This is a genomic window from Piscicoccus intestinalis NBRC 104926 (assembly GCF_001515525.1).
Taxonomy (GTDB): Bacteria; Actinomycetota; Actinomycetes; order Actinomycetales; family Dermatophilaceae; genus Kineosphaera; species Kineosphaera intestinalis.
In genome coordinates this window covers 1-57,671 of record NZ_BCNQ01000013.1, presented here as the reverse complement: position 1 = coordinate 57,671, position 57,671 = coordinate 1, and the positions used below count along the sequence as shown (strand labels likewise).

The 57,671-nt window shown below is 69.8% G+C and carries 44 protein-coding genes; 19 read left to right on the top strand and 25 right to left on the bottom strand.

Translation table 11 applies throughout. The features are described 5' to 3' along the window. Positions 1-19 precede the first annotated feature (19 nt). The 4 genes from PINTE_RS04050 (at position 20) to PINTE_RS04035 (ending at position 5,874) form a co-directional block, all read left to right on the top strand. Entirely contained in the window at positions 20-1,588 is a 1,569-nt protein-coding gene (locus PINTE_RS04050) for a sugar transferase (protein WP_245642787.1), read from the top strand. Between the two features lie 493 nt (positions 1,589-2,081). Beyond that, complete coding sequence (locus PINTE_RS04045; RefSeq protein WP_068426672.1) at positions 2,082-3,533, top strand: sugar transferase; 1,452 nt, start codon at positions 2,082-2,084, stop codon at positions 3,531-3,533. A 34-nt stretch (positions 3,534-3,567) separates the two neighbouring features. Beyond that, entirely contained in the window at positions 3,568-4,887 is a 1,320-nt protein-coding gene (locus tag PINTE_RS04040; RefSeq protein ID WP_068426671.1) for a glutamate-1-semialdehyde 2,1-aminomutase, read from the top strand. A 168-nt stretch (positions 4,888-5,055) separates the two neighbouring features. Further along, on the top strand, positions 5,056-5,874 hold the full coding sequence (locus tag PINTE_RS04035; RefSeq protein ID WP_217996489.1) for a WecB/TagA/CpsF family glycosyltransferase: 819 nt from the start codon (positions 5,056-5,058) through the stop codon (positions 5,872-5,874). Between the two features lie 112 nt (positions 5,875-5,986). On the opposite strand, the gene gmd is transcribed toward PINTE_RS04035, so the two are convergent. Beyond that, positions 5,987-6,988, bottom strand: a complete 1,002-nt coding sequence (gene gmd / locus PINTE_RS04030) for a GDP-mannose 4,6-dehydratase (protein ID WP_068426669.1) — start codon at positions 6,986-6,988, stop codon at positions 5,987-5,989. A gap of 139 nt (positions 6,989-7,127) precedes the next feature. On the opposite strand from gmd, the gene PINTE_RS04025 reads away from it, so the two are divergent. The 8 genes from PINTE_RS04025 (at position 7,128) to PINTE_RS03995 (ending at position 14,671) form a co-directional block, all read left to right on the top strand. Next, entirely contained in the window at positions 7,128-8,078 is a 951-nt protein-coding gene (locus tag PINTE_RS04025; RefSeq protein ID WP_068426666.1) for a GDP-L-fucose synthase family protein, read from the top strand. 210 nt (positions 8,079-8,288) lie between these two features. Further along, complete coding sequence (locus PINTE_RS04020; RefSeq protein ID WP_068426660.1) at positions 8,289-9,608, top strand: P-loop NTPase family protein; 1,320 nt, start codon at positions 8,289-8,291, stop codon at positions 9,606-9,608. A 56-nt stretch (positions 9,609-9,664) separates the two neighbouring features. Then, positions 9,665-10,771: a glycosyltransferase family 4 protein gene (locus PINTE_RS04015; RefSeq protein WP_068426657.1), complete on the top strand. Its 1,107-nt coding sequence runs from the start codon at positions 9,665-9,667 to the stop codon at positions 10,769-10,771. After that, positions 10,771-11,982, top strand: a complete 1,212-nt coding sequence (locus PINTE_RS04010; protein ID WP_068426654.1) for an O-antigen ligase family protein — start codon at positions 10,771-10,773, stop codon at positions 11,980-11,982. Before PINTE_RS04015 ends, PINTE_RS04010 begins: the two co-directional genes overlap by 1 nt. Then, on the top strand, positions 11,942-12,232 hold the full coding sequence (locus PINTE_RS04005; RefSeq protein WP_068426649.1) for a transposase: 291 nt from the start codon (positions 11,942-11,944) through the stop codon (positions 12,230-12,232). The genes PINTE_RS04010 and PINTE_RS04005 overlap by 41 nt, the downstream gene beginning before the upstream one ends. Further along, positions 12,208-13,197, top strand: coding sequence for an IS3 family transposase (locus tag PINTE_RS04000; protein ID WP_306304841.1), 990 nt, complete (start codon positions 12,208-12,210; stop codon positions 13,195-13,197). Before PINTE_RS04005 ends, PINTE_RS04000 begins: the two co-directional genes overlap by 25 nt. A 67-nt stretch (positions 13,198-13,264) precedes the next feature. Next, complete coding sequence (locus tag PINTE_RS22515) at positions 13,265-13,441, top strand: hypothetical protein (protein WP_157087069.1); 177 nt, start codon at positions 13,265-13,267, stop codon at positions 13,439-13,441. Positions 13,442-13,504: 63 nt separating this feature from the next. Then, positions 13,505-14,671: a glycosyltransferase gene (locus PINTE_RS03995; protein WP_068426640.1), complete on the top strand. Its 1,167-nt coding sequence runs from the start codon at positions 13,505-13,507 to the stop codon at positions 14,669-14,671. An 11-nt stretch (positions 14,672-14,682) separates the two neighbouring features. Here PINTE_RS03995 and PINTE_RS03990 read toward each other — a convergent pair whose 3' ends face one another. After that, positions 14,683-15,906 (bottom strand): hypothetical protein, encoded by a 1,224-nt coding sequence (locus tag PINTE_RS03990; RefSeq protein ID WP_068426637.1) that lies wholly within the window; start codon positions 15,904-15,906, stop codon positions 14,683-14,685. Between the two features lie 276 nt (positions 15,907-16,182). Between PINTE_RS03990 and PINTE_RS03985 the strand changes: the two genes are divergently transcribed. Further along, the gene (locus PINTE_RS03985; RefSeq protein ID WP_169798450.1) at positions 16,183-17,349 is read left to right on the top strand and encodes a polysaccharide pyruvyl transferase family protein; all 1,167 of its coding nucleotides are present in this window, start codon (positions 16,183-16,185) and stop codon (positions 17,347-17,349) included. 203 nt (positions 17,350-17,552) lie between these two features. After that, positions 17,553-19,031 carry a right-handed parallel beta-helix repeat-containing protein gene (locus PINTE_RS21690; RefSeq protein WP_084343199.1) on the top strand — a complete coding sequence of 493 codons (1,479 nt, stop codon included), beginning with the start codon at positions 17,553-17,555 and terminating at the stop codon, positions 19,029-19,031. A 5-nt stretch (positions 19,032-19,036) separates the two neighbouring features. Here the strand turns inward: PINTE_RS21690 and PINTE_RS03975 are convergent, their stop codons facing one another. From PINTE_RS03975 to PINTE_RS03955, 6 genes are all read right to left on the bottom strand, one after another. Continuing rightward, a complete protein-coding gene (locus tag PINTE_RS03975; protein ID WP_068426625.1) occupies positions 19,037-20,323 on the bottom strand; it encodes an O-antigen ligase family protein in 1,287 nt (428 codons plus the stop codon). Between the two features lie 40 nt (positions 20,324-20,363). Next, positions 20,364-21,866 (bottom strand): right-handed parallel beta-helix repeat-containing protein, encoded by a 1,503-nt coding sequence (locus PINTE_RS21685; protein WP_084343198.1) that lies wholly within the window; start codon positions 21,864-21,866, stop codon positions 20,364-20,366. 20 nt (positions 21,867-21,886) lie between these two features. Beyond that, positions 21,887-22,636 (bottom strand): YveK family protein, encoded by a 750-nt coding sequence (locus tag PINTE_RS21680; protein ID WP_084343197.1) that lies wholly within the window; start codon positions 22,634-22,636, stop codon positions 21,887-21,889. A 191-nt stretch (positions 22,637-22,827) separates the two neighbouring features. Next, entirely contained in the window at positions 22,828-24,210 is a 1,383-nt protein-coding gene (locus PINTE_RS03965; protein WP_157087067.1) for a DUF4832 domain-containing protein, read from the bottom strand. Next, entirely contained in the window at positions 24,207-25,241 is a 1,035-nt protein-coding gene (locus tag PINTE_RS03960; RefSeq protein WP_068426613.1) for a glycosyltransferase family 2 protein, read from the bottom strand. The genes PINTE_RS03965 and PINTE_RS03960 overlap by 4 nt, the downstream gene beginning before the upstream one ends. Before the next feature lie 338 nt (positions 25,242-25,579). Then, positions 25,580-26,983, bottom strand: a complete 1,404-nt coding sequence (locus tag PINTE_RS03955) for an IS1380 family transposase (RefSeq protein WP_068426610.1) — start codon at positions 26,981-26,983, stop codon at positions 25,580-25,582. A 233-nt stretch (positions 26,984-27,216) separates the two neighbouring features. On the opposite strand from PINTE_RS03955, the gene PINTE_RS03950 reads away from it, so the two are divergent. Next, complete coding sequence (locus PINTE_RS03950) at positions 27,217-28,107, top strand: glycosyltransferase family 2 protein (RefSeq protein ID WP_373280137.1); 891 nt, start codon at positions 27,217-27,219, stop codon at positions 28,105-28,107. 36 nt (positions 28,108-28,143) lie between these two features. On the opposite strand, the gene PINTE_RS03945 is transcribed toward PINTE_RS03950, so the two are convergent. The 7 genes from PINTE_RS03945 to rfbB all read right to left on the bottom strand — a co-directional run bounded on the left by PINTE_RS03945 (position 28,144) and on the right by rfbB (position 36,501). Continuing rightward, entirely contained in the window at positions 28,144-29,547 is a 1,404-nt protein-coding gene (locus PINTE_RS03945) for a DUF4832 domain-containing protein (protein ID WP_084343196.1), read from the bottom strand. 267 nt (positions 29,548-29,814) lie between these two features. Next, positions 29,815-30,954: a methyltransferase C-terminal domain-containing protein gene (locus tag PINTE_RS03940; protein WP_068426602.1), complete on the bottom strand. Its 1,140-nt coding sequence runs from the start codon at positions 30,952-30,954 to the stop codon at positions 29,815-29,817. Between the two features lie 3 nt (positions 30,955-30,957). Next, complete coding sequence (locus PINTE_RS03935; RefSeq protein ID WP_068426601.1) at positions 30,958-31,614, bottom strand: PIG-L deacetylase family protein; 657 nt, start codon at positions 31,612-31,614, stop codon at positions 30,958-30,960. Between the two features lies 1 nt (position 31,615). Next, positions 31,616-32,461, bottom strand: coding sequence for a sugar phosphate nucleotidyltransferase (locus PINTE_RS03930; RefSeq protein ID WP_245642786.1), 846 nt, complete (start codon positions 32,459-32,461; stop codon positions 31,616-31,618). Then, complete coding sequence (locus tag PINTE_RS03925) at positions 32,458-33,726, bottom strand: class I SAM-dependent methyltransferase (protein WP_068426598.1); 1,269 nt, start codon at positions 33,724-33,726, stop codon at positions 32,458-32,460. Before PINTE_RS03925 ends, PINTE_RS03930 begins: the two co-directional genes overlap by 4 nt. Before the next feature lie 334 nt (positions 33,727-34,060). After that, positions 34,061-35,449 (bottom strand): sugar nucleotide-binding protein, encoded by a 1,389-nt coding sequence (locus PINTE_RS03920; protein ID WP_068426597.1) that lies wholly within the window; start codon positions 35,447-35,449, stop codon positions 34,061-34,063. 53 nt (positions 35,450-35,502) lie between these two features. Further along, positions 35,503-36,501, bottom strand: a complete 999-nt coding sequence (rfbB, locus tag PINTE_RS03915) for a dTDP-glucose 4,6-dehydratase (RefSeq protein ID WP_068426594.1) — start codon at positions 36,499-36,501, stop codon at positions 35,503-35,505. A gap of 56 nt (positions 36,502-36,557) precedes the next feature. Here rfbB and rfbA point away from each other — a divergent pair, with 56 nt between their 5' ends. Beyond that, complete coding sequence (gene rfbA, locus PINTE_RS03910) at positions 36,558-37,484, top strand: glucose-1-phosphate thymidylyltransferase RfbA (protein ID WP_068426591.1); 927 nt, start codon at positions 36,558-36,560, stop codon at positions 37,482-37,484. A 226-nt stretch (positions 37,485-37,710) separates the two neighbouring features. Here the strand turns inward: rfbA and PINTE_RS03905 are convergent, their stop codons facing one another. The 5 genes from PINTE_RS03905 to PINTE_RS23100 are packed head-to-tail and all read right to left on the bottom strand — an operon-like array spanning position 37,711 to position 43,954. Beyond that, the gene (locus PINTE_RS03905; protein ID WP_068426588.1) at positions 37,711-39,609 is read right to left on the bottom strand and encodes an asparagine synthetase B family protein; all 1,899 of its coding nucleotides are present in this window, start codon (positions 39,607-39,609) and stop codon (positions 37,711-37,713) included. Position 39,610: 1 nt separating this feature from the next. Continuing rightward, positions 39,611-39,853 (bottom strand): hypothetical protein, encoded by a 243-nt coding sequence (locus tag PINTE_RS03900; RefSeq protein WP_068426585.1) that lies wholly within the window; start codon positions 39,851-39,853, stop codon positions 39,611-39,613. Positions 39,854-39,897: 44 nt separating this feature from the next. Next, positions 39,898-40,830, bottom strand: a complete 933-nt coding sequence (gene nadE, locus PINTE_RS03895; protein WP_068426582.1) for an NAD(+) synthase — start codon at positions 40,828-40,830, stop codon at positions 39,898-39,900. Next, positions 40,827-42,083: an AMP-binding protein gene (locus tag PINTE_RS03890; RefSeq protein ID WP_068426579.1), complete on the bottom strand. Its 1,257-nt coding sequence runs from the start codon at positions 42,081-42,083 to the stop codon at positions 40,827-40,829. Before PINTE_RS03890 ends, nadE begins: the two co-directional genes overlap by 4 nt. After that, positions 42,080-43,954 (bottom strand): hypothetical protein, encoded by a 1,875-nt coding sequence (locus PINTE_RS23100; protein WP_068426572.1) that lies wholly within the window; start codon positions 43,952-43,954, stop codon positions 42,080-42,082. Before PINTE_RS23100 ends, PINTE_RS03890 begins: the two co-directional genes overlap by 4 nt. Positions 43,955-44,470: 516 nt before the next feature. Between PINTE_RS23100 and mfd the strand changes: the two genes are divergently transcribed. Next, complete coding sequence (gene mfd, locus PINTE_RS03880; protein ID WP_068426569.1) at positions 44,471-48,148, top strand: transcription-repair coupling factor; 3,678 nt, start codon at positions 44,471-44,473, stop codon at positions 48,146-48,148. Between the two features lie 232 nt (positions 48,149-48,380). Here mfd and PINTE_RS03875 read toward each other — a convergent pair whose 3' ends face one another. Then, complete coding sequence (locus PINTE_RS03875) at positions 48,381-49,661, bottom strand: NnrS family protein (protein WP_068426562.1); 1,281 nt, start codon at positions 49,659-49,661, stop codon at positions 48,381-48,383. 565 nt (positions 49,662-50,226) lie between these two features. Here PINTE_RS03875 and PINTE_RS03870 point away from each other — a divergent pair. Further along, positions 50,227-51,255 carry an endonuclease/exonuclease/phosphatase family protein gene (locus PINTE_RS03870; RefSeq protein ID WP_157087064.1) on the top strand — a complete coding sequence of 343 codons (1,029 nt, stop codon included), beginning with the start codon at positions 50,227-50,229 and terminating at the stop codon, positions 51,253-51,255. 84 nt (positions 51,256-51,339) lie between these two features. Here the strand turns inward: PINTE_RS03870 and PINTE_RS03865 are convergent, their stop codons facing one another. Together PINTE_RS03865 and PINTE_RS03860 are read right to left on the bottom strand one after the other, a co-directional pair. Beyond that, complete coding sequence (locus PINTE_RS03865) at positions 51,340-52,221, bottom strand: glycosyltransferase family 2 protein (RefSeq protein WP_084343194.1); 882 nt, start codon at positions 52,219-52,221, stop codon at positions 51,340-51,342. Between the two features lie 476 nt (positions 52,222-52,697). After that, the gene (locus PINTE_RS03860) at positions 52,698-53,696 is read right to left on the bottom strand and encodes a glycosyltransferase family 2 protein (RefSeq protein WP_068426552.1); all 999 of its coding nucleotides are present in this window, start codon (positions 53,694-53,696) and stop codon (positions 52,698-52,700) included. A 188-nt stretch (positions 53,697-53,884) separates the two neighbouring features. Between PINTE_RS03860 and PINTE_RS03855 the strand changes: the two genes are divergently transcribed. Next, positions 53,885-54,760, top strand: a complete 876-nt coding sequence (locus PINTE_RS03855; protein WP_068426547.1) for a glycoside hydrolase family 16 protein — start codon at positions 53,885-53,887, stop codon at positions 54,758-54,760. Positions 54,761-54,771: 11 nt separating this feature from the next. On the opposite strand, the gene PINTE_RS03850 is transcribed toward PINTE_RS03855, so the two are convergent. Together PINTE_RS03850 and PINTE_RS23095 are read right to left on the bottom strand one after the other, a co-directional pair. After that, positions 54,772-55,647: a beta-1,6-N-acetylglucosaminyltransferase gene (locus tag PINTE_RS03850; RefSeq protein WP_068426543.1), complete on the bottom strand. Its 876-nt coding sequence runs from the start codon at positions 55,645-55,647 to the stop codon at positions 54,772-54,774. A gap of 29 nt (positions 55,648-55,676) precedes the next feature. After that, a partial coding sequence (locus PINTE_RS23095) for a hypothetical protein (protein ID WP_068426541.1) occupies positions 55,677-57,671 on the bottom strand: 1,995 nt, incomplete at its 5' end.

Genomic DNA, 57,671 nt, shown 5'->3' with positions numbered 1-57,671 from the left:
CCCCCTTGGAGGATCGGTCTTGTCCATCCACGAGCGTCAGCTTCACGATGCCTTTGTCGGTCTCGCCGGCGACCAGCGCCCGCGCCATCGCGCGCGCCGGCGCCCGCCCACCGAGCGACTCGCCCTGACCACGACGAGCAGCGACCCGTTCGCGCCCTCCCTGGCCGCCGCGCCACGGGCCCGCGGTCGAGCCGACTGGGTGGGCTCGTACCTGCGCCGGATCATCGCGCTCGACCTGCTCGTCGGGGTCGGCTGCGTGGTGATCGCCAGCGTGCTGCGCTTCGGTGACGGACTGACCGGCGTCTACCAGCTGCTCGCGCTGCTCATCCCGGTCGCCTGGGTGGGTGCGCTCGCGATGGCCAACGCCTACCAGCGCCGCTACCTGGGAGTCGCGGGGGAAGAGTATCGGGCGGTGGGGCGCGCGGTCGTCGGGTTGCTCGCGGTGCTGGCGATCACCGCGTTCCTGGCGAACGTGCTGTTGGCGAGGCTGTACGTGCTGTACCTGCTGCCGATGCTCATGATCGGCGGGCTGGCGGTGCGCCGGGCGTCGCGTCGCTGGCTCATGGCGCACCGAGAGAGCGGGCGTCTCATGCAGCGCACAATCGTCGTGGGCCGGGCCGACGCGGCAGCCGCCCTCGTACGCAGCATCCAGGCCGAACCGGGCCAGGGGCTGAAGCCGGTGGCCCTGTGCGTCAGCGGACTCGACGGCGACTGGCGCGAGACCGCCTCCCTCGAGGGGGTGCCGGTGCTCGGCGAGCCGCGCGATGCAGTCGCCGCCGCAGACCTGTACGACGCGGAGGCGGTGGCGGTCGCCTCGCACCCGGACCTCGCGGGCACGTCGCTGCGGCGCCTGGCGTGGGCGCTGGAGGAGCGGGACATCGACCTCATCGTCTCCCCGGGGCTGCTCGACGTCGCCGGGCCGAGGCTGTCGATCCGGCCGTCGTCGAACCTGTCACTGCTGCACATCGAGCGCCCCTCGCACACGGGCCGCTCGATGCTGCTCAAGGGGGCCATGGACCGGTCGCTGGCGGCGTTGCTCCTGGTGGCGCTGGCTCCGCTGCTGGCGGTCGTGGCGGCGGCGATCAAGGTGGTCGACCCCGGGCCGGTGTTCTTCCGGCAGCAGCGGGTCGGGGTGCGGGGCGAGCTGTTCGCGATCTTCAAGTTCCGCACGATGGTGTTGGATGCCGAGAGCCGGTTGGCGTCGTTGGCGAGCGACAGTGACGGCAACGGGGTGCTGTTCAAGATGCAGGCCGACCCGCGGGTGACGGCGGTGGGCCGGGTGCTGCGTCGTTACTCGATCGACGAGCTGCCGCAGTTGATCAACGTGCTGCGCGGCGAGATGTCGCTCGTGGGGCCGCGGCCGCCGCTGCCGCGCGAAGTGCAGCAGTACGAGCCCGACGCGCTGCGCCGGCTGCACGTGCGACCCGGCATGACCGGCCTGTGGCAGGTCAGCGGCCGCAGCGACCTGTCGTGGGAGGAGTCGTTGCGCCTCGACCTGCGCTACGTCGATAACTGGTCGCCGATCGGTGACCTGCACATCCTGTTCCGCACCTTCCGCGCCGTCACCGGGGGCTCGGGGGCGTACTGACAGGTGAGCGTGACCGCCGGCGCCCGCACCGACGGCGCGTGGGGTGGTCGATTTAGGCGTATCGCGGTGCTTTGCACCTTTTGGTGGCTGCTATATGTCGCATATCACATCGATTCCTTGAGTGGCCGCATTCACACCTGGCGGCTTTGTGAACGGCGTGTCCGGCGCGAAAAAGTCCGCATGCCAAGACTGTCCGCGAGAAACACCAGGTGGCTGCCCTGAGGTCACGGCTCGGTCACGACCTGTGGATCGGTCGAGAGGTCTTGAGCGACAAGGGCTCCCGAGGTAATGTCGAAGCGTCTTGGACTGGGGTCCAAGACGCTTCGGCGGCTCTTGGGGAAGGGCCGTGACAATCCTCGCCGGTTCAGGGGCCGGTTCGTCCGACAGGAGAGCTGTGCCCGTGTCCCCCACGTCGACCGTGACCGAGCCGAGGCGACGATCCCCAGGGCGACATCGCGCCCAACCGCCGAGCACACGGTGGCAGCCCACGATCGTGCCCGCGCTCGACGAGGTGCACTCCACCGGTCGATCTGCCGGCTACCGCACCTGGCACTCGCGCTACCTGCGTCGTTTGGTGCCCTGCGATGTGCTCACCGCCCTCGTGGCGGGGGCCGCCGGCCTGGCCACCCAGCTGGAGAACGTCATGCCGGCCCTCGGGTTGTACATGTTGGGTGTGCCGGCGGTCGTCGTCGTATGGGTCGGTGCCCTCGCCATGGCCGACGCGTACGGGAGCCGGTGCCTGGCGGTCGGTAGCTACCAGCTGCGAGCGGTCGCGCGCGCCACGATCACGCTGCTTGCCGCGGTGGCGATCGTTGCCTTCCTGTCGAACATCGGGCTGTCGCGCATCTACCTCTTCACGGTGATGTCGCTGCTGGTCGTGGGCTCGCTCGTCGCGCGGCTCGTCCTCGTGCACTGGCTGCACAGCAACCGTCGCCAGGGTCGCCTCATGCAACGCACGGTGGTCGTGGGGCGGGCCGACTCGGTGGCCGCGCTGATCCAGTCCGTCTCCATGGAGCCGACGCAGGGCCTGCTGCCGGTCGCGGCGTGCGCCACTGACGTGAACGGAGGTGAGGTGCGGTCACACGAGATCGCAGGCGTGCCGGTCGTGGGGCCGCCGAGGTTGGCGATCGAGGCGGTCGACGTTTCGGACGCGGAGGTGGTCGCCGTCGCCTCGCACCCCGATCTTGCGGGTCCGGCGCTGCGGCGCCTCACGTGGGCGCTCGAGGAACGCGGGGTCGAGCTCATCGTCGCGCCCGGCCTGCTCGACGTCGCCGGGCCGAGGCTGTCGATCCGCCCTTCGCAGAACCTGTCGTTGCTGCACGTCGAGCGCCCCGCGGCGGCCCGCACGCACGTGATCTCCAAGTCGGTCATGGACCTGTGCTTCGCGGCGGTCCTCGTGCTCCTGCTCAGCCCGGTGCTCCTCGCGATCGCCCTGGCGGTCAAGCTCGGCGACGGCGGCCCGGTCTTCTTCCGCCAGCAGCGCGTCGGGGTCAGCGGAGAGTACTTCGCGATGCTGAAGTTCCGCACGATGGTCGTCGACGCCGAGGCCCATCTCGCGCGGCTGGCCTCCCGCAGCGACGGCAACACGGTGCTCTTCAAGATGAAGGACGACCCACGCGTCACGAAGGTGGGCCGCGTCCTGCGCCGCTACTCCCTCGATGAGCTGCCGCAGCTGTTCAACGTGCTCAAGGGCGACATGTCGCTCGTCGGGCCGCGACCCCCGCTGCCGCGCGAGGTCGACCAGTACGAGCCGGACGCCCGGCGACGGCTGCGGGTCAAGCCCGGCATGACCGGCCTGTGGCAGGTCAGCGGCCGCAGCGATCTGTCGTGGGAGGAGTCGCTGCGCCTCGACCTGCACTACGTCGACAACTGGTCGCCGATCGGCGACCTGCACATCCTGTTCCGCACCGTCAACGCCGTGGTCAACGGTCCCGGTGCGTACTGAGCGCGCCCACACCTTCGAAAGTCAGGCCTGCGATATGCCGAGGGTCTTCGATGCCTCGATCCGAGCTGCGAACCGGCTCGCCCACCTCGTTCCCGGTGGTGCCCACACATACGCCAAGGGGCCCGACCAGTACCCCGCGGACTGCCCGGTCGTCATCGAGCGGGGCCTGGGTTCCCACGTGTGGGACGTCGACGGCAACGAGTACGTCGAGTACGGCTCGGGGCTGCGCGCGGTGATCCTCGGACACGCGCACCCCAGGGTCGTCGAGGCGGTGGCGGCGACGCTGGGCAACGGCACGAACTTCGTGCGACCGAGTCTGCTGGAGCTGCAGGCCGCCGAGGACTTCTTGGCGGCGGTTCCGACGATGGAGATGGTCAAGTTCGCCAAGAACGGTTCCGACGTGACGACCGCGGCGGCGAAGCTGGCGCGGGCCGCGACGGGCCGCGACGTCATCGGCATCTGTCGCGACCAGCCGTTCTTCTCCACCGACGACTGGTTCATCGGGACGACCCCGATGGCCTCCGGCATCCCCGAGTCGACGCGCGAGTTGACGGTCAGCTTCCCCTACGGCGACCTCGATGCCGCCCGCCTGATGTTCGACGCCTATGACGGCCGGATCGCGGCGATCTTTCTCGAGGTCGAGTCCGGCGGAACCACCCCGCCTCCCGGATACCTGCGGGGGCTGATCGACCTGGCTCACCGACGCGGCGCCGTCGTCGTCTTCGACGAGATGATCACCGGCTTTCGGTGGGCGCTCGGCGGGGCGCACAGCCTGCACGGGGTCACGCCCGACTTGTGCACCTTCGGCAAGGCGATCGGCAACGGCTTCTCGGTGTCGGCCCTGGCCGGCCGGCGCGACCTCATGGAACTCGGCGGCCTCAACACGGCTGCAGACCGGGTCTTTCTGCTCTCGACGACGCACGGGGCCGAGAGCACGGGTCTGGCCGCGTTGCGGGCGACGATCCAGGTGCACCGCGACGACGATGTCGCACGTCGGCTCATGACGATCGGGGCACGCCTCAGGGAGGCGGTCGAGGCCGTCGTGGCGGAGGCGGGCCTGTCCGACTACGTGCAGGTCAGGGGCCGCGACTGCAACCTTGTGTTCGCCACGCTCGACGAGACCGGGTCGCCCTCACAGCCCTATCGGACCCTCTTCATGCGGCAACTCATCCACCACGGCGTCGTCGGCCCGAGCTTCGTCGTCAGCGCGGCGCTGAGCGACGCAGACATCGAGACCACCGCCGCGGCCGTCGGCGCGGCGCTGCCGGTCTACGCCCAGGCCCTGGAGTCGGGGGACGCGACGCCGTTCCTCGGTGGCCGCAGCGTCAAGCCAGTGTTCCGAGCCCGAGTCTGATCTGAAGAGTTTCTTGAGTTCCGCTCTCCCCGAGTAAGTTCGGGAGTGGCGGCCGTTGACTAACAAACGGTTATGTAAGTGACACTTACTTGGACAAGCGTCCGAGTAAGACATACGATAACGCCGCTGCCACCCTCTCAGAGGCGGCTATGAACGCCAGGAGGACGAGTGAACTCGCAGTTACCTACCAGCGAGGCCACCGTTTCCGAGCCCGCGGTCGCGCTCGGGCCTGCGATTGTCGACCCGCGGGTCGACATCCTCGGGGTGCACGTCTCGGTGACCAACCCCGATGACGCCATGTGGCGGATCAACGACTGGATCCACCATCGCGATCGCCAGTACATCTGCGTCAGCGATGTCAACGCTCTTCTGCACGCCAGCAAGGACAACGAGCTGCGCGACTTCTACAACAACTCCGGCCTGACCCTGCCTGACGGCATGCCGCTGGTGTGGGCCGGCCGCCGGGCCGGGTTCACCGACATCGAGAGGGTCTGCGGACCCGACCTGCTGCCCAAGGTTCTACAAGCCTCGGCCCACTTGGGCTGGCGCAACTTCTTCCTCGGCGGCGCGGAGGGCGTGGCCCAGCGGCTCGCCGACTCGATGCAGCAGCGGTTCCCGGGCCTGCCCGTGGCCGGCGTCGAGTGCCCGCCGTTCCGGGAACTGTCCCCTGCCGAGAAGGACGAGCTCATCGGGCGGGTCAACGACGCGAGGCCCGACATCGTCTGGGTCGGCCTGGGCGCCCCCAAGCAGGAGCGCTGGATGGCCGAGTTCCGGCCACGGCTCGAGGCCCCCGTGCTCATCGGGGTCGGCGCGGCCTTCGCCTTCCACGTCGGCGACGTGCGGCGCGCCCCGCGCATCTTCCAGCGCTCCGGGCTGGAGTGGGCCTACCGCGTCAGCCAGGAGCCGGGGCGACTGACGCGCCGCTACGCCATCGCAGTGCCACAGTTTCTCTCCGGCGTCGCAAAGCACCCGCCGCGCCCTGTCTAAGGCCTGCGTCCCCAGGCGCCGCGCACGATCCCCTCACGACCCATCCCTCACGACCACGCCGGCCGACGGAGCCCTCGCTCCGAACGGCCGGCGTCGTGCTGTTCCCGGACTCTTAGGCGAGTCGGGCAGCCTCCGGCGCGCGGACGCGCTCGATGTCCGCGTCGACCATAATCCGGGCCAGTTCGGGAGTGAGTACTCTGGGCTCCCAGCCGAGCACGTTGCGGGCCTTGGACGCGTCGCCGATCAGTGCGTCGACCTCGGTGGGCCGCAGGTAGCGGTCGTCGAAGCGCACGTGCTTCTCCCAGTCCAGGCCGGCGTGGCCGAAGGCAGCCTCGACGAAGTCGCGCACCGTGTAGGCGTGGCCGGTGGCGAGCACGAAGTCGTCGGGCTCGTCGGCCTGCAGCATTCGCCACATGCCCTCGACGTACTCGGGGGCGTAGCCCCAGTCGCGGACCGCGTCGAGGTTGCCGAGGAAGACGTGGTCGGCCCTCCCGGAGGCGATGTCAGCCACCGCTCGCGTGATCTTGCGGGTCACGAACGTCTCGCCGCGCCGCGGGCTCTCGTGGTTGAACAGGATGCCGTTGGTGGCGAACATCCCGTAGCCCTCGCGGTAGTTGCGCACCATCCAGTACGAGTAGAGCTTCGCCGCGCCGTAGGGAGAGCGGGGGTAGAAGGGGGTGTCCTCGCGCTGTGGCGGCGGGGTGGCACCGAACATCTCCGACGTGCTCGCCTGGTAGAAGCGGCAGTCCAGACCGATCATCCGGATCGCCTCGAGCAGGCGGGTCGTGCCGATGCCCGTGACGTCGCCGGTGTGCTCGGGCTCGTCGAAGCTGACGCGCACGTGGCTCTGCGCGGCGAGGTGGTAGACCTCCTGCGGGTGGATCTCGGCGAGCAACGTGACCAATCTCGCACCGTCGGACAGGTCGCCGTAGTGCAGAAAGAGCTTGGAGTCCGGGTCATGTGGGTCCCGGTAGAGGTGGTCGATGCGGTGCGTGTTGAACGTGCTCGCGCGGCGAATCAGCCCGTGGACGGTGTAGCCCTTGCTGAGCAGCAGTTCGGCGAGGTACGAGCCGTCCTGGCCGGTGATGCCCGTGATGAGGGCGGTCTTGGACATGAGGGGATCCTTCGAGGTCAGGGGAAGATCCCGGTCGGCCGAGGGCGATCGAGACGGGCTATGCTATCGCCTGCCCGAAGCCCCCGGCAAAGCTCGGGGGCTTCGCATCCCCTCGCTCCCGAAAGTGGTGACGGCGCCTATGTCCACGGCTCCACTCAACCGTTCCTCGACGGTGTACGTAGCCGGTCATCGGGGGCTTGTTGGATCGGCCGTCTGGCGCCACCTGGAGGCCGCCGGCTTCACGAACCTCGTCGGCGCGAGCAGCTCCGAGGTCGACCTGCGTGACCGCGCCGCCACGACCGACTACCTGCGGACCACGCGCCCCGACGTCGTCATCGACGCCGCCGCCCGCGTCGGGGGCATCCTCGCCAACTCGACCTACCCCGCCGAGTTCCTCAGCGACAACCTGCGGATCCAGCTCAACCTCATGGATGCCGCCGCCGAGCAGGGTGTCGAGAAGTTCCTCTTTCTCGGGTCGAGCTGCATCTACCCGAAGATGGCGCCGCAACCCATCACCGAGGACGCGCTGCTCACCGGGCCGCTGGAAGAGACGAACATCGCGTACGCGCTTGCGAAGATCTCAGGGATCATCGCCGTGCAAAGCCACCGCACGCAGTACGGGCGGCACTGGATCTCGGCGATGCCGACGAACCTCTACGGCCCGGGCGACAACTTCCACCCCGAAAACAGCCACGTGCTCCCCGCGCTCATCCGTCGCTTCCACGAGGCCGCGCGGGCCGGGGTCGACGAGGTCGTGCTGTGGGGCAGCGGGACACCCCGGCGGGAGTTCCTGCACGTCGACGACCTCGCGGCCGCATGCCTGCTGCTACTGGAGAAATACGACGACCCGGCCCCGATCAACGTCGGCACCGGCGAGGACCTGACGATCCGCGAGCTCGCGCAGATCGTCGCCGACGTCGTGGGCTTCACCGGCGAGATCGTCCAGGACACCTCCAAGCCCGACGGCACCCCCCGCAAGCTGCTCGACGTCAGCCGCCTACGCGCCCTCGGCTGGGAGCCGACCATCGAGCTGCGCGACGGCATCGCCTCGACCTACCGGTGGTACCTGGAGCACGGTCCCATGGTCTGAGCTCTGTCATTCGCCCCACGTCGGATCGGTGGCGTGAAGTCGGGTGACGCATACCTGTAACCAGGCTGAACCGGCGCCGGTGACCCACTGATGGTCGTGCTGCCCGCCGTAAACTGCGGGTGGCGGCAGTCGACCGCGGCCTGACCGCGCGGCGTGGTGACTCTGCGATTCACCGTAGCCTGCGGGCCACCCAACGAGAACGGGACTGTCATGATCACTGCGGCCGTGTACCTGGGCGCATTGCGGGCGCACTGGCGCAAGCTCGTCGCGCTGGCGCTGATCGGCCTCGTCCTCGGGGTCGCCGCCTCCCGGATGATGCCCGTCAGCTTCATGGCAAGTCGGCTCCTCGTCGTCACCGCTCAGGGGGCCACGGGACTCAGCGATCTGTCGCAGGGCGGGACGCTGGCCGCCAGCCAGGCGCAGGCGCTCGCCTACGTCGGTAACTCGGGGTCGACGGTGGGTGAGGCGCTGCGCACGCTGGGTGCGGACCCGGCCCTCGCGGCCGGCGCGACGATCGCCGCGTCGGTCCCGCCCAACACCAGTTACGTCGAGATCACGGCCACGGCGTCCGAGGGACAGCTCGCAACCCAGCTTGCTCGCGCCGCCGCGGAGCGCCTCATCCGGGCCAACGAGGAGTTGACATCGCCACTCGCGGACTCCGCGAAGGCCGCGCTCCTCGTCCGGGACGTCACCCCGCCCAGCGCCCAGGACGAGTCCTGGTCCAAGGGCTTGCCACGCTGGCTCCTGCCGGCGGCCGGAATGCTAGCGCTGCCCGTTCTGGCGTACTTCGTGCTGGTGCTTCGCAGCGCGGTCAAGCCGACAGTCGGGGAATCCCTCGATCTCGACGACATCGTGCCGTTCCCGATCCTCGGCACCATCCCTCGCGAGCGGAACCGTGCCCTGGAGGTCGTGCGCCCCCGGCCGCCGCACGTCACGGCCATCGCGCGCGCGGGCCTCATGGAGGCGGCCGAGGGTGGCCGCGTGGTGGCGCTCACCGCGGTCGAGGGACCGAGCGACTGCCGCACCGCGCTCGGCCTGGGCCAGTCCCTGGCGCAGTTGGGGCGTCGGGTTCTCGTCGTCGATGCCGACCTGCAGCGGCCCACCCTGGGCGGCGCGCAGTCCGGGGGGCTGGCCGCCGCGCTGCAGAACGGCCGGGACCCGGGCACGGACTTGCGGCCCTGGCTCGACTCGTCGCTGCAGGTGCTGCCCACGTCCAGTCACACTGCGGGCACCAGGCTGCTTCTCTCCCCGCGCGCCCGCGACGTCTTTGCCGCACTGCGCAAGAAGTGCGACATCGTCCTCGTCAGCACGCCCGCCGCCCTGAGCGGACCCGACGCAGCCGCCCTCGCCGACCTCAGCGACGAGGTCATTCTGCTCGCGGACACGACCACCGCGGTCGACCACGTCATCGATGCCGGCCTGGGCTTTCGGGAGGGCAGCATCGGGGGTCTGCTCGTTCTGGACCGCGGCCTCACACCCCGCTGGACCGCTCGACAGGGCAAGGCCGAACAGGCAACCGGAGCGGCATGATGCGCGTCGCCCTCCTGCACAGCGCCTATTCCGGCTCAGCACCCAGTGGAGAGAACGTGGCCGTCGGGTTGCAGGCGGAGGCGCTGCGCGCGGCCGGATACGACGTCACCCAGGTCGGCGTGTCGACCGACCAGCTGTCGGCGCACCCGCTGTATCCCGTACGCACTGCCGTGGGCGTGGCCACAGGCCGCGGCTGGGACCCGACCGAGCGTCTCCGGGCCGCCCGCCCTGACATCGTGCACATCCACAACCTCTTTCCCAACATCTCGACTCGCTGGCTGGGGCATTGGGAGGGGCCGATCGTCGCGACGATCCACAACTACCGGCCGCTGTGCGCCGCTGGCACGCTTGCGCGGGACGGGGCGCAATGCGTGGAGTGCGTGGGCCGCCGGATTCCGATGCCCGCCCTGCGGCATCGGTGCTACCGGTCCTCGTTGCTGGCCACCGCACCGCTGGCCGTCGCCAACGTCGGGGGGGTCAACGCCCATCCCGTTCTGAGGCGGGCCGATCGGATCATCTTCCTCGCTCCCCGGGCACGCGGCATCTACGCCGACGCCGGCTACTCCCACCTGGACCGGTCCGTCGTGCTGCCAAACTTCGTGGAGCCGAACGAGGGCGCCTCTGGCGCGGCCGACCCTGGCGACGCTCCGTGGCTCTACTTCGGGCGACTCGCACCCGAGAAGGGTGTCGTGCCGATGCTGCGGGCGTGGCCGCAGGAGGTGCCTCTACTCGTCTACGGGGCCGGGCCCGACGAGGAGCAGGTCGCGCGGCTCTGCCGAGGGGCGGTGGAGTATCGGGGCCCCCTCCCGCGTGAGGCGCTGCTGGCTCGGATCCCGTGGCACGCAGGGTTCGTCTTTCCCAGCCTCTTCGCCGAGGGGCTGCCGACGGTATACCTGGAGAGCCTCGCCGCCGGTGTGCCGGTCGTGGCGCACAGCGGCAACAGCGCCGCCGACGACATCGCGGAGCATGGCTCCGGCCGTGTCTTCGATCGCTTCGAGGAGCTGCCTCGCCTGGTCTCCGCGGTGGGTGACGACCACGACCGATATCGGGACGCGGCAAGCCGGCGGTACTGGGAGGGCTTCTCGCAGCAGGCGTGGGTCGATGGCATCGGCGAGGTGTACCGGGCGGCCCAGGTGGAGCGGGCGAGTCGGCGGTCACCCTGATGGCCACCGGGGTCGGTCGCAAGCCGCTCGTCGCGTATGCCCCCTCCCGGCGGGCCCGCGTCATGCGCCTGATCAGGGGCGTACCGTCGGTCGAGGCGCTCGCTGCGATGTTCTTCGTGCTGGTCATCGACTACCCCACGCAGCTTCGGTTCGGCGCGAACTCCGTATCGGCCGCCATCACGATCCTGCTGACCTGGCTGCTGGGCATCCTCTTCGTCCTCAACCTTCTTGTCGCGGGAGGGCGAATGAGACCGCAGGCCCGGCTCGCACTGCGCGAAGGGCTCCGTAGGTCGCCGGTCCTTCTCATCTGCTTCGTGATCTACGGATTCGTGCGGTTGGCCATGGCCCCGACGCCCGAGGGCGTGCAGAACCTGCTGTGTTATGCGATGTTCGTTCTGGCCATCCTCGTCGCGGCCACCTCGCTGCGGTTCGACTACCGCCGCGTCATCCGCTACCTGGCGTGGTGCGCGGTGGCGAGTTCGGCGCTGTACCTGATCCAGCAGCTGATCTTCAACACCGGCGAAGGAGGGCATCGCCTGTTCATCGGCGACCGCTCCTACGCCATGACGGCACTGATCGGGCTCGCGGTCTTGGTGCCCGCGAAGCGGCGTAATGTCGACCCGGATTCCCCACCACGGTCTCTGTTCTGGCCTCTGTTCATCCTGGCCGTCCTGCTCTTCAGCCTCTCGCGGACCGCGCTGGCCGTCGCGCTGGTGCTGTTGCTGTTCTTGGCTGTGAGGGCCCACAAGAGACTGCGCGTCCCCGCCGTCGTCATGGCCTCGATCTCCGGAGTGATGCTGCTGGCGCTGGTCGTCGCCGTCTATCCACCGATCCTGGCCCGATTCACCGAGGGAGACAACGCACAGGTCGGCGGGATCCGCATGAACACGTCCGGGCGCAGCGTCCTGTGGAAGATCACCTACGACTCCGCGATGAGGACACCTGTGTGGGGCCACGGCCCCGGTGATTCGATGACAGTCATCGACAGGTTCTTTGCCATCCCGGGCGTTGGCCACCCCCACAATGATTACCTCCGGGTCTTCAACGACCTGGGTTTCGTGGGGGTTGTCCTGTTCTGGGGCGGGATGTTCGCGCTCCTCATCAGGTGCTGGCGCAAGGCCCGGGTGAAGTTCCCCCCGGACCGTAGAGGCATCGACAATGAGGATCGAGATGCCAGAGAAACGGAAGAAGTACGACGGGGAGTTCCGTGAGGGAGCTGTCCGGATCGTCGAAGAGACCGGGAAGCCGATTGCTCAGATCGCGCGCGACCTCGGCGTGAACGAGGGAACCCTGGGCAACTGGGTGGCTCGCGCCAAGGAGGCTCGCGAGGGTCGGGGCGAGTTGTCGAAGGACGACGTCGAGGAGCTCAGGCGGTTGCGTGCGGAGAACGCCGAGCTGCGGATGGAGCGTGATGTCCTCAAGCGATCCGTGGTCCTGTGGGTCAAGGAGGCGACGAAGTGAGCGTGGCACGCTTTATCGCTGACCAGAGGACCAAGTACCGGGTGCCACACACGATCACGTGTGCCCTGCTGGGCGTCAGTGTGGCGTGGTTGTACAAGTGGCTCGGTCGGGCCGCGGGGCCGTCAGCTGCCAGCGGTCTGCACACGCCGACCGATCGGCGTCGCGACACCATCGACCGAGCGGTGCGGGTGATGTTTGACAGGAAGCGCGGCCTGCACGGCTCACCCCGGTTGCGCGCCGACCTGGTCGATGACGGCTGGAAGGTGAGTGAGAAGACCGTGGCGGACTCGATGCGCCGCCAAGGTCTGGTCGCCCGCCGGATCAAGCGCCGCAACGGGCTGACCAGGCAGGACAAGACCGCTGCGAAGTTCGGCGACCTGCTGCGTCGGGACTTCACCGCCGAGCGGCCGAACGCCCGGTGGGTGGGCGACATGACGGAGATCCCGACCGTCGACGAGCACGGCCGGCCCGGACCGAAGCTGTACCTGGCGACCGTGATCGACCTGTACTCCCGGCGGCTGCTCGGCGCCGCCACCGGGCTGCATCCCGACGCTGCGCTGGCCTGTTCGGCGATCAAGATGGCCGTCGCAGCCCGCGGCGGTGTCGATGCGGTCAACCAGCCCGGCTGGCGCGAGGACGAAGCGAAGCGGGTCATCTTCCACACCGACCGCGGCTCGACCTACACGGCCAACCCGTTCACCAAGCTGTGCCGCAAGCTCGGCATCCGCCAGTCCATGGGCCGGGTTGGCTCGTGCTTCGACAACGCCGCCGCCGAGGCGTTCTTCAGCTCCCTGGAGTGGGAGGTGCTCTCGCGCCAGGAGTTCGCCGACACCCCCCAAGCCCAGGCTGTTGTGCTGGACTGGTGCTACGGGTTCTACAACCACGAGCGTCGGCACAGCTCGGCGGGCATGATGAGTCCCATCAACTACGAGAACACCGCGACCCCCGACCGGGAAGCCGCATAGGAAAGTCCTCCACGATTCGGGGGGAACCACACGGGCCCAGGACGAGGTGCGGCACTGGGCCGCCGTAATGGCGCTGCTGTCGGTGGTGCTGCTGGCGATTACGGACAACGTGATCGTTTACCAGTTCATCATGATGCCGGTTGGCGTCATCGTCGGGATCTCTCTGCGTGCGACAGCAGCGGCCGTCCCCGTCATGACCTGGGAGTGGGCGCAGCCGGCGAGGGCGCACACGGGGTACCCGTGAAGGTCACCGGTCTGACGGCAGGATTGCCCTAATGCCCACACCGCCTCGAGAAACGAGTCCACAATGACGACCCGCGTGTTCGCCCTGGCCTTCGCCGCCGAGCCGGGCCGGGGCAGCGAGCCGGGGGCCGGAGCCGAGTTCGCCAGGGCTCTGGCCGCGGTGTCCCGGCGCGACGACTGCATCGTCCGTCTGTACACGCGGTCGCACCGTCTGGGGAAGCTACGGGCAGCCCTCGACGCGGACGTTCCCGGGCACCGGCTTGAGGTGGTGCCCGTCGCAATCTGGGCCCCGTTGGCCCGGCGGCTGCAGTGGCAGTGGGCCCGGCTGTCATACGTGTGGTGGCAGCGGCGCGCCACGTCGAGGGTGCAGGCAGACCTGCGGGACGTGCCGGCGAAGGACCGCGTCGTCGTCCACCATGTGACCTTCGCGACCGTCGCCGTGCCGACCTTCGAGCGGCGGATCCGACGGCCGGACGGCAGCAGCCCGACGTTCGTCTTCGGCCCCGCGGGTAGCTCGTCGATGGAGTTGCCCGACAATCCGGGGTTGCGGGTACGCGGCATCCAACTCATGCGCACCGCAGTGGGTCGCTACAACCTCGCTGGTGTCGACCTCGCGGTAGCGCAGACCCTCGACCTCGTGCCGGTCTTCCTGCGTCTGGGTGCTAAGAACGCGCTCGCGTGTCCGAACGTGGTTGTCGATCCGCCCGCGGGGATCGAGGAGGTCATCCGGAACCCCAAGCGCATCATCAACGTGGGCCTACTGATCCCTCGCAAGCGGCAGGAGCTCGCCCTACAGGCATTCGCTCTCCTGGAGGACCGCGATCTGCGGATGGCCATCGTCGGCAGCGGCCCGCTGGAGGACGATCTCCGGCGGCGATGCCACGAGCTCGGACTCGGCCCACGGGTGGACTTCCTTGGCAAACTCACGCCGGAAGACACCCTGCGCGAGATCGCCCGCAGCGCCGTCCTGCTGCACACATCGCGCAACGAGGGGGCTACCTGGGTGATCGCAGAGGCCCAGACAGTGGGCACGGTCCCGGTTGCGCCGCCGCGGACCGGTGCGGACTCAACGATCCACCTGGGCGGCGCCGGGGTGGTGGCTCGCGACGACTCACCGCAGGCGCTGGCCGACGCGGTCACCGAGGCCCTGCGTCGGCCCGGGACGACCACCGACATGTGGCGTCGGGAGCGTCTGCCGGAACTGCTCACACAGTGGTATGGGCTGGCCTAGCCACGCGCGATTCAGGCTGAGCGACGCCGCAGGTGCCGAGACACGAGGAGCAGCCCGACCATGGCGGTGACCGCGGCCGACGCCGCTTGCCCGGCCGGTACCGCAAACACACCCCACGGCGACAGCAGCGCATAAGTGGTCAGCAGCGAGACCCCTGCCGCGATGATGCTGAGAAGTGCGGGCTGACGGAACGAGTCCAGGGCGATGAAGAAGCTCAGGTGCACGTTGCCCGCGCCCTCCAGCGCGAACCCGGCCGCTCGCGCCGCCGCGAGCAGGGCGTCGACAGGTCGCCCGAGCGCGGCGGATAGGAGGTTGCCACTGAGCAGGAGCACGAGCCCGTAGCTCAGCCCGGAGGCGACAAGGATGCCCATCCGCTCGGCGATCTTGCGGGGAATTCCCAGGTTCGCCCCGGCGCCGATCGCGCGGACCAGACCGGGGAATAGTACCCAGCTCAACCCGTTGGCCAGCACGAATACGGGGCTGGCCGCCACCCGTGCCCCTTCGAGGTGGGCGTTGGCGGAACTGCCGAGGATCTGCAGCACTAGGGCGCCCTGCAGATAGATCGTGACTTGGGTGACGAGCACGGGCACGAGCAAGAACGCGCGTTCGCGCAGAGGCGGCAACACTCCCGGGTTCACCGTGCCGCAGCGATGCTGCGCCCACCGCCAGACGGGTACCCCCACGAGTTGGCCGAGCGCCAGTGCACCGAACGGAAGGGCGTAGTCCACCGGGCCGCGCGGCGCGAACGAACCCGCGAACAGTACCCCGATGGTGACGGCGGTGCTCAGGAAGGCGGTGACGCCGGCGGCCTCGTGCTGTCCCGCGATATGCAGCGACGCCCGGACGTGGGACAGCAGCGCTGTGCCGACCGTGGCCGCGGCGGCCGTCGCGCTCATCAACGCCAGACTCGCCACGGGGACCTCTCGCGCCAGGGGCAGGCCACCTAATGCCGCCACGAGAGCCGCGGCGACGAGTGACGAACGAGCGGCGGCGAAGGTGGCCTGGAACGGTGGCAGAGAACCGTTGGACTCGCGGTTGACGCGTACCTCCAGCGGCGTCAGCACCAGGCCGCGGGGAAAGACCGCCCCGATCACCCAGCTCGTCAAGGTGAGACTGAAGAGAGCGACCCCGGCGTCCGGCAGGTGGCGGACCGCGTAGGCCCCGACCGCAAAAGTCCCCAGCGCCGAAAAGGCCGAGTCGCCGATACCGCCGAAGAGCTTCCTCCGAACGGACACGTCACCTCCACACCTCAGCCAGGGCGACGCCAGTATGGCAGCCTCCCGGACACCGGTGAATATCGGGCGCGAGGGTCGCCTGCATAGGGCCGCCGCACGTAGGACGGGTCCGAAACGGCGGGGTATAGCGTGCTGCCCATGTGGATGGTCAGGCCGCGCGCGGGTCGAAGGGCAGAGTCACGAGCAGCCTCGCACAGTGATGGCGGCACCGTCCTCAGGCCGCCCGGTCAACCGAAGCGCGCCCTGGCGGAGTTGCGCGCGGTTCTGCTCTGCGGAGTGGGCACGGGCAACGTCGGCAACGATGCATCGCTAGCGACGGCAGTCGATCTCATCCGTGCCGAACGCCCCCGCGCCGACTTCCGGGTCGCCACTCCCTTCCCCGACGGAGCTCGGAACCTGCTCGATCTGCCCGTTCTGCCCATGCGACAGAACATGACGCAGTACCTCAACCTGGGTTCCCGCGGGGCAATCGTCAAGGCCATCGCTCTCGGGGAAGTGCGCCGACTCCGGGAAGCAGCGATCCTCGTGCGGAGCGCCGACCTGCTGGTCGTCACCGGGACGGGCATCTTCGACGACTTCGGTGAGAACCCGTGGAACATGCCGTACGCCCTGCTCTCGTGGACAGGCCTGGCACGGCTCTACCGGCGGCCGTTCGCCTTCCTGGCCGTGGGGGCCGGCCCGGTGGTGAATCCCGTGAGCCGCCTGCTGTTCGTCGTGGCGGCTCGATTGGCCACGCTCGTGTCATACCGCGACGAGGGGTCGTTGCAGTTCATGAAGGGCATCGGTGCGGAACGCGAGGACGCGCGCGTTTGCCCTGACCTCGTTTTCGGGATGGAGCGGCCGGCGGCCCGGGCCGCGAACCCCTCCGCACAGCGTTTGGTCGTGGGTGTCGGCGTCATGTTGTACGGGGGATGGTCGGCCGAGGGTGAGGGGCCCATCTACGAAAAGTATGTCGAGTGCCTCGTTGACGTCGTCGACCGACTCGTGGGGCAGGGGCACGCCGTGCGCTTCCTCGTGGGGCAGCCGTGCGACCTGCCGGTCGTTGAGGAAGTCATCCGTCGTAGCCGTCCGGCCTTGCGGACCAGCCTGCGTCTGCCCTCGATCGTGGATCTTCGCGGTCTCCTCGAGGCGGTCGGAGAGACCGACCTGGTCATCGCAACGCGCTATCACAACGTTGTCGCCGCGCTCATGATGAATCGACCGGTCGTGTCGCTGAGCTACGCGCCCAAGAACGCTGACCTGCTTGCGACGGCGGAGGTCTTCGGGTTCGACCGGCCCATCGAGCAGGCAACCGCGGATTGGGTTCTCGAACGGGTAGAGCAGATCCGAGGAGGCCGGTCAGGCTTCAGTGAACCGGCGTGGCGGATCGTCGGAGGTTGGGGGGACGCAGTGCGGGCTGAGGTTCGCCGGGTGTTGGCCCGCGCGGCGGCCGAGCAGTCCTAGCCTGACCCTCCTCCGGCCCGGCCGGTGACAGCGCGACATTTCCGGCTCATCTCGCTCAGGCACGGCTTGTCTGCGCCGACTCGACTGGACGACAGTCGCTCCTTGTCGCAGCCCGGAGCAACGGCCGGACTGACGCCGACCACGCGCGCGCTGGTCTGCGCCCGCCCGGTGGGGAGCGTTCACGGCCGAGAGCGGAGCGCCCCATGCCGAAGTCCATTCCTGACGTAGTCCGCACGGGTTTCGGCCGGGTGGTCGCCCCTCTCGGCATGTGCGTGGCGGCTCTTGTGGTGGGTATGGCGCAGACGCCGGCCTCCGCGGCGTACACGCCCGACGCAACGAACCAACTGCAGCGGTGGGCCCGGAGCGGTACGACGGTGAGTGTGCCCCCGGGTACATACGTGATCAATGAAACCATCAGACTCTCTCGAGGCAGCGTCTTGAAGGCAGACGGTGCAGTGAACATCGTGGCCGGGGCCAACCCTCGCGGTGAATTAGACGCAAACGGCCTGCACATCTCCATCGAAGGATCGGGTGCCGGCGTAGAAGGCATCACGATTCTGCAACCGCGCAAGCCGCTGGCATACACCTCCGACGAGCCCTCCACCATCAGGGTATTCCGTGAGGGAACGTCGATTTCCGGCGCTCGGGTGATGAACTGCCGGCTCCTGGGACCCGGGTTGAACGAAATACGAGTGAAGGGAACGTTGACTAGCGACACGACCGTGCGAGGAAACTATTTGGAAAAGGCCGCTGGTATCAGCTATTCGTACATGGGAGCCAAGGGGACCAGAGCGATCAGGAACACCGTGCTGGACTCCAGTGGAAATGGAATGTCGTCGGCTGCTGTCGACGGATCGGAGTCCTCGGGGAGCATCGTCGACTCCAACAGCATCGTGCGACCCAGACGCATGGGCATCGAGGATTGGGGTGAAACCTCCGGTGCAATCATCCGAAACAACCGGGTGGAGAGCTCGTTCGGTATCGGAATTTCCGCGGTGGGATGGCGCTCTCAGGTGAAATACAACACGGTCTCGGACGCGCGTGATGCGGGCATCGAGGTCGCGGCAAGAGAAACTCGCGTATACCGTAACACGGTCTCGTCAAGTGGCTATCGCCCCATCCCGGGAATCATCGCAGATGGGGGGTCGCAGCGTGTCCCGGGTCATATTCAGATTGTCGAGAACAAAGTTGTCGGAACGCGGATCGGCATACAAAGCCATGGCAATGTTGGGATACTGCAGGTGCGCGGAAACAAAGTCCTGGACTGGTGGCGTTCCGGGATCGTCCTTGAGGCGAGTCCCCACGCGAGGTTCACCGTTCAAGCGAACCAGATCGCGACGCGGGGAGTGAACCGGGCCGAGGACGTCATCCGCCATTGCCTGCTGGTTGACGCGGATCAGGCCCTTATCGATCGGAACAGCTGTGCCTTTGAAACGCCGTCGTCAGACCTGGGTTGGGACTACTTCCTCAAGATGGGCAACGTGAGTGGCGTGGTGGTCACAGGCAACACGTTTGACGCGAGTCGATCCCGGGCCAGCCGCCCGGCCGTCGTGGGATCGAACGGCGCGCACCCCGTATCGACGACGATCTCAGGCAACTCGGCACTGGGTGATGCCGTATTGTACGAGTCCGACTTCGACGGCTTGGAACTCGAAGACAACCCGGGACTCCGCATCATCTGAGCCTGCTAGTGTGGCGGACATCGCTCGGCGAACTCCAAACGTCCGCCGAGGATAACCCCGACCGCCCACCAGAACGGCACGGCGCCGAACGGTGACTCGAGCACGACGCCCAGTGAGCTCGTTATCGGCACCGTTAGACTGATTCCGAATACGATGAGCAGCAGGGTGCTGTGGCTGCACCGCCACCACATCCATCCTCCCAGGCAGATACTCACGATGATGATGAGCGCAATCAGGAGCGCGTACCAAAGTCCGAGTCGCGCGAGGAGTGTCAACCAGAAGTTGTGAGGCGAGCGCGGGATAGTCTGCCCGACTTCACGGGTCCCCACGAGCTTGTAGTCGGCGCCCGAGGCCGACATGAAATTTATTCCGAATCCAGCGCCGAGGTGGATCCTCTCGTTTGTGCTGAGGAACCAGCTCACGATGGCCTCCCAGGCCTTCATGCGCGCCTGGGCCGTTCCCGCTGCGCCCATGCTCCGTTCGCTCGAGGCCATTCCGAAGGTGCCCAGAATGCGATCCCCGATTCCGGTCGCCGCGATCTGGGCCACGGCCAGCGTGGCCACGTACGGCAGCGCGCCAAGGACGAAGAGAACGCGGCTCCGTGGTACGTCGGCCGCGGTGATGCTGCGGAGCAGGACGAGCGCGACGAGAGCGGAGGCGCCCAGCAGGCCGGCCCGGCTTCCGTTGAGGAAGATGGCCGATGCAAAGACGACGAGTCCCGCGGCGGCTAGCGGAGGCCGCCAGCCGCGGCCGAACACGACGATCCGGACACAGAGCGCCGCGGCGATACCGGACACGGCGCTGTCGATGTCGGACCTGATGGTGAACACCCACAGCTGCTGGTCGCGGGAGATGAGGGGCAGCGCTTCGGGCAAGGTCGGAAAGACGGCGGAGAGAGCATTCCATAGGCCGTGGCCGTACACCGCGTACTCGAGGATGCGGCCGGTGCGGAAAATTCCCACGGCCCCGATGAATGCCGTTGCCGTCCCCGCGATCAGGCCGACGCCGATGTACAAGAACGGTGCGTAATCTCGCAGAGCCGACATGGAGTGGTCCGGGCCGGTGGCGAACCGGACGAGGGCCCAGGTTGTGGCCAGGATGAGCCAAGGGCTGAGGCCACGCGCCCACGCCGATCCGTGGGGCCATCCGGCGAGGATGACGCCGACGGCTGCAGCCAGAAGTAGAGCGTCGGTGAGGAAGAAGGGCTCATGTCCCAAATAGGAAATCCAGCGAGTCCCGAAGAGCAGCATTGCGACGGCGAATACTCCGGGCAGGGCCCGGTCGCGCAACATAATTCCGGGCACCGTTATCCCCCCTTCCTGCTGATGTGGTTTAGGGATATTGAACTAGTCCCAGGTTGTCTTCAATGGACATGCCGGATATGAAGTTGGTCTCGATTACGACCTCACCTCTTGCCTGATTACCGGCAATGCGAACCTCAGAAGCCCGGGCTCCGCCGGTGCCAATGGCCAGGCGCACCGTGGAATGCATTTGTGCGGCGTCGAGGACGTTGTCGAGAATGTCGACAACCTTCACGTTTCCCAGTTTGACCGCGAATTCTGGGCCGCTGGGTCCGCGATGCGTGTAGTTCATGACCACGGCATTGGCCCGAAGTGTGACAGGCCCCTCGTCGACTATCACCGCAGCCCTGGCATCGGGGGAGGCCGGTGGCATATTCTGAGTGAGGCGATTCCCCTCGAGTTCGTACTTGCGCGTCGCCTTCGCTGCCAGTGATATTCCGCTCTCGCTCCAATTCTCTACGACGTTCTTCTGGATCCGGGCTTCGCCCAGGCTTCCCAGGGTCTGGATAGCGACATTGGCGCCTATGATGCGGTTTGCGATAATAGTGACGGTGCTGGACCTATCGCTGCCGTTGACGACAATCCCCGTCGCCTTTCCGGAGATCGTCGAGTAGTGGACTCGGTTTCCTGAGACGACCCGCGCGCTGGGCGAAACTTCTATGCCCGTTTCGTCCGGTTGCGACACGACATTGTCCTCGACGCGTGCCGAGGAGCCCACTGCCGATATTCCCACCCCGCGAGGGCCGACAACCTCGTTATCCGTGAGGTGGGTGTTTTGCGTACCCCAGTCCTCGATCCCCATTCGGCCTGGAGAGACGATCGTATTTCGCGAGACCACGTTGTCGCTCGCTGGCTCCTCCTCTTTGGAGCTGGCAGACATTCCATTCTCGGCAGATTGTTCGATGCGGTTCTCTGTCGCGCGCGTCCCGCTCGCGCCCATGTACGAATAGATTATCCCCCCGGCGTTCTTGAGGAGGTTTCCCTCTATCCTCGTGCGGTGGGTCTGGCCTCCCTTGACGCGAATCCCGTCGAGGTTCGGACCCAGGAGGCGACAATTTCGGACGTAGGCTCCTTCGATGCGTGATTCCGGTGAGAACACCCGAATGGTAGAGAGTTCGGGAGACGATCTCCGTAACGGTCGGCCACGTGATGTCAACTCCAGGTCGGCCACTCCCGATCCGGAAGACTCCAGGGAGAAGTAGAGCCCCGACTCGGCCAATGTTCCCGTCGCCTCGGGTGATGCCGTAATGCGCGTGGCGGCGTTCGATCCGAGGACAGAACTTCCGGACCGCAGGACGATGGTGTGGGAAATCAGGTAGTGCCCTGGGGGCAGGCGAACCGAGACGCCCTCATCGGCATGGCGCTGCAGGACCTCCGTGATGTCCGAGCCCTCTGTGGGGCGCAGCGTGTCGATTGTTGTGAGCCCCGGAATCGCGCGTGGGCTGCCGGCCTCGGGTGAGGAGGGGAGGGCTGCGGTGCAGGACGTCAGTGCCAGCGCACAAAGGAACAGCGCGCCAGGGCGCGGTGCGCTCATCGAGGTCCTGGCCGTCCGGGTCAAGGACGGCGATCCGTTCCCTCGCCCGTGGATGTGGTTTCTGTCCCCAGCCGGACTCGCATCGAGGGGTTCTCCGAGTGTCGAGGCGAGCGCTGACCGCGTTGTCGCCACGCCTCCACGAGAAGTAGACCCGAGGCTGCCAGGACGATCGATATTGCGGCGGGAATCGGCAGGGCGGCGAGCGCGTAGGTCAGGCGCGACCTTTCTGCGGGTGGTTGGGCGGCAGACACGATGAAGGGCGTGATGCTGCGTGTGCGCCCAGCGATGGCGGGAGTGCGTTGCCTGATCGTAGTGACGACTTCTTCAGACACTAGGTTCGCATACCTTGCGGCCTGATCAGGTTGGGCATCCTTGTAGGAGACGGTGAACACGTTCGCCGCTGGGGGATGTCCGACGGAGATCCTTCCTCTCATCGTGCCCACGGGTGGCGACTGTGGCACACGGGCCGCGACTGCCTCCAGGACACTCGCCGACTGCGGCAAGGCCAGGTAGGTGTCCATCTGGCGGTCGATGTACGCGGTGCCCTCGTTGAGTGCGGCCAGCGATTCTGCCGAGGTCACGGCGACCGTCATTTCGGTGGATGCTGTGTATTCGGGCCCTTTCGCGAGGGCGTAGATGAGAGCGGATCCAACCGTCAGGAGTAGGCATAAGGTCACGATCATGGCTCTCAATTTGGCGACGCGGCTCATCCCTGCCGCGCGCGTCCAGGCCCGTCCCCCGAGCGTGGACCAGCGGTCTCCGGCGTTCATTTTCCGAGTCTACTGGCGCCCCTGTTGTGGGCGCCTGGTCACGTTGCTTCAGTTACAGTTTCGCAACAAGCTCGCCTGCGCGCGAAGCGAAAATGTGCGAACGGCGCTAATCCACTTGGGTGGGAAGGACTTTCGCAGGGCAGCCGTGTTGAGGGCTCCGGTGCGGCCCGCTGGGGTGAACAGGGGCGTTGTCATCCCAGCCGCAGGTATCCCAGCCAGTAGCCGCCACCAGGGCGGCGCTGGCCGTTCGCCAACCGCAACGGGGCGAGATAGCCCTGTGGATCCTCAGCCACGACCGTGACAGCGAAGACGCCCCGGAGACCTTCCGGGATGTCGGCGCTGTCGACTGTCATCCGGGGTCCGCGATCCGAAGTAACCGCTCGCAGGTCGACCGACAGCGGGAACTGCCAGGCGACTTTATCCCTCGCCGTGCGCAACTGCAGCCGCGGTGTCCACTCGTCGTAGGTGGGAGCCACGCCTGAGTTCGACCACGTCGACGTGATCCGTAGGCGCCCGCCGGGGGCGAGCTGCCCGGTCAATGTCACACGGTCGAGGCGGTACGTGAAGCCGCTGTCGTGGTAGGCCTGGGCGTATGCCGCCCGCTCGGAGGGGTGCAGAGTATCGAGGGGGTGCGGGAAATTGCCCGACGAGAGCATCGACAGGTGCAGGTCGTGCACTGTGCGCAGGCCCAGGGACGCTGTCGTCTCGGCGTGGGGGCACCACTCGCCGACGATCGGGCTGCGACGCCAGAGCTGATCCATGCCGTCGGGAAGGAACTTCAGCGTCTGCGGGAAGCCTCCGATGCAGTCGTAGCGCAGTCCCACCTTGGAGCTCATGGCGACGGCGGTCCTTGGAAAGGGGTCGATGTAGTTCATAAGTACGTGTTTGTGGGGAAAAGCGCGCACGACGGCTCGGATGAGGCGGGCGGCATTCGGCATCGTGATCGGTGTGCTGGATGACCTCTCTGGGACGTACCACTCACCCCAATGTCCGTATCCCCCAACATCTATGAACCCGAGACGCGGGTCGTGATCGTAGCGGGAGCCCAGGGAGGACATAAGATTCTCCCACGCCTCCAGGAATTCCTCGCTGTTCCAGTCCGGAGTGCCGTCGGGCTGACGCGGAATGTAGGCCGGTGTCAGGTTCTCTCCGCAACCCGGGCAGAACGCCATGATGCGGAACATGAAGCGGGATCGGTTGGCTCCTGCTGCCGCCAAGCCCGCGTCGAAGGCCGAGAAGTCGTAGGCCCCCCTCTCCTTCTCTATCTGGGCCCCCCACTGCAACTGGTCGCGCCAGTAGACGTCGGTGCTTGCCAGGTCGGGAATAGCAGAAGCGACGTTCAGCCACTGGTACTGTCCGCGTCCGGGGTTTGGCACGTCGGCATCTGTGCCGATGCTGGGCGGAGTGAACGCCACGCCCACCGAGGTGACCTCGTACGTCGGTAGCGCCTCCGCGGGGTCGGCGAAGCCGTACGGGTCGTCTCCCGGTGGCGCGACGGGGGTCAACGCGACTAGGAGGGCCAGCATTGCCAGGCCGACGAGGCGAAGGTATCGGCGGCCTCGCTCAACGGTCACCGTCCGGGTGTCCGCCCCAGCGGCGCGTTACGGAGGCGATCGCGGGTCACGCTGCGCGCGAGGCGCAACTGCTGAGGAAGGTACTGCCGAAGGGCCAGGTAGGCCAGTGCGCGAATGCCGGGAGGTGCCATGAGCGACCGTGCCTGATCGCGGACGCCCTGCCGGTCGTTCGTCGCTCGCAGCGCGCGAAGCAACTGCAAGCGGGTCCGCGCCACCTCGCGTTCGACCCACTTCCTGGATCCCGGAGCGGTGCGCGGCACCTCCCGGGTAAGCACGTCCAGCGCGCCGCGTAAAGACTGTGTCGTGAAGCGAAGCCCGTCGGAGCGTTCGTGAACGCGATACGCCATGACCGCCTTCCGAACAAAGTACCCTGCAGCGTCACCTCGTGAGGCTGCCAGCGTGAGGTACCGGTCATATGCCGTCGCCGCGCTGTCCGGAACCCCGGCCCAGTCGATGCAGTCTCGGCGAATGATCGACGCCATGAGGAAGACGTACCCGTGGGCCGCGAGACTGGTGAAAGGCTGATGGACGCCCTCAGCGAGAAAGTCCAAGCTAGGGAGGTACTTGACTCGGCGCTGTAGGGGCATCACTTGCAGATCGTCGTCTATGACGACAAGATCGCCGAACACGATGGTGAGTGCGGGGTGCGAGGCAAACGGCGCGAGGAGCTCTTCGACACATTCTGGGTACAGGAGATCGTCGTCGTCCACCTCCATCACGAATTCAGTGGACGCCTCCATGAACCCCGCGAGGACGTTGCGCAGCATTCCGAGATTTTCGTTTCGCGGGAGGTACCGGAAGCGTTCATCCCCCAGGGACTCCACGACCTGCTGCGCCTCTCGCTCCGGGGAGTTATCGCACACCAGGACGACGAATCCTGTGAACGTCTGGGCCGCGAGAGACCTCAGGCACTGAACAAGAAGATCGGGTCGCTTGTACGTGGGTACGACAATGGTGAGGACCGTTCCCGATCCGAATGCATCGTGAATGGTCACCGTCGACCCCACCGGACTGCCCCCTAGCTCCGCCATCCCCCCGCCTAAGGGTCAGCTTACCCGTGTGTGGGCATGGAGCACCGCCGAGCCGACTGGCCCCGACAGCGTGCTCGATCGGCGGTGTCTCCTGCGGAGCCGTCGCAGGTGCTGGCCCGTGCGAATGGTTTCAGCGTCCCTCCAGGTGCTCTGTGTTACCGTCCTTAGCCCGGATGTTTCATCGGGTGGCGGCGTCGGCGTGGTCGGCGCCGTTGCCGTTGAATGCGGGTGATTCTTGCAGGTGGGGACGACAATGCTCCGGGTTGTCGCTGCCGGTGGGCGTCGTCTTCCACGGACGAGGATGATGCTGGGCTCGAAGGGACTCATCGGCCTGCTGATCAGGGTGGGGCCAGGCTCGTGAGCTTGTTCCAGGCAGTGGTGAACAGGGCCGCCCAGGGAGCGGTGTCCTTGATGTGCAGGAGTCGTTGCCGGCTCGTGCGGGCCAGGGTCGCTGCGATCGTGAAGAGGCGGTGCCGTAGCGTCTTGGGTTCCCACCGGCGGGCCTCATGGCCGTCCAGGGCGAGCATGGTCATCCAGGCGAGCAGGTCGTTCGCGAGTTGCACGATGAGTAGCCAGATCCGGTTTTGATCGAAGCCTTGCAGGGGCAGATTCGCCAGGCCGGTGTCTTTGGCGATCCGGATCCGGTCTTCGCAACGAGCCCGCCGACGGTGTCGTAGCTCCAGGTCAGCGAGCTGCGCGCGGCGTGTGTTTGTCACGAATGCAGTCAGGCGGTACCCGTCGATGTCCTCGAACCGTAGCTGCGCGCCGGGGTGAGGACGTTCCCGGCGAACGATGACCCGCAGGCCGGGCGGGTACCCCTTCAGCTTCCCGTGAGCCATCAACAGGTCGGTGATGTCGGCGACGTCAGCCCCGTCCCGGGCCTGCCCGTCGGCGTTGTACGCGGCCGTCCACCCGTCCTCGGGAATGAGGCGGTACAGCTGCGGCATGGCCGCGGGCAGGGTCCACCCGATCGAGTACGACAGGCCGCGGCGGTGGCAGAACCACAACAACTCCCGCGTGCCGCCGGCGCCATCGGTGCGGATCAACACCTTGCGTCCCGGACGGGACGGGTTGATCCCAGGGACCGCGGCCAGCGCGGACTTGATCACGGCCTCGTGGTCGGCGGCCGTGTTGGAGCCCGCGTTCCCGGGCCGCAGGAGCATCGCCAGCGGCTCCCCGGTGCCGGCCGGTCCGTGGTCGGCGAACGCGCACAACGGGTGGAACCCGAAGCCTCTCTTGAATGTGGGCGCGGCCTGCTCCTTGTCGGAGTGCGCAGTCACCAGGGTCGCGTCCAGGTCGATGACCAGCGGATTCGTCGCGTCGATAGCGTGACTCGGCGACGCGTCGGCGGCAAGGTCCCACACGTGGCCACGCGCGGTGCCGCGGGCGGCTGCGATGACCTTCTCCACCCGCGCCACATCGCGGGCCAGGGCGGCGATGGTGCGGCAGATCGTGGCGTCCGAGGCCACCAGCCCGTACACCCCCGGCTCGGCCCGCAACAGGGCTGCGTCACGGCAGGCGTCCCCACCCAACGCCAACGAGACCGCGACATCCAGCAGCACTTTCGCGGGATCGTGCCTGGCCAGCGGCTTACGCCACGGCCGCAACGCCTCACTCAATGCCGCGTCCAGGCCCGCGACCCGCACCGTGCGCGTCAGCAGCGCACCGCCCGCCTGCGCCACCGCCGGCACATGAGCGGCGTCGACTCGGACATGCGGGTACAGCCCGCTACGCTTACTCACCTGAGAAGTGCCCTTCAGATCCTGCGGTTATCGACTTCAGCAATCGACATCCTTGCAGGTCAAGGGCACTTCTCGCGTTCAGGGGTCACTCACCCGATGAAATCTCCGGGTTAGCCGATGCCATCGCACGGCCTCGTGGGTAGACCCTCCTCGGAGGAGCAGGCCTCGCCGCCGCCGAGCGCCGGTTGGGCAGATGCTCCTGATCAACTTCCCGCACAGGCACGCACCCGGCAGTGACGAGAGGAAGCCCCGGGTTGGGACCTGCAGCGCCGGTGAGTGTATTGATGCCCACCTACAATGCCGAGCGAACGGTCGCGGTCGCGGTCAGTAGCACCCTGAAGGCCCTCACCGCCGTCGATCGCCTCTACGTCAGGGACGACGCCAGCACGGATGGCACGGTCGCCATCATCAAGCAGCATGCGGATCCTCGCCTCGTCCTTATCGAGGGGGAGGAGAATCTCGGCGTCGCTGGCGGCCTTAATCGTCTCCTCGAACAGGTGCGGACCCCCCTGGTCGCGCGCATGGACGCCGACGATGTGTGCCTCCCGTGGCGCTTCCACTGGTGCAAGAAGCAGATGTCAGGGGTCGACGTCCTCTTCACCTCATCCGCGGCGATGACCGATGACCGCGCTCTGACCACGCGGAACATCCCGTTCCCCATCTCGACCGAACTCTTCGCCATGCACCTGCTCATCGCCAACCCCGTCACGCACTCCACGATGCTCGGATGGACTGACATCATCCGCCAGACCGGCGCGTATCGGGTGACCGTGGCCGAGGACTATGACCTGTGGCTCCGACTGATCCTTTCGGGTCGTAGGCTTCGTCGCCTGGCTCTGCCCACGCTCCGCTACCGCTACCACCCGGGGCAACTGACGGCCGGTGCCACCTGGCTCGAGCGTCTCCTGCAGGACCGCCCCCTGGCGGAGAGCTACGACGCCGTTGCGCACAAGACCCTAGGCTCCCAGGCGTTTTGGCTTCGGGATCTTATGTGCGCGTGGAGCGGGGACGGCCCCCCGTCCGACTCGCTCAGGCACTTCGGTCAGCTCGTACGGGCCGCAAGCGTTGCCCGAGGTCCGAACAAGTTGCTGTTGGAACGCCGGCTGAGAAAGTTCGGGCTCTGACGGGAGTGACGTAGCCGTCGGGCTCGCGGCACTGCTTCACCGTGTGGAGTGCAGTGTCCTGGACGTCGTCCCCGTGCGGCGCCCGGGCTTACGCTTGGCGGCCGTCGTGCCCGCCGGCGCCGTCACGGAGACGTAGCCCAGGCTGTATCGGCCCGCGCCGTCGCGGCCGGGGTTGGCGAAGGCGAGCGGCTTGAGGTAGCCGAGGTTGTCGGTGGCCGCGATCGCAAGGCGGTACTTGCCTGCCGGCATTGTCCGCGGGAGCCAGATGGTGCTGCCGTGGGTGGCCGAGCCCTCGGCGAGCCGGCGCAGGTCGAGGCCCAGGGTGGCGGAGGCGACGGTGACGCCGGCGGAGTTGACGACGTGTAGCCGGGTCCGCCACGAGTCGTAGGTCGGCGCCACCCCGAGGTTGCGCACCGTGACCCTCACAGGCACCGAGCCGCCGGCCGTGGCGGTGCCGGGCGCGTCGTAGGACGTCAGGGTGTAGCGGAAACCGCTGGTGACGTACGCCGTCCGCACGGCGGCCTGGCCAGCGGAGTCGAGCTGGTCGTACGGCGTGGCGAAGTTGGCGCTGCTGAGCATCGACAGATGCAGCTCGCGCACGTCCTGGATGCCCTTCTGCGGCGTGGAGCCCGCCATGGGACACCACTCGCCGACGACCGGCGCACGCTTCCAGACGTCACGGAGCGAATCCGGCAGGTAGCGCAGCGTCATCGCGAAATCCCCGCCGATGCAGTCGTACCGTAGCCCGATCTTGGGGTTGATGCTGGCCCCGTATTGCGCGGCCTCCAGGTCGATCGGCATAACTAGGTACTTGGACGGGAACGCCGTCGAGACCGCGCGGACCACGCGCTGGAGGTTGGCCTGGGTCATCGGGGTGCCGCAGCTTTCGTCGCAGTACCACTCGCCCCACATGCCATAGGCTCCGACGTCGATGATGCCGAGCCGCGGATCCTTGTCGTACCGCGCGCCCAGGGCGTTCATGAGCCTCTCGTAGCCGCTGAGAAACGCCTCGCTGTTCCAGTCCGGGGCGCCGTTGGCCTGCCGGGGCACATAGGAGGGCGTGAGGTTGCCGCCGCAGCCGGGGCACATCGCCATGACGCGGAAGGAGAATCGGCCGTTGGTGGCCTTGGCGGCCTGCATCCCGCGCTCGAAGGCCGAGAAGTCGAATTGGCCGCGGGTGCGCTCCACCTGGGAGCCCCACTGGATCTGGTCGCGCCAGTAGATGTCCGACGTCTTCCATCCGGGCACGATGCTCGGCTGCTCCAGCCACGAGTACATCCCGCGATGGGGGTTGTAGACCTCGGCGGTCGCGGGCGCCTGGGGAACGGTGTTGACCTCGGCGCTGGCGGCCCCGTCGGGGGTGATCATTGCGGCGGCGAGCATGAGGGGCGCGAGCGCTAGGGCGAACACGCGTCGCAGGGCGCGGGACCGTGGGGACATGGCGGGGCCTCTTGCCGTCGGGGGCAGGACGCAGCCGCCGCGCGCAAGAGGGGAGGGAGGGGTCGGTCGCGGAGACGGGCGCCTATCGGCCGGCCGCTGGGGTCACTGAGCCGACAAACCGCTCAGTTCGGGCTTCGATCTGCCGAGACGAGCGAGCTGTGGTGCGCCTCACCGCCCGTGGAACCGTTCGGTGATGCTGCGACTGCAGCGGGTCGCGCAGGTCTACGCGACCGGCGGCGGTGGCTACGTCGGTGAGCGCGGTCCGCGTCAGCTGACCTGCGCGAAAGTCGGCAGGGGCACGTAGAAGCGGGCGTCGGTGAGGCCGCCGCGGCGCAGCTGGGCGACGACCTCGGGCGCGATGTCCCAGGTCAGAATGATGACGTCGTCGGGTGCGGCGGCGATCAGCTCCTCGGGTGAGACGATCGCGATGCCGGCGCCGGGGATGCGGCGGCCCTGCTTGCCGGGCCCGAGGTCGGCGACGAGCGGCAGGTCCTCGGCGGTCAGGCCGGCGACGCCGAGCATTGTCACGGCTTTGGAGCCGGCACCGTAGGCGGCGACCGTGCGACCGGCCGCGCGCGCCTGCCGGACGTGCTCGCGCAGCGCCGCGACGGTGGTGGCGGCGTGGGCGGCGAAGTCGCGGTACCCCTCCGGGCTGGTCGCGCGAGCGCGCCGCTCGGAGTCGAGGATCTGCTGGGCCGCCTTGCTCGGCTCGTGCTCGCCGCGGCGGGCGAGCACGACCAGGCAGCCGCCGAAGACGTCCTCGGTCCAGGCGTCGACGACGCTCAGGCCGTGCCGCCGGCACGCCGCGGCCCACGAGTGCAGCGAGAAGTACAGGGGGTGGCCGTGGCGCACGGTGTCGAACTGGCCCTGTTCCAGTTGGGCCAGCGCGTGGTGGAACTCGATCGCGAGCAGCCCGTCGTCCGCAAGCGCGGCGACGCGCTCGGCAAACTCCGGCTCCAGCGCCTCGGCGTGGATGATCGAGTGGTTGTCGATGACGAGCTGGGCGTCGGAGTCGACCGGGCGGCAGCCCGCCTCCGTCAGGGCCCCGAGCCACGATCCGCCGTGGTGGCTGGAGAACTCGCGCACCCGCAGTCCCGCCGGCGCCTCGATGCGCTCGAGCAGCCGCCGGGAGGCGTCCCGGGCGTGGGCCTGCAGGGTCGCGCTCTCCACGGCCAGCGGCTCCTCCGGGGCGGGGGAGTCGTGGTCGAGCTGCAGTAGCGCGCAGCGCCCGCACAGCACGAGCCCGAGCGGCCAGCGCGGGTCGTCGGCCGGGTCGTCCAGGGGCGGGAAGTGGTCGCAGGCGCTCTGCATCCCCAGGTCGATGACGCCGGTGAGGTCGTCGCAGCCGCACCCGCGGCAGGCCGTCACCCGGACCGCGCCTGAGGCGTCCGCAGTTTGCTCACTCATGCGTCAACCCTCGAATCGCACCCGCTGCTTGTCCACGCGGAACGCCTCCGCGTACGGCGCCCGGCACTCCATGCCGCGCAGCCGGGCGAGGGCCGCGAACGTCTGCGCGTCCCACCAGTCCTTGCCGCGCTGGCTCGGGTAATGCTCATCGAGTGTGGCCCACTTGCGTGCGATGTCGTCCGCCGACAGCGGCACGTACACGTTCGCGCCGGAGGAGCCCAGGTCGCCGTCCCACTTCGGGATCTCGAACTGCCAGACGAGGTGGCCGCGAAAGGCCGTCGGGACGAACTGGCCGAGCAGCCGGTGGTCCTGGTGCGCGTCGTTGGGTTGATGACTTAACACAAGATCCCACGGGCTCCGCGACAGCTCCGCGAGGATGTCTTTCACCTCGTCGAAGTGGGCCGGGAGCCGGGTGTCCGGCAGGTCGTGCACCGTCACCTCGATGGTCGCCGGTTCGACGAACGCGGCCAGGCAGCTTCGTGATTCCGCCGCCCGCTGCGGCACTGACGTGAGGATCACCGCACAGAACTGTGTCTCGGGCCGGGCGGCGGCCAGGGCGTGCAACGTGGCGCCGGCGCCGATCTCGATGTCGTCGCAGTGAGCTCCGACGGCGAGCACTCGCAGCGGGCGACCGGGGTCGGGCAGATCGAACTCGAGCATGTCAGCGTCCCGACAGCGGTTCGACGACGTCGGCGACCGCCGGATCGGAGGCGCCGGTCGGCTCCAGCGCCTCCCGGCAGTGTCGCCAGATCTCCCACGGCGCCTCGCCGCTGTGCGCGAGTCGGTCCAGCACCACCCGCTCCTTGACGGTGTCGGCCGGCATCCAGAACCCGTCGTAGGGGTAGGCGAGCACCTTGCCCTGGTGGGCGAGCGCGGTGAGCGTGTCGGCGACGAGGTCCTTGCCCGGCTCCAGGTGGTCGAGCATCTCGCGGCGCATGACGAAGTAGCCGCCGTTCTCCCGCACGTTCATCGTCGCCACGGAGTGGATGCCGGTGACCGTGTCGTGGGCGTCGGTGTCGACGACGTGGAAGGCCGACTGCGGCGGTACCGCAAGGAGGCTGACCAGTGCGTCCGAGGACTGCAGGCGGGCCACGACGCGATCCAGCGGGGCGTCGGTCAGCACGTCGGAGTAGTTCGCCAGAAAGAACTCGTCGGCGCCGAGATGGTCGCGAACACGCCGCAGCCGTTCTCCGATCGGTGTCTCGATGCCGGTGTGCACGAACGTGATTCGCCAATCGGAGATGTCGGTTGTCAGCGGGGTTGCGCGGCCGCAGTCGATGACGAAGTCGTTGCTGTGCATCTCCTCGTACTCCAGGAAGTACCGGGAAATGTGCCGCGCGCCGTAGCCCATCGCGAGGATGAACTCGCGGTGCCCGAAGTGCGCGTAGTAGCGCATGACGTGCCAGATGAGCGGCCGATCGCCGACCATCGCCATCGGCTTGGGGATGTCATCGACGCCGTCGCGCATCCGCATTCCGTAGCCGCCGCAGAACAACACGACCTTCATCGCGCTTCCTCTCCTGGTTCGAGCGCTGGTTCGACGATCTGCAGCGACGGGATGGCGAACACGAGCCGGCCGCCCCATTGCGCCACGTAGTGCAGCTGCGCGGAGATCTCTGCGCGTAGATTCCACGGCAGCACGAGCACGTAGTCGGGCCGAGCCGCCGCAATCGCCTCCGGCGCCATCACCGGAATGCGGCTGCCGGGCAAGAACTTTCCGTGCTTGTGGGGGTTGCGGTCGACGGTGAATGCCAGCAGATCGGGCCGGATGCCGCAGTGGTTGAGCAGCGTGTTGCCCTTGCCCGGCGCACCGTAGCCGACCACCGACTCGCCGCGTTCCTGCGCGTCGAGCAGGAACCGCAGCAGGTCGCGCTTGACCACGCGCACCGCGTCCTCGAAACCGGCGTGGCCGTCGAGACCGTGCAGCCCGGCGGCCTGCTCGCGGGCGAGCAGATCACGCACTGCGGCGCTGGGCTCGCCGGCGGCCTGCGAGTGCCGACAGTAGATGCGCAGCGAGCCGCCGTGGGTCGGGAGCTCCTCGACGTCGACGATGCTCAGCCCGCCGAGTGCGACGGCGCGTTGGGCCGTGAGCAGCGTGTAGTACTGAAAGTGCTCGTGGTAGATCGTGTCGTACTGGCGTTGCTCGATGAGCCGGGCCAGGTGCGGAAACTCCATCGTCAGGGTGCCGGTCGGCGCCAGCAGCTGCGCCAGGCCCTTCGTGAAGTCCGCGAGGTCGGGCACGTGGGCGTACACGTTGTTCGCGGCCACGAGGTCGGCCCGGCCGTGCCGCGCCGCGATGTCGGAGCCGGTCTGCTCACCGAGGAAGACGACCTCGGTCGGTATCCCTCGCTCGACGGCGGCAGCCGCGGTGTTGGCGGTCGGCTCGATTCCCAGGCAGGGGATGCCGGCGTCGCGGAAGTGTTGGAGCAGGTAGCCGTCGTTGCTGGCCACCTCGACGACGAAGGAGTCTTCGGAAAGCCCGAACCGCTCGACCATCGCCACCGTGTAGCGGCGGGCGTGCTCGATCCACGAGGTCGAGAACGAGGAGAAGTACGCGTACTCGGCTGTGAAGATCTCCTCGGCCGGGACGACCTCGGGAAGCTGCACGAGCAGGCACCGTTCGCAGATCCGCACGTGCAGCGGGTAGGCGGTCTCGCCCTTCTCGGCGCCGTCGGCCGACAGGATCGCCTCGCACGGGGGAGCGGCCCCGAGATCGACGAACGTGCGGGTCAGTGGACTTGCGCAGATCCGGCAACTGCGGACGGGGTTCACGGGCACCTCTGTTTCACCGGATCACCGGCATGGTGTGAGTGGCGGCGAGGGTTGAAAGCAGCGCTCTCGCAGCGCCTTCGACAGGATAGCCGGGTCCGGGTGCACCCACATGGGTCGCGCCCGGCGCCAGCCGGGGCGAGCGCATACCACGCGTGCGGTCGACCGGCAATATCTGCTGGCATCAAGAGGATTCGGCATCCTCCAACGAGAGGAACGTCTCATTCATGACCGCGACCAGCACCTCGTCCGGACCGACCTGCGGTAGGCGCAGCGGTCGAGGGTCATCGGCCATCATCGCGTCCTCACGTCGGGGTCGTCGCGTCTGTCGGCGGGTCTACAGACCGGCCACATACTCGCGGAGCCGGTCCGCGGCCGGCCTCGCGACGAAGCCCGTGGCCTCGATCTTCCCCGGCGGCAGGGCACTGTGCTCGGGGCGGGGCGCCATCGACTTGCCCTGGCCGTATTCGGCGGTGGAGACGGGGGTGACGTCGGACCGGTCGCGGCCGCGCAGCTCGAAGATGTCGGCGGCGATGTCGGCCCACGTCTGCACCGGGCCGGTGTTGGTCAGGTTGTACGTGCCGTAGGGCGGGCGGGTCGCCAGCAGGTGGGCGATGCCTGCGGCCAGGTCGGTCGTGAACGTCAGCCGGCCGTGCTGGTCGTCGACGACGCTGGGGCAGATGCCCTTGTCGGCGAGCATCGCCATCGTCGCGACGAAGTTCTTGCCCGTCCCGACGACCCTGCTCGTGCGCACGAGGTAGTGCCGCTCATAGGCCGCGACGAGGGCGTCGCCGGCGGCCTTCGTCTGCCCGTACACGCCCAGCGGACTGAACGGCTCGTCCTCAGGGTGCTCGGCCGCGGTGCCGTCGAAGACGTAGTCGGAGGAGACGTGCACGATCGGGATGCCGCGCTCCCGGGCGCGCTCGACGAGCCCGGCCAGGCCGGTGACGTTCGTGGCCCACGCCGCCCGCCGGCCGTCCGCGGTCTCGGCCTGGTCGACGGCGGTGTAGGCGGCGGCGTTGACGATCGCGTCGACGTCGGCGAGGTCGAGGCCGGCCACCGCGGCCGGGTCGGCCAGGTCGCACTCGGCGCGGGTCCGGCCGCGCGCGCCGGGCAGCGTGTTCACCAGGGCGGCGCCGAGTTGACCGCCGGCGCCGAGCACGAGGGTGCGCGGCGCGGCGACCGGTCGGGCGTCGACCAGCAGCGGGTGCTGCCGATCGGCCTCCGAGAGCGTGGCTTGTGTCAACGGGATGGGCCAATCGATATGGAGCGACTCGTCGTGCAGGCCGACGAACGTGTAGCGCTCCCGGGCCGCGGCGCTCCAGTGGTCGTTGACCAGGTAGCTGTAGGCGGTCGCCGGCTCCAGGGTCTGGTAGGCGTTGCCGACCCCGCGCGGCACGAAGACGGCGGTGCCAGGCTGTATTTCACACGTGACCACGGCCCCGAACGACGAGCCCTCGCGCAGATCCACCCACGCGCCGAAGACGCGCCCGGTGGCCACCGAGACGAACTTGTCCCAGGGTTCGGCGTGGATGCCGCGTGTCACGCCGCGCTCGTCGTTGAACGACACGTTCTGCTGCACGGGCCCGAAGTCGGGCAGCCCGAGGGCGGTCATCTTGGCCCGCTGCCAGTTCTCCTTGAACCAGCCCCGGTTGTCGCCGTGGACCGGCAGGTCGACGACGAGCAGGCCCGGGATGGCGGTGGTGCGCACGGCGAGGTCGGTCACGCTGCAGTTCCTTCGGGTCGGCTGGGCTGTCAGAAAGCAGGGGCGACGGAGATCTACTGCCCGGTGGCAGCGTATTTCGCCTCGGTGGCGGCCTTCTGCGGGCGCCACCAGTCCTCATGGTCGCGGTACCACGCGATGGTGTCGGCCAGGCCGGATTCGAAGTCGGGATGGGCCGGGCGCCAGCCCAACTCGTCGCGTAGCGCGCTCGCGTCGATGGCGTACCGCAGGTCGTGCCCGGCGCGGTCGGTGACATGGTCGTAGGCGTCGGCGGGCCGGTCCATGAGGGTGAGGATCAGTTCGACGACGCTCTTGTTGTCCTTCTCGCCGTCGGCGCCGATGAGGTAGGTCGCCCCGATGCGACCCGTCTCGATGATCCGCAGCACCGCCGAGCTGTGGTCCTCGGCGTGGATCCAGTCGCGCACGTTGGCGCCCGCACCGTACAGCCGGGGGCGCACCCCGTCGATGACGTTGGTGATCTGGCGCGGGATGAACTTCTCGACGTGCTGGTAGGGGCCGTAGTTGTTCGAGCAGTTGCTGATCGTGGCGCGCACCCCGAACGAGCGCACCCACGCGCGTACGAGCAGGTCCGAGCCGGCCTTCGTGCTCGAGTACGGGCTCGAGGGGTTGTACGGGGTGGCGGCGGTGAACTTGCCCGGGTCGTCGAGCTCGAGGTCGCCGTAGACCTCGTCGGTGGAGATGTGGTGGAAGCGCACGTCGTGGCGCCGCACGGCCTCCAGGAGGGTGTAGGTGCCGACGAGGTTGGTGTGCACGAACGGCCACGGCTCGCGCAGCGAGTTGTCGTTGTGCGACTCGGCCGCGAAGTGCACGACGACGTCGTGACGCGGCACGAGCTCGTCGACGAGCGCGGCGTCGGCGATGTCACCGACGACTAGGCTGCAGCGCCCCGGGTCGAGGCCGTCGAGGGTGCGCCGGTCGCCGGCGTAGGTGAGCTTGTCGAGCACGGTCACCGAGGCGTCGCAGGTGTTCAGCACGTGCCGCACGAAGTTGGAGCCGATGAAGCCTACGCCGCCAGTGACCAAGTAGCCCACCATGATTCGCCATACTACGGGTGCGCTTGTGCAGGCTGTGGGTGCGACAGACTGGGCCCATGCGCGGCATCATCCTCGCCGGCGGAACCGGCAGCCGGCTCCATCCGATCACCCAGGGCATCAGCAAGCAGCTCGTGCCGGTCTACGACAAACCGATGATCTACTACCCGCTGAGCACCCTGGTGCTCGCGGGCATCCAGGGCGTGCTCGTCATCACCACACCACACGAGGCCGCCGGATTCGAGCGGCTGCTCGGCGACGGCTCCCAGTTCGGCATCAACATCACGTACGCCCAACAGCCCTCGCCCGACGGCCTGGCGCAGGCATTCACGATCGGCGCCGACTTCATCGGCGGCGACGAGGTGGCGCTCGTGCTCGGCGACAACATCTTCTACGGCTACGGCCTGGGTACTCAGCTGCGCGGTCAGCGTGGCCTGGACGGCGGCGTCGTCTTCGCCTATTGGGTCGCCGACCCGGGCGCCTACGGCGTCGTCGAGTTCGACGACGCCGGCACGGCGGTCTCGGTGGAGGAGAAGCCGGCCGCGCCCAAGTCGCACTACGCGATCCCCGGGCTGTACTTCTACGACAACGACGTGGTGGCGATCGCCCGCGACCTGACCCCGTCGGCGCGGGGGGAGTACGAGATCACCGACGTCAACCGCACCTACCTACAGCAGGGCCGGCTCACCGTGTGCGTGCTCGAACGCGGCACGGCCTGGCTCGACACCGGCACCTTCGACTCCCTGCACGACGCGGGTGACTTCGTGCGCACGATCCAGGCCCGGCAGGGACTGAAGATCGGCTGCCCCGAGGAGGCCTCGTGGCGCATGGGCTTTCTCGACGACGACGGCCTGAGGAGGCGGGCCGAGGCGCTGGCCAAGTCGGGCTACGGCAACTACCTGTTCGGCCTCCTCGCCCACGGGCGCGCCGCGCCTACGAGCGGGGCACGCTCGACGCGCGCCCCGACCCGCAAGGCAACGGCCTGAATCTGCTGTGGCTGCTCATGGCCGTCGGCGTCGTGTTGCTACCACTGCTGATCGTCGGCGCGAGCAGGTGGCTGCCCGACCATCGGCTCGTCGGTGCGCTCATCTGGGCACCGGGCCGGAGCCGGTTTCCAGCCACCCGCTGCGTGTGACGTCCACCATGACGCCCAATGTTCGGGATGACGGTGTTGTTGACGGTTGATCGGGGCGGCGGCTTTCCGACAGCTCGTCAATCGACGACCGGGGCGGTCGCGGGCTCGGTCGCGGGCTCATCGACGCGTGCCAGCACCCCCAGGCTCGCGGCGAAGGTGAACAGCATCGACTCGGCCTCGCTGCAGGTGCCCACGCGGCGGCAGTGGGCCGCGCGCTCGAGCACCGCGTCGGTGTCGACGAACTCGCGCGGGCAGGCCGCGACGAGCCTGGTGAGACGGTCGAACGCGGCCGGGTCGCGCAGCACGAAACGCACGTCGACCCGAAACGCCGCCTTCGCAAAGTCCAGCTCCGCCAACGCCGGCCGCTCCCGGGCCAGCCGGGCGAGCAGTCCGCGCACCGGCTGTTTGCCGCCGCCGACCGCGACGAAGTCGGCCGGGTTGTGCTCCAGCGCCAGCCGCGCCACGCCCTGCGCGAGGTACGGCGGGCGCAGCTCCACCGACTCCTCCATCCACGCGTGATCGCCCTGCACCGTCAGCAGGTACGCCCCGAGCAGGTCGCGCAGGTCGTCCTGCCGGCGGTCCAGCAGCGCGTCGCTCGTCGAAGAATCGCCCGTCGGAGCCGGGGCGGCCGGCTCGTCGCCCGCGAGCAGCCCCTCGTCGAGCATCGCCGCGACCGGCCGCAGCAGGTCGGCGCGTCCGGTCGCGGAGCCGCCGGCCAGGCGCACCAGCGTGCGCCAGTAGCCGCGGGCCCAGCGCGGGCCGCGTTCGGCGTCGAACTCCGGTTCCCCGAAGGCCGCGAAGTCGAGGTCGTTGACCGGCCCGAACACCCCGGCCCGCGCCGCGAGCACCCGGTAGGAGTCGTAACCGGCGAACAGCTCGTCGGCGCCCTCGCCCGAGAGCACCGCCCGCACGCCTTCGCGGCGCGCCCGCCGCGCCAGCGCGGTCATGCCCACCGGGCCGAGGCGCACGAGCGGCACCCGGCGCGTCGCGACGTACCGCTCGAAGACCTCCACGGTCTCCGCGGGTGTCAGCGTGTGTTGGATGATGTCCAGGCCCACCGCCCGCGCCACCTGACGTTGCCGCGAACCGACGATCTCGTCGCCCTCGAGCACGAGGCCGACCGCGGTGCGGGCGCCCTCCTGCGCGGCCAGCGCCGCGATGACCGTGCTGTCGATCCCGCCGCTGACCAGGCACGACACCGGCGTGATCGAACGCATCCGCGCCCGCACGGCCTGCCGCAACTCCGTCTCCAGCTGCTCGGCGAGATCGACGCCGCCCGCGGCCGGGCGCGGCTCCGGGCGCGGCAGCGGCGGACTCCACACCTGCCGGTGCGCGCGCCCGTCGGGGTCGACGACGACGAGCTCGCCGGGCGCCACCTGGCGGATGCCCTCGAACGCCGTGCGTCCGTCGGTCGGCGCCCACGTCGTCAGCACCCCGTGCAGCCCCGCCATCGACGGCCCCCAGTCGCCGTCGGCCAACGCCATGAGCGACTCCAGGTGCGAGGCCAGCGCCACGCCGCCCTCGACGTGCGAGAGGTACAGCGGGCAGATGCCGAACCGGTCGCGCACCGCGACGTACGGCGCGTCCGTGCTCGCCCGCAGCAGCGCCGCGAACTGCCCGTCGATCGCGCGGAAGAAGCTCGGCCCCTCCTGGCGGAAACCGACCGTGAGCACCTCGATCTCCGAGGCGCCCGGGCGGCCGACGCGCTCCTGCAGGGCCGTCAGGTTGAACAGCTCACCGTTGAAGACCCCTAGGCCGCCCTCGTCGTCGGTGAACGGCTGGGTGGAGGCGCCCTCCTCCCAGTGCGTCAGCCGCGACGACGCGACGATCGCCTCGTCGGTGCGCCGCCACGCGTGCTCGTCGGGTCCGCGCCGGGCGAGGGCCTCCTCGACCCGGCGCTCGCGATCCTCCCAGGCCGGTGCGGCGAGCGCGGCGGCCACCGCCTCCGGGCCGATGACGACCGCGAACCCGCACACGTCAGACCCGTTCGTACAGTTCGTGGATCGCGGCCAGGTTGCGGAAGTCGTCGGCCTGGGCGTCGTCGAACGCCTCCTCCTCGCCGGTCGCCTCGATGAGCGCCTCGAGAATCGCCACGACCGACAGGGAGTCGAGCATCCCGTCGCGGGTCAGATCGTCGGAGTCACGCACGGCCTGCGCGTCGAAGGCGTAGAAGACATTCTCGAGCAGGTCCTTCTCGACGGTGCTCCAGTCGGGTTTCATGATTCCTTCCTCAGTAAGTGAAAAGCCTTGGGATGCAGTAGTGCTCACGGGCGAAGACTGCGGATGCGCTGGTAGCGCAGGGTGGCGGCCAGGCCCGTGGCGGCCTGTCGCAGCGCGGCGGCCTTCCAGCCCGGGCACTGCGGCAGCACCTCCTCGATGACCTCGTCGGTGATCGCGCTCTCCCCGTCGCCGACGAGCCGGCGCAGCACGTCGGCGGGCAGCGCGTAGTAGTAGTCCTCCTGGGTCTGCTCCAGCGCGTACGTGTCCGTCGTCGGGGTGCGGTCGATGATCTGCTGTGGCACGCCCAATTCGCGGGCGAACTCGTAGACCTGCGGCTTGGACAGGTCTCCGATCGCGCAGATGTCGGCCGCGTCGTCGCCGTACTTGACGACGAATCCGGTGTCGAGTTCGTCGCCGTTGCTCGCGCCGACCACCGCGTACCCGAGCGCCTCGGCCTCCGCGTAGGCGAACAGCATGCGGGTGCGCTGCTTGCGGTTCTGGTAGGCGATCAGGGCCCGCAGGTCCTCGACCGAGAGCCGCACGGTCTTCTCCGGCCTGCCGTGGCGCGGGCCGATCGCGACCTCGTACACCAGGGCCCCGAGGCGGCGCGCGATCGTGCTCGCGGCGTTCACCGAGTACGCGTGCGTGCTCGGGTCGTAACCCGGTTCGTACTTGCGGATGAGTTCGTTGATCTGCGCGATCGGCTGCTGGGCCTCGATCGTCGCCGCGATCGAGCGCTCGATGAGCCGCACGCCCGCGTTCTGCGCGGCCGCCTCGACGAAGGCCTTCGTCTCGGGCCCGGTTGAGTCATCCGGTAGATACAAGGCGACGACGTTGTCCGGCCCCAGGGCCTTGGCGCACAGGTGCAGGACGACCGAGGAGTCGATCCCTCCCGACAGCTGCACGAGCGCACCCCGGCGCCCCAGCCGGTGTACCTGCTCGGTGATCCAGGTGCAGCGTTCCTGCACGGTGCTCATTTGCCACTCTCCTTCAGCGTGAGTCGGTCGACGTATCTCAGGTCGAACAAGGCGGCCAGTCCGCCGAATTCGGTGTGCAGCGCGCGCCGCACGGGCGCGGTGCTGCTCGGAGCCGGTCCGTTCGGCACGATCTCCACGACCGGCACGAGGTCGCCGCCGCGGCGTGCCGGGCGCGTGCCGACGTTGACGAGCAGCGGCTTGGTCACCTCTTGCACGATCGCCGTCACACGATGCAGATCGACCTTGGTGCCGGCCACGTTGAGCACATGGTCGGCACGGCCGTCGTGCCGCAGCAGCCCGGCGTGCGGGCCGGAGTGCAGGCGGGTCGCCCGGTCGCCGGTGCGCACGGCCTCGTTCCGCCCGGCGAACGGCTCCATCGCCTCGTACGGGGCGCGCATCGCGGCCGTCATCGCGTGGTCGCTGCGCGCGAGCAGCACCCCGTCGTCGGCGACGTCGAGGTCGACCCCGGGGATCGGGCTCCCGATGAGGCCCTCGGTGAAGTCGGCGGGGTCGCCGTGCCAGGTGGCCAGCCGCGGCCCCATCTCGGCCTGGCCGTACATGTTCGTCAGGCGCATCCGCGGGAAGCGGCGGGCGAGGGCCTGTGCCGAAGCGCCCGAGAGCCGGCCGCCCGCGATGAGCAACCGCTCGAGGCGGTCCGGGGCCAGGTCGCTGGCCAGCAGCAGCGGCGTGTGCTGGGGGAGGGCGTACACGGCCAACGGGCGCTCGTCGTCGTCGGCGGCAGCCTGCAGCGCCGGCAGCCCCCACTCGGCGTCGGCGAAGGTCACCGGCACCTCGGCGAGCAGGTGGCTGACCACGATGCTCAACCCGTAGGCGAACCGCATGGGCGGCAGCGCGACGTAGTTCTCAGCCGCGCTCAACCCGAGCGTGGCGATCACCGCGTCCGCGTGCGAGATCACCTGCGGCCGTTCGTAGATCACGCATTTCGGGGAGCCGGTGGAGCCGGAGGTGTGGAACGCGAACAGCGGCGTCGATCCCGCCGACGACTCGGGGTGTTCGACGGATTCGATTGTCTGCGTGAGCTCCTCGGACTCAAGGTCGGTGACGAGCAGCCGACCGGTTGCGGCCGCGGCGGCCCCGCTGATCGTGGCGACGACCCGGTCGATCCCGTCGTAGTCGGCCTTGGGGCGCACGAGGATCGAGTCGCCCCGCGTCAACGCCGAGGCGAATTCGTCGACCTTCCGGCGGATCGTCGGGTCGGCGTGCCGCACGAGCCCGGTTGTCGACGCGGTCACCGGCCCGCCTCCCTCGAGACCGGGGAGACCTGCCCCTGATGCCGCACGTGATCGACGCCGGCCACCCGGGTGAGGGTGATGACCGGGGCTCCCGGTTCTGCCGTCGAAGGCGCCGGCGCGGTGGCGGGTTCGGTTGGGATGACTGGCGCCTCGGCGTCGATCCGCCGGCGCAACTGCTCCAGCGTCTCCCGTTGGGCCGCCTGCGCGAACAGGCTGTGGTCGATGGCCGGGTCGACGACGACCTCGAACTGCTGCCCGCCGCGCGTCGCCCGCCGCATCGAGCGGCCGCCGCCCTTGCCGAGGAAGATGCGGTGGTCGTGGCAGCCGTACAGCAGCGTGATGCCGACCCGCCGCGGCACCGTGCGCAGCAGCGGCTCGGTGAGGTCGAGCGGCACGTCGGGGCGCAGGGCCGAACGCAGCCGGGGCAGGCGGATGGCCAGCTCGGTGCTCACCAGCTCCCGCAGGGCCGAGAGCCCACCGCGCAGCACCGTGCCGGCTCCGCGGCGCGAGGCGCCGGGAATGTCGCCCTCCGCGTCGTCCGGGGTGTCGGTGCCTTCAGGGGAGCGGCCTTCGGGGGAGCGGTCGGCGGGCGCGCTCCGGTCGGCGGCTTCCTGGCCGTGGTAGTGGGCGTAGAACGCCTCGGTGTACACCGCCGAATCCGGGCTCCAGTGCACGACGTTGACGCCGAAGACCGCACGCAGCGCGGCGTCGTGGTCGGCGGCGGCGCGCAGCAGAGCCCAGGCGCCGGCGCACACCCCGACTCCGATGACCGGCAGGCCGCGGCCCGACAGCCACGACGTCGCCGACGCCACGTCGAGCACCGCGGAGTCGGTGTAGGGCCGCGGCTCGGGGGCGTGGTCGGGATCCGCGTCGTCGCCGAGCCCGCCGCGATCGGCCCGCAGCGACAACACGCCCTCGGGAGCCAGCTCGCGGGCCGCGCGCGACCAGGCGCCGCCGGGGCCGGCCTTGATCTCGGCGCCCATCGCGGTGAACAACACCGCCGCCCGAGGCGCGACGTCGGCGCTGCGGGTGACGATGCCCGGCAGCCGCTTCGGGCCGATCTCGCACATCGCCTCGGTGACGGTCGCCGGACGTCCCTCGGCGTCGGGAACGCTCATCGTGGCGACGAGCTGAGGGGTCCAGGCGGGCAGGTCGACGGGCTCGCCGGCCGGGAGGCGCTCGACGATCTCGTCGAGCGCGGCGTGCGGTACGTGCGCGAAGTAGGGGGCGCCGAGCACCAGCCGCATGGCGGCGCGCCGGTCGGACTCGGTACGCAGCTCCTCGTGCGGGCCCAGGCTCGCGGCGCTCGGGGCCCGCAGCCGACGCAGACCGCTGACCTGCGCGGGGGTGAGGGTCATTCCGTCGAGTTCGACGACCGACTCCAGTGTCGGCACGGGCACCGACGTCTGGCGGATGAGCTTGTGGTGGCGCAGGAACGAGCCGCCGGAGATCGGCTCCCAGTAGAGCCGGCGCCCCGGTCCGTGGTCCGGGAGCAGGGCCGCCACGGCCGCTCCCAACCGCAGGCCGACGACGTGGACGGGGGCGTCGGGGCCGACGAGCCCGCGGGCGTGCCCGATGACGGCGGTGAGGTCCTCGAGCCACAGCCGGGCGAGGTCGCCGTCCTCGGGCAGCGTGCTGGAGTCGGCGTCGCCGGACCAGGCGAAGGTGTACGCGACGAAGCCGGCGCGGCGGGCCCGGGCGGCGAGCGCGCGCGTGGTGCGGAAGGAGACGACCGCCTCGCGATCGAAGGAGGGGGCGACGATCACCGCGCCCCGGGCCACCCGGTCGTCCGGCTCGTCGACGCGGGCGCAGAGCCAGCGGTCCGCGGAGCGGATCCAGCTCAACCGCCGGTGACGCACCCATTCGGGCATGGATTCGGGTGCGTCCGGTGTGGGACTCGACTCAATCCCCGACGAGAGCGGCGTCGGGTCGACGGCGCGCATGAACAATGAACCCCCCGCTGACGACTGTGCTGTCACGGCAGGAGTCGGGTCGTCATCTCGCTGGCCCCCCGCCGCTCGGCCACCTTCCAGACGGACCCCTGGTAGCCGACGGTGGAAGGTTAGCACCGTGGCGGATTGCCTGCGTTCACTTATCACTGTGTGATTACTCGGCAGTTTATCTGTGAGATTTTCCGGACCATTTGCGGCGCAACGTAATCCGAGCGCGACCCGCGGTCCGCCCGGCCTGCGGATGTGGGTTCCCGACGTGGGTCGACACGTGTCGACACGTGTCGGGGAGGTGGCCGGCGCGGGCGCGTTGGCGGGCGTGGCGGTGGCTGGGCGGCTCGCGTGGCGGCGGGCCGGTCGCCCGGCCGCGCAGGGGCTGTCGGTGCCGGGTTCTACCCTGGACGAGCACAGATCACGTCGTCGGAAGTCGCTGCCCCCATGTCTTTGTCCCGGCTGCTGCCGGTCCTGCGTTCGGACCGCGCCGTCGACCGTCTCCTCACCCTGGCGGGCGAGGCCGGAGCCCATCCGTTCGTCGACGCCACGGTCGCCGAGGGCGCGCGTCCCGCCCTCATCGCCTCCCTCGTCGGACCGCTCGGCGCGGGCTCCCCGACGGGCGTGGCGGACTCGGAGGCCGGCCCGCGCCCGGTGGTGCTCGCGGTGACGGCGACGAACCGCGCCGCCGAAGACCTCACCCAGGCCCTCGGCGCCTTCCTGCCCGAGCACGCGGTCGCCGAGTTCCCCAGCTGGGAGACCCTGCCGCACGAGCGGCTCTCGCCCCGCAGCGACACCGTGGGCCGCCGCCTGGCCACGCTGCGGCGGCTCGCGCATCCCGGTTCGGACGGCACCGCCGAAGGGCCGCTGTCGGTCGTCGTCGCGCCGGTCCGCTCGGTGCTGCAGCCGATCGCGCGGGGTCTGGGCGATCTGGCGCCCGTGCACCTGCAGGTCGGCCAGGAGTACCCCCTCGAGCAGGTCGTCGAGGCCCTCGTCGGCGCCGCCTACACCCGCACCGACCTCGTCGAGCGACGCGGGGAGTTCGCCGTGCGCGGGGGCGTGCTCGACATCTTCCCGCCCACCCACGACCTGCCGCTGCGCGTCGAGTTCTTCGGTGACGAGGTGGAGGAGATCCGCCCGTTCAAGATCGCCGATCAGCGCAGCCTGACGGTGGCGGAGGCGGGTCGCGAGCTGCCGACCTCGCTGTGGGCCCCGCCGTGCCGAGAGATCCTGCTCACCGACGCCGTGCGCGCCCGCGCCCGCGAGCTCGCCGACCGGCTGCCCGGCGTCGCCGACATGCTCGGCAAGATCGCGGAGGGCATCGCCGTCGAGGGCATGGAGTCGCTCGGCCCCGCGCTCGTCGACGGCATGGAGTCGCTGCTCGACGTGTTGCCCGCCGGGTCGGTGGCGCTGCTCGTCGACCCCGAGCGGGTGCGCACCCGCGCCCACGACCTCGTCGCCACGAGCGAGGAGTTTCTCGAGGCCAGCTGGTCGAACGCCGCCGCGGGCAACGCGATCCCCGTCGACCTGCGCGGCACCCTCGGCCAGGGCAGCTACCAGACCCTCGGCGAGGTGCGCGCGCACGCCGCCGCGACCGGCGTTCCGTGGTGGTCGTTCAGCGCGTTCGCGCACGGGCCGCAAGAGCCCGGGGAGGCGGACGGCTCGGCTGGTGGCACCGTCTCCCACGAGGGCGACGACGCGAACACGTTGTATCTGCGAATTGACACAACCCCCGTCACGCCGTACCGCGGCAACACCGAGCAGGCGCTGGCCGACGTGCAGGGCTGGGTCGGCGGCGGGCGGATCGTCACGTTCGTCACCGCCGGAGTCGGGCTCGGCCAGCGGGTCGGGGAGGTGCTCGCCGAGCGCGGCATCCCGTACCGGCTCAGCGCCGACCCCGACCCCGAGCCCGGCATGGTGCACATCACCAACGCGGTCGCCGGGCACGGGTTCATCGCGCAGGCGGCCGGGCTCGTCGTCATCACCGAGGCCGACCTCATCGAGGGCAGCGGCGCGGCGGCCGGGTCGACGCGCGACATGCGCCGCATGCCGAGCCGACGCCGCAACCAGGTCGACCCGCTGTCGCTGCACCCCGGCGACCACGTCGTGCACGAGCAGCACGGCGTCGGCAAGTTCGTGGAGATGATGCAGCGCACCGTGCAGGGCGCGACCCGCGAGTACCTCGTGCTCGAGTACGCGCCGAGCAAGCGCGGACAGCCCGGCGACCGGCTCTTCGTGCCGACCGATCAGCTCGACCAGGTCACCCGCTACGTCGGCGGCGAGTCGCCCGCGCTCAACAAGCTCGGCGGCTCCGACTGGGCGCAGACCAAGTCCCGCGCCCGGCGGGCCGTCAAGCAGATCGCCGGTGAGCTCATCCGGCTCTACAGCGCGCGCATGGCCACGAGCGGCCACGCGTTCGGGCCCGACACCCCCTGGCAACGTGAGCTCGAAGACGCCTTCGCCTACGTCGAGACCCCCGATCAGCTCTCGAGCATCGAGGAGGTCAAGGCCGACATGGAGAAGGAAGTGCCGATGGACCGCCTCATCTGCGGCGACGTCGGCTACGGCAAGACCGAGATCGCGGTGCGGGCCGCGTTCAAGGCGATCCAGGACGGCACCCAGGTGGCGGTGCTCGTGCCGACGACGCTGCTCGTGCAGCAGCACTTCCAGACGTTCTCCGAGCGGTACGCGCAGTTCCCGGTCGTCGTCAAGGCGCTCTCGCGGTTCCAGAGCGACACGGAGGCGCAGGCGGTCATCGACGGCCTGGCCGACGGCAGCGTCGACATCGTCATCGGCACCCACCGGCTGCTGCAGCCCAGCGTGCGGTTCAAGAACCTCGGGCTCGTCGTCGTCGACGAGGAGCAGCGCTTCGGCGTCGAGCACAAGGAGCAGCTCAAGGCGATGCGCACGAACGTCGACGTGCTCGCGATGTCGGCGACCCCGATCCCGCGCACGCTGGAGATGGCGGTCACCGGCATCCGGGAGATGTCGACGCTGGCCACGCCGCCGGAGGAGCGGCACCCGGTGCTGACGTTCGTCGGGGCCTACGACGAGAAGCAGATCACCGCGGCGATCCGGCGCGAGCTGCTGCGCGAGGGGCAGGTGTTCTTCGTGCACAACAAGGTGAACTCGATCGAGAAGACGGCCGCGCGCATCCGCGAGCTCGTGCCGGAGGCCCGGGTGGCCACCGCCCACGGCAAGATGAGCGAGGGCCGCCTCGAGCAGGTCGTGTTCGACTTCTGGGAGAAGCGCTTCGACGTGCTCGTGTGCACGACGATCGTCGAGACCGGCCTGGACATCTCCAACGCCAACACGCTGATCCTCGACCGCGCCGACACCTTCGGCCTCTCGCAGCTGCACCAGCTGCGCGGCCGGGTGGGCCGTGGCCGCGAGCGGGCGTACGCCTACTTCCTGTACCCGCCGGACAAGCCGCTGACCGAGACCGCGCACGACCGGCTCGCCACGATCGCCAGCCACACCGACCTCGGCGCCGGCATGCAGGTGGCGATGAAGGACCTCGAGATCCGCGGTGCCGGCAACCTGCTCGGCGGCGAGCAGTCCGGGCACATCGCCGGGGTCGGCTTCGACCTGTACGTGCGGCTCGTCGGGGAGGCGGTCGCCGACTTCCGCGGCGAGGGCGACAAGGCGCCGGTCGAGGTGAAGATCGAGCTGCCCGTCGACGCGCACATCCCGCACGACTACGTGCCGGGGGAGCGGCTGCGGCTCGAGGCGTACAAGAAGCTCGCCGCGGTGCAGGACGAGGCCGGCCTGGCCGACATCGATGCCGAGCTCGTCGACCGGTACGGCCCGATGCCGGAGCCCGTGCAGGTGCTCATGGAGGTCGCGCGGCTGCGCACGATCGCCCGGGCCGCCGGGGTGGCCGACATCGGCGTGCAGGGCAACCGGATCCGGTTCGCGCCGGTGGAGCTGCGCGACTCCCAGCGGCTGCGCCTCGAACGGCTCTACCGGGGCACGATCATCAAGCCCGCGATCCGCCAGATCCTCGTGCCCGCGCCGAAGACCGCCCCCGTCGGCGGCCGGCCGCTGCGCGACCGCGAGATCCTCGAATGGGCCGGCGGCCTCCTGCGCGAGGTCATGCTCACCGACCTGGCGAAGGCGGGATGAGGCGGTCTGCGGTTCTTGCCGGCCGGGTTCGCGCGGTGTCGAGCCAGTACAGCCGGGTCGGAGACGAGGATGGCATACATACTCCGCCGGCAGGGGCTCGCCGCGTGTTCTCGCGGTGCTGTGACCTGCGGTGATGCCAGCCGCGCCGCGGGCGATCCCCGAGTGCGTATGCCACTTTCGTCTCGGCCGTTCCCGCAGGGGCGTCGGCGAGGTGCGAAGCGGCCGTCGCGTCTCAGGCGTCGGAGACGGGGTGGCGGCGGGCGCTGAACACCGGCCGCTGCAGGGGGCCGACCAGGTGGTGGCGGTGCCCGAACGCGACGAGCACCCAACCCAGGCACCACAGCCCGACGGCGACGCCGTCGACCTCGGCGAGCCGGGCCGGCACGGCGAGCATGAGCGCGACCAGCCCCGCCAGGGTCGTGGGCCGGATGTGCAGACGGTGGTCGCCGCGGCGGGCGCTGGTGCGGGCCATGACGGCGACGACCAGACCCGTGAGCGCGCCCATCGTCAGCAGGTGGGAGGCGGCGGCCGGACCCAACGGCAGCCCCGGCCCCCACCGGGTGGCCAGTCGCGCTGTGCCCCAGCCCAGCAGGCCGATCGGGATCCACAGGTAGACGCACAGGGTCGCGGCGGCCATGCCGTCGTGGCGGGCGTACCGCCATGGCCACCGGGCGACGTGCGCTGCGACGAGCAGTCCCGCGAGCAAGGTGAGCGGCGCCGACTCCGGTCGTCCCGCGGTGAGCACCGCGAGACCGAGCACCGTCAGGAACGGCAGCCGCGACCAGCGGTGCTGCTTGACGACCGGCAGCCCCACGCGCTCGGCGGCGGCGTTGAGGAAGGCCGGGACCATGCGCCCGCCGACCCCGGCGAGCAGCAGGGCGAAGGCGCCGACGACGACCTGCGGCAGGAGCGGGTTCGGGGAGCCGGTCATCACCCCGGAGCCGAACCACCCCGAGACGCCGCCGGCCAGGGCGCAGAAGGCCAGCACCGAATGCGGAAAGACGGCCGCCCGCAGCGACTTCCGCGCCGAACGCAGCTCCCGCAGCACGACGGCCGCGATCCACCAGAGCGGCGCCGCGAACGCGAGGGCGAACAGCCACCGCGGCAGCGCGTGGGGCGGCAGCAGCGCGGCCCCGCGGGCGGTGACGTACAGGGCGGCGAGCATCGCGACGGGCCAACCGCGCACCGGGGCTCGCCCGGTCCAGCTGTTGCAGGCGGTCGGTACATAGGCCGCGAGCGCACCGCCTCCGACCGCGAAGACCATCTCGTGGGCGTGCCACCCCGGCGGGGTACGCAGCGGCAGCCACCACCACAGCGGCACCACGACCGCCGCCCACAGGCACAGCAGCACGAAGAGCACGCGGCTCGAGGCCACCCACGGCCCGGAGCCCGGCCAGCTCGCCGGGTACGCCGTGACGCCGGTGCCGCCGGTGCCGCCGGTGCCGCCGGTGCCGCCGGTGCCGCCAATGCCGCGCGAGGCACCGGCGTCGCCCGAGCCCTCCGCGGTGCCCACCGTCTGCTCCTCTCGCGCGCCGTTCGATCGACGCCGCCGATGCTAGTCACCGCCGGGTGCCCGGGGTCAGGCCGCGGTGATCCGGTGGTCGGGCGTGGCTGTCCGGGGGCGGGTGCGCAGGCTCACAGCTGTGGCCGAGGACCCTGTCCGCCGTGAGCGCGCCGACGCGCGAGCCGGGCCAGGAACGCTGCGGGGCCGCCACGGAACCTGACGCAGTCGCACTGGGAGCAGTCGCTGCCGCGGCGGAAATGCCGGTGGGCGTGCTGCGGATGCCCACAGCGGCACATCTGCGTCGACATGTGAACCTCCTGGTTTCCTCGGCGGCATCCGCTGCCGGAGACGTCGGACCTGTCGCGAGTTAGCGGGGAGTGTACGGCGGTGAACGCACAGACATGCCGTGCCCGTCGAAAGGCACTGCCGCCCAGGCGTGCTCAGAGCCTCCCTGACGGTCGGACGAGGGGCCGCGGCGGAGGGCCGTCGGGCGCCGGGAAGAATCTGCGTCGTGTCGGACAACGAACAGGCTGCTGGTCGAGGCGCGCCCCCATCCCCGCGAGGCCCGGCACGAGTGAGCACGGCCGCGGGGGTGGGCGCAGCCGTCGTGTTGGCCGCCCTGGCCGCGCTCCCGTACGTGGATCTGGCCGGTCCGGTGCCGCTCCTGCAGGCGCTGGCGCCCATCGGCGGTGTGGTGCTCGTGGCCGCCGCGTTCGCCCTGGCAACGGCCCTGGCCGTCGCTGCCGTGGCGATCCGCAGCGCCCGCCGCCGAGCCGGGATCGCCCGGCTCGGCGCCGCGGCGCTCGCCTGTCTCGTCGCGGGCGGGGCAATGCTCTGGCCCGTGCTGCCGCCGGTCGTCGAGTCCGGCGGCAGCACCGGCTCGCCGCCCGGCGACGCGACGAGCCTGTCGGTGCTGAGCCTGAACACCGAGTACGGCCAGGCCGATCCGACGACGATCGTCGAGCAGGTGCGGCACCGCCGAGTCGATCTACTCGTGCTCTTGGAGGAGACCCCGCAGCACTGGGCCGCGCTCCAGGAGGCGGGCCTGAGCGAGTTGCTCCCGCACGTCACGGGCAGCGTGGGCAGTGACGCGGGCGGCTCGATCATCGCCTCGGCTCACCCGCTGACGTGTCCCGACTCCCCGGGCGGCCGCTGTGACGTGACCACCCGGGGTGAGCGACGCGGCAGCGGCACCGCCTTCGACCAGCCGGTCGCCCAACTGGCTGACGGCACCCTGGTGCGGGCCGCGCACCCGTGGCCGCCGCGACCCGACCCGGCGCGTTGGCGCCGTGAACAGCACGAGATGGGGCTCTGGCTCCAGGGCCACGCGCACCGGCCGCTGGTCGTGGCCGGGGACTTCAACGCGGGGCCGGTGCACCCCGTGTTCCGCGCGGTCACGGCCGGATTCGACCGATCGCCGCGACACGGCCTGCCGTGGGTGCGCACCTGGCCCATGAGCGTCCCCGGCCTCGGCGATGTGCCGCCGTTCGTGCAGATCGACCACATCGTGGCGGGCGGCCGGGTCTGCGTCGAGGACTCGGTCGTGCGGGTCCCCGGCACCGATCACGCCGCGGTGTGGGCGCGGCTGGACCCGCTCCCGTGACGCGAGGCGCCCCCGTCAGGCGAGACGCGGGTGACGGGGGCGGAGCCTGGGTGCGCGCCACCGCGAACGGGCCGCGGCGGCCGCTCAGCGGGCGGAGCTGTGCTCGCGGGCCGGGCGGACACGACGCACGGTGCCGCGCAGGCGACGGCGACGCTCGGCCTCGTCGGCGTGCCGCGGGCTCGACTCGAACGCCGGGGCGGGAGCGGCCGGCAGCTCTTCGCGGGCCTGCGAGGCACGCGCCTTTTCGTTGGCCTTCTCGACGACGATCGTGCGCAGCACGCGCAGCCCGTCGCTGACGGCGTTGAGGTTGCTGACGCCGTGAGCGCGCTGGCGCTCGACGCTGGGCACCTCGGTGACCTTGAGGTCGGCGGCGGCGACGCGGCAGGTCAGCAGGGTCTCGATCTCGAAGCCGTCGCCCCAGACCGGCTCGTTGGTCGCGGTCGTCGCGGCGGGCAGGTGCAGCGCCGGCAAGATGTCGGCCCAGAAGGCGTTGTAGCCGTAGCACAGATCGGTGTACTTGCTGCGGATGAGCATGTTCGACAGCACGTTGAGGCCCCGGTTGCCCAGGCCTCGGATGATTGTGATGTCCTCGCTGCCACCGCCGGGGGCGTTGCGGCTGCCCTTCGCAAAGTCGGCGCCGTTCTTCAGCGCCTCGACGAACGCCGCGATCTCGGCCGGGTCGGCGGAGTAGTCGGCGTCGAACATGACGATGATGTCGCCGGTCGCGGCCTCGAAGCCCGTGACCAAGGCGTTGCCCTTGCCCTTGCGAGCCTGCGTGACGATCGTGGCCTCGGGCGCCAGCCGCCGGGCCGTCTGCACCGTGTCGTCGGTGCTGTTGCCGTCCACGACGACGATCTCGTGCACCGGGGGCAGCTCCGGGATGACGAGTTCCAGGTTGCGAGCCTCGTTGAGCACGGGGATGACGATCGTCACCCGGGGGTTGATGGTGTTGCGTGTGTGCGACATGTGGAGGGGGATTTCTCTCTGTGGCGGCCAGGGGGTTCTCGGGCCGACCCGCGCGGTGCGCTCCGGTGGGAGCGGGGCGGGAGGGCTCTCGCGCCTTTGCGTGTTCCGGTTGCCGAAGACGCGTGCGGCGGCTCGCCGCTGCGCCGACCTCGACGACCGAGGCTCCGATTAAGGACGACGATGAGACAATATCCGGCCTGGTTTGCTTGTGACCAGCCGGCCCCGTGCATGGTGCGCGGATCAGAGCCTTGCGCGGGCCGGTGTTGCTCGCGAATTCACGTAAATGCCAGGTAAATTGGCAGGTCATAGCGACGGTTCGGCAGCGCTGCCGATGGCAACCCCCGAACGGACATGCCGAAAAACCGCGCTCACCATGTGGACGTTCGATCGCATGGCGTGAATCACGAATACCCCTGTGCGGCAAAGCGGCCCACCGTCGGAGTCGGTGTGCCGACCACGTGGGTCAGTGCGCTCGCTCAGCGCGCCTGGAGGCGAGCCATGGGGCGTCGAGCCGCCTCGGACCAGCCGCCCTCGGGGCGGGCACCGTTGACGAGCCCGCGGGCGTAACCCACGCACGTCACACCGAGCCCCAGCGCGACGCTCAGACCCCGCCGCGGGTCGCCACTGATCAGTCCGCGCGCGAACTCGACCGGGAGCACCTTGGTGGCGTAAGCCGATTCGCTCGATAGGGCCGCCGATGAACGGGTGATGCCCGACAGCGCGGCCTTCGTCAGGCCCTCGCCGTAGCACCGGGAGACGAAGTAGCGCAGCGTGGCCCGCTCGGGCGTCACGTGATGGCGTACCCGCGCCGCCGGCTCATAGACGACGCGGGAGCCGGGCCGGGCGGCGGCCGCCCGGATGTACATCTCGGTCTCCTCGCCGCCGAGCGGGGTCTTGCCGACGCGGCCCATCGACGGGTTGAAGCCGCCGACCTCGAGGGCGACGTCGCGGCGCAGGCTCATGTTGGCGCCGATGACGTTGCGCACCGTGGTGCGCCGCGTCGGCAGCCCGACGTAGCTGCAGCCGACGACCCAGTCGAACGAGCGCGGCCACCAGGTCGGGGCCGTGCCGCCGGGCCAGTCGGGCTCGATGTAGCCGCCGGCGCCGAGCACGTCACGCAGTGCCGGGTCGGTGTAGCAGTCTGCGAGCCGCGCCGACCAGTCCGGCTCCGCGAAGGCATCGTCGTCGAGAAAGGCCACGACGTCACAGTCGGTGGCCCGCAGCCCGGTGTTGCGCCCGTCGGACAGGCCCTGCCGGCCCTCGTTGGCCAGAACCGTCACCCCCGTCTGGCCCTCCGGCCAGCGTTCCCGGCAGCGCGCGAGCAATTCGTCGTTGTGGTCGACGACGACGACGATCCGCTGCAGCGCCCGCTGCTGGGTGCGCAGCGACTCCACCGCGGCGACCGTGTCGTCCCAGCGCTGCATCGTGTAGCAGCACACCACCGCCGCCATCGAGGGTCCGGTCGAGGTCGACATGGTCGGGGGGCTCCCTTCGGTCGGTGCGCTTTTCGCTGTCCGGCGCGCGACGTCGGCGCGGGTGCGAGGCAGCGACGCGAGCACCCTAACAGCGCGCGGAGCGTTCGGCCTGGTCACGTACAGTGGGGCCGCCACGGAGCCGAAACGCACTGCGCTCCACCCCGACCCCTGCCCGCCGGAGCTGACCCATGACGCCTGCCGAGCCCGACTCCCGCGTGCCCGCGTGGCGTCGCCGGCCGCGACTGCTGCTGGCGGTGGCCGTGAGTCTGCTCGTCGTGGTGCTCGTCGTGGCGGGCGTCCTGTGGACGGGGCTGCGCCGGTCCGAACCGCCGCCGGTGGGGCCGGGGCACCGTCTCGTGTTCGAGGACGATTTCGACGGTGACCGGCTCGACTCGACCAAGTGGACGGACCGCCGCGGCGTCGCCCCGCACACCTACGGCTCCCCGTTCAATCCGCAGCTGGAGGACACCCTCTTCGAACCCGAACAGGTCGGCGTCGAGGACGGGGCGTTGCGGCTGTCCGCGACCCCGCGCCGGGTGCAGGACGAACTCGGTGGTGCGACCTACGGATTCGTCTCCGGTGTCGTGCACACCGGCGCGCACTTCGCGTACACGTACGGGTACGCCGAGGCCCGAATCCTCGTGCCCGACGACGCCGGCTACTGGCCCGCGTTCTGGATGCTGCCGACGCCCGTGGACGACCAGTGGCCCCCGGAGATCGACATCGCGGAGTTCTCCGCCGCGCTCGGCTCGACGACGAGGCCGACGTTCAATGTGCACTGGCGTGATGCCTACAGCGAACAGCGCCAGCTGGGCCCGACGCCGTACGGCGACCCGAACACCAGCTACGCCGGTTCCTGGCACACGTACGGGCTTTCCTGGGAACCGGGTCGCCTGCAGGTCTACCTCGACGGCCAGCCGGGGCCGGTGTTCGCGGGGCAGGACGTGCCGGACCAGCCGATGTACCTCGTGCTGGGCATGGGCGTGGCTCGCGACGCGAACCCGGCGCCGGCCGCGATGACGGTCGACTACGTGCGGGTGTGGTCGGACACGACCTCCGGCTGACCGAGGCGGCCTCAGGCGCGGCGCAGCTCCGCGTCGATGCGGCCGGTGATCTCGTCGGCGTCGTCGGCGAACTTGCGGGCGAACAGCGCGGGTGAGTCGGTGCGCCGCGCGGCCTGGGCGATCCGGTCGAAATCCGCGGGGCCGAGCCACGGTGGGTTCTTCTTGGGGATGACCCCCCAGTCGATGAAGAAGGCGGGTGCCGCGCCCGCGGTCTCGTCGTCCCAGTCGGGTGAGACGGCGGGGCTGGTGAGCACCGTCGGAACCAGCACCTCGTCCGGTGCCCAGGCGCGGCGGAAGAACCGTTCGATCTCGGGGCGCGCGTCGAGCACCGCCAGCAGGCGCTCGGCGTGGCCCCGCGCGAGAATCTTCGACGGCGACCCACCGGCCGGCCGCAGGCCGGCGGGGATGCGACGCGGAATCGGCAGCAGCAGCCGGTGCCGGCGCCACGGCCAGTTGCGGAAGTAGAAGCGGTCGTACCCGGCCAGCGGCGGCCAGCGCCGCTGCGGGAGACGGAAGAACTCGACGAACGAGCGCCCCGCGCGGGCGGCCAGCGCCGCCTCGATGTCACGCGTGCTCGCCAGCGGATAGTCGGCGCCGGACAGCAGCGCGATGTGCGCCGCGTCGGTGTGCTCGAGCGCGGCGCGGTATCCCTGGAGCTCGGCCGCGAGCACGCCGTAGGTGGCCCAGCCGCAGCGTTGCCTGGGCAGCAGCCGCACCCGCTGCGGCAGATCCGCGGTCATCTGCTCGAACAGCGCCGCGGGGGTGTTGGCGTCGACGTGCAGGAAGACCGGCATCGGATCGATCGCGTCGATGAGCCGACGCAGCTGGCGCGGCTTGTCGTGCGCGATGACGACGGCCGCCGGGGTGGGCGTGGGTGCGTCGGTCATGTCTGCCTCAGTTCGCTTCCCGTCGGTGGTCATTCGGTCTCGAGCGGGAGGTCGGCAGAGCGCTGCCAAGCGCGCTGGCCGGCCGGGTTGGCGTAGACGACGGTGCCGTCGGCGGCCGTCGTTGCGGGCACCCAGCCACGCGCCCGCAGGAGCGCCGCGAGCTCGTCGAGGCCGCCCGGGGGCAGCGCGCCGTACTGCTCGGCGTAGACGCGCATCGGGCCGGCGATGACGACGTACACCGGCTCGTCCGCCATCTGTTGCGAGGCGCCCCGGGTGAGTCGGTCGACGGGGGTGGCACTGATGCCGTCGGGCGTGACGAGCTCGTTCTGCAGCGACCACACGGCCAGCCCGAGCGCGTCTCGCCGCGCCTGCGGCACGTAGTACCAGGTGACCTGGCGGGGAAAACCGACGGTGGGGGTGGCGATGAGCCCGTTCTCGCCCGCCGCGCGCTCCAGCCGCACCGCGAGGTCGACGTCGGCGCGCGGGAACAACCCGGCGAACCAGCCGCCGAGCGATCCCTGCAGTGAGGCGAGCGTCAGCGCTCCCACCGCGATCGCCGCGAGTGACGTCCGAGCGATCCCGGCCCGCAGCAGACCGGTCAGCGGGCCCGCGAGCACGAGCGCGCAGCCCAGCAGCGAGTACAGGTAGACGCGGTAGATCGCCTCACCCCCGTAGCCGGTGAGCAGCAGCAGCATCGGCGAGAACGCGATGATCGGCGCCACCAGCCCGGCCCGATCGCGGCGCAGCCGCGCGCCTGCCACGAGAGCGGTCGCCACCCACAGGACGATCGCCAGGACGGTGACCGTGCGGCTCGTCACGGCCTGCCCGGCGCTGACGGGGGAGGTGATGTTGCCCGCGGAATTGGACAGCAGGTTCAACGAGATCCCGGTGCTGTGCGCGAGCAGCGCCGGCAGGTTCACCGCCACCATGACGCCCCAGATCGCCAGGAACGGCAGCAGGACCCAGGCCGGTCGCACCACCCGCAGGACGATCAACGCCACCAGCACCGCCAGCAGCCAGACCGGCGTCAACTGGTGCGCCCACGTGCTGCCGGTGAACGCGATTCCCGCGACCCACAGACTCCCGACGCGGTAGCGGTCCACGCGGGAGGCGAGCCAGCCGGCGATGACGACGGCGCCGAGGAGGAACCCGAACGACTGGGGCGCGAGGTAGTCTTGCCCGACCCAGTCGGTCACCTCCACGAGCGCGGCGGCGAGAAGTGCGGGGCGCCGATCCGCACCGGCGGCCCGTGCCAGCGCGTACACGACGACGACGAGCACGAGGTGGTGACCGATGATGTAGGCCGACGCGAGATCGAAGCGGCTGAGCCCGCTGACCTGCGTGACCCAGGCCGCGAAGGCCAGGGAGCCGGGCCAGTTGGAGTAGACGTCGACGTCGCGGGCCAGCGTGCCGCTGTGGGTGAACCAGTCCATGACGCCCAGATGCCGGTACGTCCACTGGTAGAGCGGGGCGTCCGTGGCCCACAGGGTGTAGCCGCGGCGGGCGAGCACCAGCGCGACGAGGGCGACCCAGCCGACCAGACCCCCGCCGGCACCCCCACCGGCTCGAACTGCCGCCAGCACCCCGAGCAGGGCGAGCACCACCGCGACGACGAGCAACGGCGCCTGGGGCGCGAGACCGAAGGTGCTGTACGCCGCCGCGCGGGCCGAGGGCAGGGCGGCGATCCACGCGGCGGTGGCGGCCGCCGCCAGCACCAGCGGGAGGGCGATCCCCCAGATGGGGCCGCCCCGTCGTTCGTCGGGAGCCGGGCCGACCCGCGCGTCGTCACCGCCGCGCAGCGTCAGGACGGCGCCGCCGACGGCGCCGAGGACCGTCAGGGTCCACTGGGTGGCCGCCGGGGCGAGCGAGGCTGCGGCCAGCTGGGCAGACAGCGCCAGGGAGACCAGCGAGACCCCGATCGCGGGCACCGCGACGACGGCGACGGGCCGAGGCACCGGCGGCAGCACGGCCAGGACGAGGGCGCCGGGGGCGAGCGCGACCAGCGCGAGGACGGCCACCGCGGC

Coding starts and splice junctions, on each gene's coding strand:
- PINTE_RS03945 (WP_084343196.1), bottom strand. CDS start 29,547: ATGTCCCCACGGTCCCGCGCCCTGCGACGCGTGTTCGCCCTAGCGCTC.
- PINTE_RS21690 (WP_084343199.1), top strand. CDS start 17,553: ATGCCGAAGTCCATTCCTGACGTAGTCCGCACGGGTTTCGGCCGGGTG.
- PINTE_RS03900 (WP_068426585.1), bottom strand. CDS start 39,853: ATGAAACCCGACTGGAGCACCGTCGAGAAGGACCTGCTCGAGAATGTC.
- PINTE_RS03960 (WP_068426613.1), bottom strand. CDS start 25,241: ATGGCGGAGCTAGGGGGCAGTCCGGTGGGGTCGACGGTGACCATTCAC.
- PINTE_RS22515 (WP_157087069.1), top strand. CDS start 13,265: ATGGCGCTGCTGTCGGTGGTGCTGCTGGCGATTACGGACAACGTGATC.
- PINTE_RS23100 (WP_068426572.1), bottom strand. CDS start 43,954: ATGCCCGAATGGGTGCGTCACCGGCGGTTGAGCTGGATCCGCTCCGCG.
- PINTE_RS03930 (WP_245642786.1), bottom strand. CDS start 32,461: ATGAAGGTCGTGTTGTTCTGCGGCGGCTACGGAATGCGGATGCGCGAC.
- PINTE_RS04020 (WP_068426660.1), top strand. CDS start 8,289: ATGATCACTGCGGCCGTGTACCTGGGCGCATTGCGGGCGCACTGGCGC.
- PINTE_RS03975 (WP_068426625.1), bottom strand. CDS start 20,323: ATGTTGCGCGACCGGGCCCTGCCCGGAGTATTCGCCGTCGCAATGCTG.
- PINTE_RS03995 (WP_068426640.1), top strand. CDS start 13,505: ATGACGACCCGCGTGTTCGCCCTGGCCTTCGCCGCCGAGCCGGGCCGG.
- PINTE_RS03855 (WP_068426547.1), top strand. CDS start 53,885: ATGACGCCTGCCGAGCCCGACTCCCGCGTGCCCGCGTGGCGTCGCCGG.
- PINTE_RS03940 (WP_068426602.1), bottom strand. CDS start 30,954: ATGAGTGAGCAAACTGCGGACGCCTCAGGCGCGGTCCGGGTGACGGCC.
- PINTE_RS21685 (WP_084343198.1), bottom strand. CDS start 21,866: ATGAGCGCACCGCGCCCTGGCGCGCTGTTCCTTTGTGCGCTGGCACTG.
- PINTE_RS04005 (WP_068426649.1), top strand. CDS start 11,942: ATGCCAGAGAAACGGAAGAAGTACGACGGGGAGTTCCGTGAGGGAGCT.
- PINTE_RS04010 (WP_068426654.1), top strand. CDS start 10,771: ATGGCCACCGGGGTCGGTCGCAAGCCGCTCGTCGCGTATGCCCCCTCC.
- mfd (WP_068426569.1), top strand. CDS start 44,471: ATGTCTTTGTCCCGGCTGCTGCCGGTCCTGCGTTCGGACCGCGCCGTC.
- nadE (WP_068426582.1), bottom strand. CDS start 40,830: ATGAGCACCGTGCAGGAACGCTGCACCTGGATCACCGAGCAGGTACAC.
- PINTE_RS03850 (WP_068426543.1), bottom strand. CDS start 55,647: ATGACCGACGCACCCACGCCCACCCCGGCGGCCGTCGTCATCGCGCAC.
- rfbB (WP_068426594.1), bottom strand. CDS start 36,501: ATGGTGGGCTACTTGGTCACTGGCGGCGTAGGCTTCATCGGCTCCAAC.
- PINTE_RS03935 (WP_068426601.1), bottom strand. CDS start 31,614: ATGCTCGAGTTCGATCTGCCCGACCCCGGTCGCCCGCTGCGAGTGCTC.
- gmd (WP_068426669.1), bottom strand. CDS start 6,988: ATGTCCAAGACCGCCCTCATCACGGGCATCACCGGCCAGGACGGCTCG.
- PINTE_RS03865 (WP_084343194.1), bottom strand. CDS start 52,221: ATGTCGCACACACGCAACACCATCAACCCCCGGGTGACGATCGTCATC.
- PINTE_RS03860 (WP_068426552.1), bottom strand. CDS start 53,696: ATGTCGACCTCGACCGGACCCTCGATGGCGGCGGTGGTGTGCTGCTAC.
- rfbA (WP_068426591.1), top strand. CDS start 36,558: ATGCGCGGCATCATCCTCGCCGGCGGAACCGGCAGCCGGCTCCATCCG.
- PINTE_RS21680 (WP_084343197.1), bottom strand. CDS start 22,636: ATGAACGCCGGAGACCGCTGGTCCACGCTCGGGGGACGGGCCTGGACG.
- PINTE_RS04040 (WP_068426671.1), top strand. CDS start 3,568: ATGCCGAGGGTCTTCGATGCCTCGATCCGAGCTGCGAACCGGCTCGCC.
- PINTE_RS04025 (WP_068426666.1), top strand. CDS start 7,128: ATGTCCACGGCTCCACTCAACCGTTCCTCGACGGTGTACGTAGCCGGT.